Source organism: Corynebacterium sp. KPL1814 (assembly GCF_000478175.1).
Taxonomy (GTDB): Bacteria; Actinomycetota; Actinomycetes; order Mycobacteriales; family Mycobacteriaceae; genus Corynebacterium.
In genome coordinates, this window is the sequence record NZ_KI515774.1 from 119,857 (window position 1) to 177,101 (window position 57,245).

A 57,245-nucleotide genomic window follows, 5' to 3' on the forward strand; every position below is an offset into this window, starting at 1 on the left:
ACCTCGTCTACGTACCAGGCGGCCGCAGTGCTGGAATCTCGCGCAAGCTGCCAGCACCGGAGCGCAAGCGCTTAAAGGACATCTTGGGCCGCGTGGTGCCAGGCGATGGCGGCGCCATCATCCGCACCGCTGCCGAAAACGTTCCCGAAGAGGCCATCGCTACCGATGTGCAGCGCCTGCATAACCGGTGGGAAGATATTTCTGCCCAGGCCAAGAAGGAAAAATCTTCTAAGGGCGCGAAGCCGGTCACGCTCTATGAAGAGCCGAATATGCTCATCAAGGTCGTCCGCGATCTCTTCAACGAAGATTTCCACCGCCTGATCGTGGATGGGAAGCGTTCCTTTAACACGGTCAATGCCTACGTGGAATCCATGGCCCCGGATCTTGCAGACCGCGTGGTGCGCTATAAGCCGAAGGACCACGGCGGCCAGGACGCCTTTGCCGCCTACCGCATTGATGAGCAGCTGCATAAGGCGCTCTCGCGCAAGGTATGGCTGCCATCTGGCGGCACCTTGGTCATTGACCGCACTGAGGCTATGACCGTCATCGATGTCAACACCGGCAAGTTCACCGGCTCCGGCGGCAACCTGGAAGAGACCGTGACCCGCAATAACTTGGAGGCGGCCGAAGAAATCGTGCGCCAGATGCGCCTGCGCGATTTGGGCGGCATGATCGTGGTGGACTTTATTGACATGGTCCTGCCGGAAAACCAGGACCTGGTTTTGCGCCGCCTGAAGGAGGCTTTGGGCCGCGACCGCACGCGCCACCAGGTATCCGAGGTCACTTCCTTGGGCTTGGTACAAATGACGCGCAAGCGTTTGGGCACCGGCCTGGTAGAGACCTTTTCTACCGAATGCGAGCACTGCCATGGCCGCGGCATCATTATTCACGAGTACCCGGTCGATGAAGCCGAAGACAACCACTCCGGCCACCATTCGCACGGTTCCTCTAAGTCGCACAAGAAGCCTGACCACGATCCCCAGCAGCACCCTACTGCCGTGGCCATGCACGAGCACGACGATGAAGACGAACGAGCAGAGAAGAAGGGGCAGAAGCACCACAAGGGGCATAGGGCCGCTCACCAGCCGCAGAAGTACCAGAAGACAAACGCTCCCCTCTATGGCAGCCAGGATGAGCAGTCACCGTCCTTGGAGGAGCTGGTGGCCAACGTTGTCGTAGATGATGAGCCCGCCGAGTCCACACAGAAGGGAGCGCAGAAGCGCGTCGAAGACGCGCGCGGATACCGTGACGAGCGCGGCCGCGGCGAGGGCAAGCAAAACAAGCGCCGCCGGGCACAGAAGAAGTCTGAGGTCTCTGAAATCGAGGCCATTGCCTATGCCGCGGCGGAAAACGCTGCCGAAAGCGATGAGGTGCAGGAATTTAATTCCTATGTGCCCGATGGCCAAGAAACACCGGCGAAGGAGAAGAAGCGCACCCAGCGGGGCAAGAAGCCGCGCCGGGCAACGCGGACCTCGCCCGCGTCCCGTCGCGCGCAGGAGCGGCCGAACCAGCGCCAGCAGGACGCTGAAGCGAAGGCTGAAGACAAGAAGGCGGTAGCTACCGATGCCCCAGAGAAGACCTACGAGGAGGCAGTAGCCGAGTTTGAGGCTTCTCCGCGCCGGAAGCGGCGCACGCGCGGGAATTCGCGTTCCGATAATCGCCCGCGCCCAGAGGATTTCGCTCAGCCACAAAAAGAGGAATCCACGGGTTCTTCCGATAAGGAACGCGGTGGCGATGCGGCACAGCAGGACGCCGAGCAGCAAAAGCCCCGCAGCACGTCACGCGGGCGCGGTCGGCGTCGCAGCGTTCGTACCCAGCCGAACTCCCGCCGGGCAAATGTGCAGGCCTCGCACCGGGTAAAAGCGCAGGATGTAAAGCAAGGTGATAAGCGCGAGGATACGTTGCGGACGGCGGAACAGCGCCACGAGAATATCACTGGCGGGAAGAAGAATTCCTCGGCACAGGGAGGCCGTCGCGGCAAGCGCCGGGTGGTGCGTACCAGCCCGAGGGACAAGGCCACCTCGCACAATGCGGGTTCCCCAACGGCTACACCTGCTCAAGGGGAGATGGGTTCCCGGAAGGCTGGTGCTCCGCAGACCGAAACTAAGGTTATTCGCCGCGGAAAGAAGCGCGCGGTGAAAAAGACTGGGGCGCCGGCAGCGGCCGCGCGGCAGCAACGTGCTGGGGAAAAGGCACCCACTAACGCGCCGGAGACCCCGCAGACTGGTGCCAAGGACGCGGGCCGGCGGCGGCGCCGCGTAGCACGGCGGGCTACTTCCTAGGGCATCGCCACGCGGGTACGAAGTGCGTGGTTTGTATTTTGTACCCGCCGCGGGGTAGTCTTTGACAGTCGCTGTTTAGAACTCTCGGCGCTGGATCAGCCCACAATTGCCGCCCGGTGATTGCGGACATGTTCGCGCGGGGTCTGAACGCAATATGTAAGTGTCCATTCGGATAACGGCCTGGATGCCGTGTCCGAGCGAGTTTAGATAAGGGGTAACCCTCTATGTACGCGATCGTCAAGACCGGCGGCAAGCAGTACAAGGTTGCTGAAGGTGACCTCGTCAAGGTCGAGAAGATCGAGGGTGAGCCAGGCTCTGCCGTGGCTCTCACCCCGGTTCTGCTCGTCGATGGCGCCGCTGTGAAGTCCAAGGCTTCCGACTTGGAGAAGGTTTCCGTCGCTGCGGAAATCGTTGAACAGGGTAAAGGTCCAAAGATTGATATCCTGAAGTACAAGAACAAGACTGGTTACAAGAGGCGTTTGGGTCACCGCCAGCCTCAGACCACCTTGAAGATCACCGGTATCAAGTAAGCCTTAACCGGGCTGCAAATCATCCCCGAAGGAGGGAAACGACATGGCACACAAGAAGGGTGCTTCCAGCTCCAGCAACGGTCGTGATTCCGAGTCCAAGCGCCTCGGCGTCAAGCGCTTCGGTGGTCAGCAGGTTAACGCCGGCGAGATCATCGTGCGTCAGCGCGGCACCAAGTTCCACCCAGGTGAGAACGTTGGTCGCGGCGGCGACGACACCTTGTTCGCACTTGCTGCTGGCTCCGTGAAGTTCGGCATCAAGCGCGGCCGCCGGATGGTAAACATCATCCCGGCTGAAGAGGTTGCTGCAGAAGCTACTGCTTAAGCACGACCGCAGCGGTCAATCCTCGGGCAGCTTTCACTACGGGTGAGGGCAGCTCGAGGATTTTCTCGTTTTACCTCCCACTGTGCTGGCAGGGCATGGGTTGGAGTCCGAGCTTGGCTACGCATTACACTGGCTAAGACAATAGATTTAAATAAGAAGGGTGTGGCACATCATGGCACGATTTATTGACCGCGTCGTCTTGCACTTGCAGGCTGGCGACGGTGGGCATGGCTGTGTGTCTGTCCACCGCGAGAAATTCAAGCCATTGGGCGGACCGGATGGCGGCAATGGCGGCCACGGTGGCGACATCGTTTTGGAAGTTTCAGAGCAGATCCATACTTTGATGGACTTCCACTACCGCCCGCATATTAAGGCCGAACGAGGCGGCAACGGTGCCGGCGATATGCGCAATGGCGCGCGCGGTGAGGACCTGATTCTGGAGGTTCCCGCGGGTACGGTTGTGCGCACGGAAAAGGGTGAGACCCTGGCGGATCTTACTGTGCCGGGCACGCGTTTCGTCGCGGCTGAGGGCGGTTTCGGTGGCTTGGGCAACGCGGCGCTTGCGTCTAAGAACCGGAAGGCACCGGGCTTTGCGCTGCAGGGCGAGCCGGGCCAAGCTCATGATTTGGTGCTCGAGCTGAAATCCATGGCGGATGTGGGGCTTGTGGGCTTTCCTTCGGCGGGTAAGTCCTCGTTGATCTCTGTGCTCTCTGCAGCCAAGCCGAAGATTGGTGACTACCCGTTTACCACCCTGCAGCCCAACTTGGGTGTGGTGGATATGGGCGATAGCTCCTTTACCATTGCCGATGTCCCTGGCCTTATCCCTGGCGCCGCCGATGGCAAGGGCCTAGGCCTAGACTTCCTGCGCCACATCGAGCGCACGGCCGTGCTGGCCCACGTCGTTGATACCGCATCCATCGAGCCTGGCCGCGATCCGGAATCCGATATTGAGGCGCTGGAAAATGAGCTGGCTAAGTACCAGGAGGCGCTAGAAAGCGATACCGGTTTGGGTGACCTGCGCGAGCGCCCGCGCGTCATTATTTTGAATAAGGCCGATGTGCCGGAGGCGGAAGAGCTTGCGGAGTTCGTCAAGGATGACCTGAAGGAAAAGTTTGGCTGGCCGGTGTTCATCATTTCTGCGGCAGCACGCAAGGGCTTGGACCCGCTGAAATTCAAGCTCATGGAAATGGTCACCGAGCATCACAAGGCACAGCCTAAGCCGAAGCGGGATCCTTCCCATACCGTTATTCACCCCAAGGCCCAAGCGCATAAGAAAAACACCGGCAGCTTCGCAGACTTTAGCGTGCGACCGGACCCAGAAGTGCAGGGCGGATTCATTGTGGAAGGCGAAAAGATCGAGCGCTGGATTACCCAGACCGACTTTGAAAACGATGAGGCCGTGGGTTACTTGGCGGACCGCCTGGCCAAGGCCGGCGTGGAAGACGAGCTGCACAAGCAGGGCGCGGTGGAAGGCTGTCCCGTGACCATCGGCGGCATTACATTCGAATGGGAGCCGATGACCGGCGGCGATCCAACTATGGCCAGCCGCGGCGAGGATGCCCGCCTGAAGGGCACCAACCGCGTGTCGGCAGCGGAGCGCAAGCGTGCCTCCCAAGCCCGGCGTGGCTTGGTCGATGAGCTCGACTACGGAGATGAGGAAGAGATCACCCGCGAAGGCGCTAACCGTGACCGGTGGCAGGGTTAGTTGTTAACTTCTGGCGAAGGGAAGTGGGGGCAATTCCACCGGACGATTGCCCCCAGTTCAGACGCATTATGCTGCGCACATGGGGGAAATGTGCCCCAATGAAGGGGGCGGGAGGCATAAGCTTTGTACACTATTGAGTTATGTCTTCTGATCAACAGAAAGAGCCCATTCTTCCGCTCCCCGTAGAGCCGTTTGATGGCCCTACCGCTGATACTCCGTTCCCCGAAGCCCTTGATGAAAACCCGATAGCCTCCGGGTTTGAATCCGAATTGCGCAACTCTATCGCTGAGGCCAAGCGCGTCGTTGTAAAGATTGGTTCCTCGTCGCTGACGGATGAGAATTTCCGCGTGGCGCAGGAAAAGATCGATCACATCGTTGATGCTGTCCACGCACGCATGGGACGCTCCGATGTCATCATCGTTTCCTCCGGTGCGGTTGCTGCCGGTATGGGCCCGCTTGGCCTGCACCAGCGCCCCACCGACCTGGCTACGAAGCAGGCTTCGGCGTCTGTGGGCCAGGTACACCTCGCCTATGAGTGGGGCCGTTCCTTTGCGCGTTATCAGCGCACCATCGGTCAGGTGCTGCTTACGGCCTCCGATGCCGGACACCGCGACCGCGCCCGCAACGCGCAGCGCACCATTGATCGTCTGCGCCAGCTGCGCACCATTCCCATCGTGAACGAAAACGACGCCGTTGCTACCTCTGAGATGCACTTCGGCGATAACGACCGCCTGTCGGCCTTGGTCGCCAACTTGGTGGGCGCAGACGCGCTCTTCCTGTTCTCTGACGTTGATGGCCTCTATGACAAGAATCCGGCCGAGCCGGATGCGAAGTTCATCGACGAGGTGCGCACCGGTAAGGACCTCAAGGGCGTTGTTGCCGGCGATGGCGGCAAGGTCGGCACCGGCGGCATGGCCACGAAGGTCTCGGCCGCCCGCCTGGCCACCCGCGGCGGTATCCCTGTGCTGTTGACCTCTACCGATAATATCGGCCCCGCGCTTTCCGATGCCTCCGTGGGCACCGTCTTCCACACCCGCGAGGAACGCCAGCTTTCGGCCTGGAAGTTCTGGGCACTCTACTGCGCCGATACCGGCGGAGCCGTGCGCCTGGATGAGGGCGCGAAGGAGGCCGTGACCAAGGGCGGTACCTCCTTGCTCGCCGTGGGTATTACCGATGTCCGCGGTGAATTCAACAAGGGCGAGATCATCGATATCTTGGGCCCGAAGGGCGAGGTTATCGGCCGCGGTGAGGTCCGCTTCGATTCCGAGGAATTGAACGCCATCAAGGGCATGCAGATGAGTGAGCTGCCAGAAGATAAGCGCCGCTCCGTCGTGCACGCGGATTACCTGTCCAACTTCGCCTCTCGCATCTAGCTAAGTGCCGTACGCTGGTCCCATGAAGTATTTTATGGGACCAGAAACGTGGCAGCCGATGGTCGATGACTTAAGCGCTGCCGGCCACGAACGCGTAGAAAACCTCGAAGACGCAGAGGTTTATGTCAATAACACACCCAGCCCACGCCGCATCCCAGAGATGCCGGACAATATCGGCTGGGTGCAGCATTGTTTTACCGGTGTAAACCAACTCATTGATGCTGGATTGATTACCCCTGAGGGCTTGCCGTGGTGCAATTCCGCCGGCGCCTTTGCCAAGCCGGTGGCCGAATGCGCCTTGGGCCTACTGCTCTCCCAAGCTCATCAGCACAAGGCCTTTGTGCAGGCCGGCACCTGGTCGGTGGCCAAGGAGCTGGATGAAGCGCAGGAGTGGATCTATGACCAGCAGGGGCCGAAGAAGGTAGCGATTTTGGGTGCTGGTGGCATCGGCAAGCAGCTCATTGCCCTGCTCAAGCCCTTTGGGGTGTACATCACCGCCGTGAATCGCTCTGGGCGCCCCGTGGAGGGCGCCGATGAGGTGGTTGCCATGGCTGATGCCGCACACGTGTGGGGCGAGGCCGATGTTATTTTCTGCATCCTGCCCGCCACGCAGGAAACGGAGGGGCTAATCGATGCCGCAAAGTTCCGCGCCATGAAACCGTCCTCGCTGTTTATCAACGTCGGGCGCGGCAGCACCGTGGTTACCGATGACCTTGTGGATGCCCTGCGCGAGGGTGAAATCGCCGGGGCCGGCCTGGAGGTCGTGGACCCAGAGCCGCTTTCCGATGGCCACCCGTTGCTCTCCCTGCCCAATTGCACCATGACCCCGCACATCGGGGCAACAAAGCATGTGGCGCAGTACCACATGGGCGATATTTTCAATGCCAATGCCGCCGCGTGGGATAAGGGCGAGCCCATGCCCACCCAGGTAGATCCGGAGGCGGGATACTAGAAAGCTTAAGAGCCACGGACAGCGAAGCCTGGGTGCGTCGTGTGTGTACCGAAGAAAGGACGTACCGCCCACTGTCCGTGGCAAGTGAAATTAAAAGTTCAATGTGTTGAACTACTGCTAATTTAACACTTATCCAAGGGCAACACAAGCACGATTATTAAGATGGTGGACATGCACCTAGAAGAACTCCCTACCCGCAGCCAGGACTACCTCAAAGTTCTGTGGGACTTATCGGAGCATTCCGGCGGCGCCCCAGTGGGGCTGAAGGATGTGGCGGGGCGCCTGGATCAAAAGGTGCCTACTGCCTCAGAGGCGATTAAAAAGCTCGCCGCTCAAGGGCTGGTGGAGCATGAGCGCTATCAGGGCGTCTCATTGAGCCCTGCGGGCCGCGAGCTGGCGATGCAGATGGTGCGCCGCCACCGGCTTTTAGAAACCTTCTTGGTAGAGACCCTGGACTATTCCTGGGACGAGGTGCACGAGGACGCTGATCGCCTCGAGCACGCCTGCTCCGATCGCTTTATTGGCCGCATCGATGCGCTGCTGGGATCCCCCGACCGCGATCCGCACGGCGATCCCATTCCCGATATTGGCGGCGGGATCGAGGATCTTGGCACGCTCACGCTCGCCAGCGCCCCGCTCGATGCGCCCGTGACCGTGGAGCGCGTCTGCGATGAGGATCCTGGCCTATTGCGCTACCTCGACCGCTTTGGGGTGGAGCTGGGCAATGAGCTGCGCGTAAGCGATAGCGTGGCCGGCTTATTGACGGTGCAGACCAAAGGCGGCGAGATGTCGCTGGCGGAGGTGGCCGCCCGCGAGATCACAGTCCGCCTGTCCTCGTCTAATTAACGCGCGGCGCAGCAACGCAGTGCTGCGCCGCGCCGTGCGACGCCATGCCGCGCCGCACGTTAGGAAATCGCCTTATAGGCCGTCATGCTGGCGAGGTAAAAGACGCCGGCCACAATGGCGATGGTGCCGCCGGCCGAAAGGCTTAAGTGCGCGGCGATAAAAAGCCCGGCGACCGCGATGGTGATACCAATGATGCCCGCCCCGATAAGCAGCGCCTCTGGGCGCGATACCCACGGGCGCAGGCCCGCGGCCGGGGCCACGAGTAGGGCAATGGACAAGATGGTGCCGACGGCGGGGATGACGGCGGCCATCGTCAAGCAGATAAGGCCGAGCGTCAGGGCATCGTAAAGCCCGCTATGCGGGGACGTGCTGGGGTCGAAATAGGCCTGGAAGAGGCGGCGCCGGCAGGCCAATACCGCCAGCAAACAGATAATGACAAGGCCAGCCGCGACGGCGACATCGCGGTGGTTGACCGTGGTGAGCGAGCCCACCAGGAAGCTATCGACGTGCAGCGGCAGCGGCTGAAACCAGCGCAGTAGCAAAATGCCCAGCGCAAAGCCCAGGGTGAGCGTGGTGCCCGCCGCAGCGGTAGAGGATACGCCATGCACCTTACCCAGGTAATGCATGAAAATCGCCAGCGGAATGCAGACCGCCACGGAGCCGAGCATGAGCCCATCGCTTAAGTTGGCGCCCACCGCATTGGCCACGACGACGCCGATGACCGCGCCGGGAAAGGTGCCGTGGGAGAGGCTTTCGGCAAAAAAGACGCGGTTGCCTAGCACCATGAGCGTGCCCACCAGCCCGGAGAGGCAACCCACCGCGATGGCTTCGAAGAATGGCAATGTTAAGACACCCATATGCGCCTGCCTAAAAGTGCGAGCGGAACGGTCAGGGAAAGCGACAGCGCGACGATGGCCTGCGGGGAAATCTGGTGGGAGGTTACCGAAAGCATGAGCCACAGGCCTACGCATACGGCTAGCACCGCGCCGACCAGCGCCCACAGGAGCATCTGCACCGGGGTACTGGCTAAGACGCGCCCGACCAGGCCTGGTACCACGACGAAACCCAAGACGAGCAACACGCCGATGGCGGAGCTCGCGGCGACGACGATAAGGCCCACCGCTACGTTGGCGATGACATCGACTAGCCCCACGCGGATGCCGGTGGCGTGCGCTGATTCGCGGTCAAAGGCTACGGCGACTTGCGAGCGCCAGGTGGCCAGGATGAGCAGGGCGGCAACCGCACACAAGATGATCGAGGGGATCATGCGGTCAGTGGTGATATCGAGCAGGCGGCCAAACATAAGGGCCTCCAGCTGGCCGGAGCGATCCCCCACGGCGAGGCTGATGACCACGCCGATGCCATACATCAAGGTCAGCACCACCGCGGTGCCGGACTCATGATCGTGGCCATCGCCGCCGGAATTAAGGCGCGCCAAAATAAGCACCGCGATGCCTGCAGCAGCGGCGGCACCGGGCAAGATGCCGGGAAACCCCGCCACGGCCAGGCCAATGACGATGCCCGGGAATACCGAGTGGACCAGCGCCTCGACGCTAAATTCCATGCGGCGCAGGTTGACCACCACGCTGACTATCGCGCCGGTCAAGGCCACGCACAGCAAAAAGAGGGCCGCGCGCTGCATATAAGGAGCAGTAAGCAGAAGCGTCACATGTCCCCCTGTAATACCGACGTGGCCTCCAGGTAGCGCTCGACCGCATCCTCGGTATCAAGGACCTCGCTGTGGCCGTCCACGATGAGCATTCCGGCATCGCAGGCGCGCTGCGCCAAAATGGGATCGTGGGTGGAAATGAGCAGGGCAACCCCGCTCTCCTTGAGCTTGGCGATGATCCCTAAAAGCACCTGCCTGCTATCTTGATCCAGGCCATTGAAGGGCTCGTCCATGAGTACCAGGTCCGGGTGCGCGGCCAGCGCGCGGGCAATAAAAATGCGTTGGCGCTGCCCGCCCGAGAGCTTATCCCAGCGGGTCTTCGCCTTGTCCGCCATGCCGACGAGCTCGAGCGCCTGGGTAATCTGCGGGCGCAGGCGGCGCATGCTGCCCATGCGCTCCCACCACGAGGCCTTATTGAGCAGGCCCATTTCCACGACCCGGCCGGCGGTGACGGGGAAAGTGGGATCGCAGGTGTGGTGCTGGGGGACATAGCCCAGCGTGGCCGTGCGCTGATGCTCGCCGCGCAGCGTGGCAAGGCCGGCGATGGCCTTTAAGAGCGTGGACTTACCGGCACCATTAGCCCCCAGCAGCGCGATGGCCTCACCTTCGTGGATGGTTAAGGAGACATTGTCCACGATGGTGGTGGTGCCATAGCCACAGGAGGCATGGGAAAGCTTTAGAAGCGGTGCACTCATTATGCGTTATCCAGGCTGTCTGGCAGATCGGCCGCTTCACCGTCCCAGGCTTTTACCAGGGTAGTGACGTTGTGGATGATGGAGCCGATGTAGGTGGCGCCGTCGCTATTCGGCACGCCCAAGGAATCGCCGTACAAGGCGTCTTCATCCGTAATGGCCTTGACACCTGCGGCGCGGGCGATGGCTTCGATGGACTTAGAGTTATTGGAGTTTTCCGCGAAGATGGCCTTGGCACCGGAATCGCGGACCTCCTTGGCGGCATCCTCGATGTGCGAGGAAGTAGCATCCTGTTGGTTATTGAAGTCCGTGAGCGCGGAGCCGATGAACTTCACGTCATAGTCGTTGGAGAAGTAGCCGAAGGCATCGTGCGATGAAAAGAGCACGCGGTCCTGCTCGGGGACGGTCTCCAGGGACTCGGTGACCCATTTATCCAGCTCGTCGAGCTGCTTGGTGTATTTTTCACCGACTTCCTTCACGGATGGTTCCTTATCGGCCAAGGCATCCACGATGTTTTCTACCTGGATCTTGGCGTTCTTGGGGGAGGTCCACACGTGCGGGTCGTGGGTGAATTCTGGTTCCTCGCCGTCCTCGCCGGGGAAGGGCCACGGGCGAAGGTCTACCTTGTGGTTGGAATCGTCATCGCCTGCAGTGACGATGGTCTCGCCGTCGAAGCCGGAGGACTCCACGGCGTTATCGAGGAAGTGCTCGAGGTCAACGCCGTTTTTAAAGAGGAAGTCCGCATCCGCCATGGCACTCATCTGCTGCGGGGTCATCTCATGCTCGTGCGCGCTGGCATTCGGTGCCAGCAGGCAGGTGAGATCGAGGGTGGTATCACCCCCTCCCTCGGTGGTCTCCTTGCCGCTGGAATCCACCTTGTGAAGCGTCATGCCACCCTGGGCAATCTGGGTGAGGTAATCGCAAATCTGCGTGGTGGTGGCGACGGCCTTGATGGTCTGATCGTCGCCCGAACCGGAGCCCGCGTTGGCACCGTTGCCGCCGTCATTCGTGCTGCAGGCGGCGAGGGCGAGCCCGCTCAGGGTCAACATCAGGCCCAGCTTGGCCACGTTCTTTTTCATGAGTGCTCCTTTTTCAGGCTGAAACTTATCAAACAAAGAATAAACATACCCAATTAAAAGTTTCAAGGTATTGAACAATAAGATTTGGTATTGTGAGGTTCACTGCACTTTCGGTCTAGGGTAGGGAAGTGGTTTTCTCTGCGCGGCCTGCCCAATTGAGGCAAAGCGTGAGATAAAAGGCGGGCAGCTGAAAAACTCGGGCAGGTACGTTACTGTGGTATGACATGAGCAACACTGAACGCGAAGAAGTTCTGTCCAAAGCCCGTGCTGCTAAGGACGTTGCGCCCGTAGTGGCGCAGCTGTCCACGCCGCGCAAGAATGAAATCTTGCAGCGCGCAGCCGAAAATCTTATTGCCCACACCGATGACATCCTTGCTGCCAACCAGCAGGACATTGAGGCAGGCCGCGAACGCGGCATGTCCGATTCCCTGATTGACCGCCTGACCTTGGACGCTGCCCGCGTCGAGGGCATTGCCGATGGCCTGCGCCAAGTCGCTGGCCTGCAAGACCCGGTAGGCGAGATCCTGCAGGGCCGCACCATGGATAACGGCATCCAGATGAAGCAGGTGCGCGTCCCGCTCGGTGTGATGGGCATGGTCTACGAGGCCCGCCCGAATGTCACCGTGGATGCCTTCGGCCTCGCTTTGAAATCCGGCAACGTGCCGCTGCTGCGCGGTTCCAAGTCCGCGCGCAACTCCAATACCAAGCTGGTGGAGCTCCTGCAGGACACCCTTGCAGAGTTTGATCTGCCGCGCGAGGTAGTCCAGCTCCTGCCCTGTGAGACCCACGATTCCGTCCAGGACTTGATTACCGCCCGCGGCTTGGTGGACCTAGTCATTCCCCGTGGCGGTGCCAAGCTCATCGAGGCTGTAGTTACCGGCGCTACCGTTCCGGCCATCGAGACCGGTACCGGCAACTGCCACTTCTACATCGATGCTTCGGCCGATATGGACAAGGCCATCGACATGGTCATCAACGGCAAGACCCGCCGCACCTCTGTCTGCAACTCCACCGAGTGCGTGCTTATTGATGCCGCGCTTGATGATGTCACCAAGCTGCGTATCGTCCGCGCCCTCCAGGACGCAGACGTCACCGTCCACGGTGATGTAGACGAGCTCGAGGGCTTCGGCGCCACGGACGTTGTTCAGGCTACCGAGGAGGACTGGCGCGAAGAGTCGCTGTCCATGGATATCTGTGCGAAGGTGGTCGACGGCGTTGACGCTGCCATCGCCCACATCGCGGAATTTACCACCGGCCATACCGAGGGCATCGCCGCCCAGGATGCGGACGTCTTGGTCAAGTTCGGCAACGAGGTTGATGCCGCAGCCGTCATGCTGAATGCCTCCACTGCCTTCACCGATGGCGAGGTCTACGGCATGGGTGCAGAAATCGGTATTTCCACCCAGAAGCTGCACGCTCGTGGCCCAATGGCCCTGCCGGAGCTGACCTCCTCCAAGTGGGTCCTCCAAGGCACCGGTCACGTACGCCCATAAGAACGTGCGCCTTTTTCCTCTCTCTCGCGCCGCCGCTGGCTTTGTAGCTATCTCCGCCACGGCGGCGCTTGGCATGTCTGTGCTCACACCTGTCGCGGCAGCGGGGGAGACTCATCCGCCGGCCGAGACCTGCCCCGACTATGTATTCCTTGCCGCGCGCGGCTCGGACCAAAATGAGGAACACGGGGAGTACTTCGGCCCGCAGCGCTATTCGGACCAGGGCGCGGAATCCAATGGCTATGAAGGTCCCAACCTCGCAGCGCTCTTCCACCTGGTAGAACAACGCCACCCCGGAACCATGGATAATGCCTACGTGCTGGCGTTGGATGCGGATGCATATCCGGCCTCTATGAACCTTCCACCGTTGGCCCAAGAGGGCGAAAACCTGGGCCCGCTGCAGCTGATGCGCCGCTTGGGCGGGGTGCTGCTGGAACACCCCTTGCACGAGCTGGTCTATCAGGTCACCGTCGGCTTTGTGCAGAGCCTGCGCAGTGGCATGAACAACGCGCCGCGCGTGGTGGAGAAGTACGAAGAGGAAACGGGTTGCAGCCCGCGCTATATCACCGCTGGGTATTCGCAAGGAGCCATTATCGCCACCAGCGCGGAGCGCTACCTCGCGTCCCAGGACAAGCTTGCCGGGGCGATCTACCTGGGCAATCCCTTGCGGCGTCCCGACGGCATGGCCGGGCCGATTCCGCGATATCTCATTCCTCACAGCGCCGCACTGCAGGCCGATCGCCGGATCGATTACTGCCTTGCCGGCGACTTCGTCTGCGACCTCAACCTGCGCAATGCCAAAGACGCCCTGGCCACCAAGGCCGCCCACCACGCCTCATATTTCCGCGATAGCGAAGGCGATGCGGCAGTGGAACAGGACAATGCCCGCGTGGCCGATACCGTGGCTGGCTGGCTTAACTCCCCAGCAGGGTAGCGGCTATACTCTCCAGCCATGACTAATTCCCAGCGCATTGGGATCATGGGCGGCACCTTTGATCCAATCCACAATGGCCACTTGGTCGCCGCCAGCGAGGCGGCGCACCGCTTTGCCCTCGATACCGTAGTCTTTGTGCCCACCGGCAAACCGTGGCAGAAGGCCTCCCGCGAGGTCACCGCCGCGGAGCACCGGTATTTGATGACGATGGTGGCAACTGCCTCCAACCCGCGCTTTACCGTCTCCCGCGTGGACATCGACCGCAAGGGCCCTACCTATACCATCGATACCCTGCGGGATCTGCGCGAGCTTTTTCCGGACGCCGAGTTTTACTTCATCACCGGTGCGGATTCCCTGCAATCCATTATGAGCTGGCATAACTGGGAAGAGATGCTGGAAATGGCGCACTTCGTGGGCGTCACGCGCCCGGGCTACGAGCTGAGTACGGACATGCTGCCCGCCGGTTCGCGGGAGGATATCAACCTTATCGATATCCCGGCCATGGCCATTTCTTCCACGGATTGCCGCGAGCGGGCCGCCCAAAACCGCCCGGTGTGGTACCTGGTTCCGGATGGGGTGGTGCAATACATCACCAAAAATAACCTCTACTCGGCGCAGCCGGATAAACCTTTATAGTTCAAGTTTGGGCACAATCGCGCCGAACGTGCAAGAATAGACAGCTAAAAGACACTTCCTCACCAGACGCGAAAAGGGAATTTTTATACATTGTCTATTTCTGATCTCGCCCGCCGCATGGCGGCAACCGCGGCGCATGCCGCACAGGACAAGCTAGCAAGCAATATCGCTGCAATCGATGTCTCCGATGTCCTCGCCATCACCGAGGTTTTTGTGCTGGCTTCTGCCGATAATGAGCGCCAGGTCGGCTCCATCGTGGATGAGGTGGAGGACCAGATGACGGCTCAGGGCTTCGAGCCGCAGCGCCGCGAGGGCAACCGCGAAAACCGCTGGGTGCTGTTGGATTATGGCAATATCGTCATCCACGTGCAGCGCACGGACCAGCGGGAGCACTATGGGCTCGACCGCCTCTACCACGATTGCCCTTTGGTGGACATTGAGGGCATTGAGCCACCCGAGCGCCCCGGCGATTGGACCAACGGCATCAATCCGCGCACCGTGGATTCCATTGATGAGCTGCCATTGGCGCAAAAGGCCCCTGGCGAGGACGAGGAGCTTTAACCCCACCATGAGCCGCCGCCTGATTCTGATCCGCCACGGACAAACCACCTACAATGCCTCCGGCCGCATGCAGGGCCACTTGGACACTGAGCTTTCCGATGTCGGCTATGAGCAGGCCCGCGCCGCCGCCCGCCTGCTCCGGGATCAGGGCGTGGTAAAAATCGTCGCCTCCGATTTGCAGCGCGCGCGAGAAACCGCGCGGGTGGTGGCAGAATCGCTCGGCCTGGACTTTTCTACGGATCCTCGCCTGCGCGAAACCAATCTGGGGCAGTGGCAGGGTAAAAGCTCTGCCGAAGTGGATGCTGAATTTCCCGGTGCCCGCGCCATCTGGCGCCACGATCCCACCTGGGCCCCGCCAGAAGGCGAGTCCCGCGTAGATGTGGCGCGGCGCGCACGCCCAGTCGTCGACGAGCTCATGCAGGAATTTTCCGGCTGGGATGATGGAGCCGTGCTCATCGTCGCCCACGGGGGCGCAATTTCCGCGCTCACCTGCCACCTGTTGGGCTTGGACCACGGCCAGTACGGCATTTTGTCCGGGCTGAAAAATACCCACTGGTCGCAGCTGACCGCCCGCCCGGATTTCAATCCGGAAACCCCCGTAAACTCGCTTGAATTTACACCGGAGACGGTGGCGAGCGCGCAGTGGTACTTTGACGGCTGGAATATGGGTGGCGAGGTCACCGGTGATGGAGGGGCAGATACCTAGTGACCGTTCGCGTCATTACTGACTCCGCGGCCAGCCTGCCCCCAGAGATTGCTGCAGAACTCGATATCACCGTTATTGACCTGCACGTGATGGATACCGAGGATAAGGGCGGAAAACTGCGCACCACCTCGGGCCTTTCCTCCCTCGAATTGGCCGCGGCCTACGGCCGGGAGATGGAAAAGGCACAGGATGATGGCGTCATCGCCATTCACCTGTCCAAGGAGCTTTCGTCCACGTGGTCGGCGGCGGTGGCCGCGGCTGGGGTTTTCCCCGATACGGTGCGGGTTATCGATTCCGGTTCGGCCGGCATGGTCATGGGTGCTGCGGCAATGGCGGCGGCCACCAAGGCGGCACAAGGCGAAGCGCTGGAAGAATGCCACGCGGCGGCGTTAGACAGCATCGAGCGCGCGGCTACCTGGGTGTACCTGCATTCCACGGAGGATATGCGCCGCTCGGGCCGCATGTCTGCCGCCACCGCCATGTTGTCCACCGCGCTTTTAGCCACCAAGCCGATTATGTCCATCGTGGACGGCAAACTGGAATTGGTGGGAAAAACCCGCACGCAGACAAAGGCTTTTACCAAGGTAGTAGAGATCATCGCCGCCCGCGCCGTCGGGGATCCAGCCTTCATCGCCATTCAACACAATCAGGCTAGCGAGGCGGCGGACGAGCTGCAGGGCCTCTTGCGCGATGCCCTGCCAGAAGGCACGTCCTTTATCACTACGCCCTTAACCGAGGTGCTCGCCGTGCACGCTGGACCCTCCGCCATTGGGGTATCTGCGGTATTTAGCTCCTAGGCCCTCGCACGCACGGGCGAAGCCCGACGGCCTGTGCACCCCCGATTGTGGATAACCACCCCGCCAGGACCCGTTTGGTTGCTTCCTACAACGACTTATCCACAGCGCCTCCGCCCACGTTCTCGCACCGCACGCGGCGGCTTCCTAGCCTGTGGGCTATGGCGGCACCCAAAATCAGCGAACGACTCCGCGAATTTACCCAACCCACCGGCGAGGAAGAACTCCTCCATGTCGATTACCCGCGCCCGCGCGTGCGCATCAGCCGCTGGCAGGCCTGCGCTGTAGCCATCATTGTGGTGGTGGGCGTCATTATCTGGCTGGGCCTTAGTACCCGCAATTCGGATGAGTCCGGCATGCCCGAACCCGCGGCGATGGGCAGTACCACCGCCGAGCCTAGCGCGGAGGCGAGCGAGATCGTCGTATCCGTCGTCGGCGAAGTTGCAGCGCCCGGCCTGAAGACCCTCGAGCCTGGTGCCCGCGTCGCCGATGCCCTCGCGGCCGCCACGCCCTTGCCGGAGGCGGAGACCATGACGCTCAACCAAGCGCAGCGGCTTGCCGATGGCCAGCAGCTCCACGTCCTGCCCCAAGGTGCTCCGCCCGACCCCGCGCTTACCGATGCCCCCGCCGCAGTACCCGCCGGCGGCGATAAAGTCAGCCTCAATTCCGCGACCGCCGCCGATCTCATGGATCTCAACGGGGTAGGGGAGGTCACCGCGGAAGCCATCGTCTCCTTCCGCGAAGAGCGCGGGGGTTTTAAGGACGTCGAGGAACTCCTCGAGGTCAGCGGGATTGGTCCCGCCAAGTTTGCCAAGCTCAAAGATGACGTGCAGCTGTAGGCAGAAGAGGCCACGCCGCGATGAAAGAACTCCGCCTGCTGCCCGGCGCCTTGACCGCATGGGTGGCGGTCATCGCGGTGCTGGTTTTCGGGCAGGGGTGGGCCGTGGCGTGCATCGGCAGTGTCGTAGGAATATGCCTGCTCGCCCGGCACTGGGGCCAAGCCATCTTTTGCGGCGTGATTGCCAGCGCCGCCGCCTTCGTAGCAGGCGTGCGACAGGCGCGTGCGGCCGCCTTTGACTTCGGCCGCGAGATTACCGGCCGCGTGGTCACCGCGCCGACCCAAACGAGCACCGGCGGCTGGCTCATCCGGCTCGATGTCCCAGGCTACCCCGCGCAGCTTCCGGTCTTTAGCCCCGAACCACTGAGCGCACCCGCCGGAACGCAGGTCACGGCAGCGATTCAGCTTTCCGAGTCCGACCAACCCGGAGTCGGGACCGTTATAGCCAACGCCTCCCACTTGAGCATCGCCGCGCCACCTTCGGGCGTGGCCGGCTGGGCCGCACGGGTGGCCGATAACTTCCGAGCGGTCGTACTAGAGGCGGTAGGCCCGAGCAGCCAGGGGCTCATCCCAGGCATGGTGCTTGGTGATACCTCCCTGCAAAGCCCAGCCGAGCGCGAACTCTACATCGATACCGGGCTATCGCACCTCAGCGCTGTATCCGGTGCCAATGTGGCCATCGTCTGTTCCTTCGCCGCCATCGTTTGCGCCGCGTGCGCCGCCGGACCGCGCACCAAGGTGGCGGTGTCCTTGGCCGCGCTAGCCACATATGTCGTCTTGGTGGGACTTGAACCGTCGGTGCAGCGCGCGGCCGTCGCCGGGGTAGTGGGCCTGCTCGCGGTGCTGCACTCTTCCACCATGGAACCCATTCACGCGCTCAGCCTCGGCATCCTCACCCTCCTTTTCGTGGATTCGGACCTCGCGGTGCACTTTGGCTTCGCGCTATCGTGCGCGGCGACCTTCGGCATCGTCATGCTAAGCCCGCTTATTTATTCGCAGCTCGCGGTCACCGGCTGGCCCGCCATCTTCCTGCGCGCTATCGCGGTGGCGATTGCCGCCGATATCCTCACTCTGCCGCTTATCGCCCTCATGTCCGGCGAGGTATCCGTCGTCTCGGTCCTCGCCAATGTCCTAGTAGCGCCCGCCACCGCACCCATTACCGTGGTAGGGCTGCTCGCGGCCATCGCCGCGCAGCTAGGCCCCCTGAGCATCATCGCCGCGGGATTATTGAAGCTCATCGAACCCGCAGCGTGGTGGATCAATACCATCGCCCACGGCGTGGCCAGCCTGCCCGTGGTCACCATCACCGCCCACCCGCTATTTACGCTCCTCGCGTACGGATGGGTCATCGCCGGGCTGCTCTATCACAGGCCGTGGCTGACCTTGGCGGGGGTTATCGCTTGTCTAGGTGCGTTTGCCGCCTAACGCTAAAATGGTGGGCATGCCTCCCGTACACCTCATTCTCGGCGATGATGAATTCCTCACCGAACGCGCCCGCCACACCATCCACAAGGCAGCGGCCGAAGGCGAGGCCAATCGCCCCGAATTGATGACGCTCAAGGCCTCCGAGGTTTCCGAGGGCGAAATCCTGGAGGCCACCAGCCCGTCGCTGTTTGGCGATAACCGCGTCATCGTCATCACGGACTGCGAACGCGCCGGGAAAGAGGTAGTCGATATCATCCTGCGCGCCTGCGTTAATCCCGCGCCGGGCATGACCATGGTGGTGGTTTATTCCGTGGCCGCGAAGACACTGAAGAAAAAGAAGAAGGCGCCCGAGCTGGTGGCGAAGCTGCGCAAGATTGCGGAGGTGCACGAAGTCTTTTCGCTCTACCCCAATGAGCTGGGCCAGTGGGCCACCCGCGAGTTCGCCTCCCACGGCGTTCGCCCCACCCCGGATGTCGTGCACGCGGTACTCGACGGCGTCGGCTCCGACCTCCGCGAGCTTGCCTCCGCCATCTCCCAGCTCGTGGCCGATACTGGTGGAAACGTGACGCAGGAAGCGGTGCGTAATTATTACGTCGGCGTGGCCGAGGTAGCCAATTGGGACATTGCCGATGCCGCCGTCGCCGGCCGCGTTGAGGCCGCCGTCTCTACCTGCCGGCGCGCCCTCCAACTCGGCGCCAGCCCCGTGGCCATCGCCGCGGCCTTGGCCAATAAGGTGGGTGCCATCGCGCGCCTGTATTCCGCCCGCGGGGACCAGTACACACTTGCCAGCCAAACCGGGCTTGCCCCGTACGTTGTAAAAATGACCCAACCGGTAGCCAGGCGCTGGACTGCCGATGACATCACCGCCGCCGTCATCCTCGTCTCTGAACTGGATGCCGCCGTTAAAGGCCAAGGTGGCGAGCCCGAATTCGCCGTTGAGGCGGCCGTAAAACGAATCGCGGAATTGGCACGTTAAGCTAGAGTCCATGTCTGAGGAACAAGTGCAAGAATTCGCCGGCCGGCTCTTTGACATGGCGCGGGAAGGAAACCCGGATCTCCTGAACTATATTGACCAGGGCGTCAATATCAATCTGGTCAACCAAGAAGGCCAGTCTTTTCTCATGCTTGCCGCCTACCACGGCCACGCGGAACTCGTCACCGCGCTAGCGAAGGCCGGCGCCGACGTGAACTTGCTCAATGATCGCGGCCAGTCACCCCTGGCAGGTGCGATCTTCAAAAAAGAAGACGCGGTTGTCGATGCCCTCCTAAACGCCGGCGCCTCCGCTACCGCCGGCCAACCAACCGCCATCGATTCGGCCCGCATGTTTGGCCGCGAGGATCTGCTCGGCCGCCTGGAAGGCGAGTCCGCGCAGTGAGCTGGACTTCATTTTTCACCATCCTCCTGATGAACCTGGTGGGTGTGGCCTCGCCAGGCCCGGATATCATCCTGGTCACCCGCTACGCCACCAAGTCGCGCCGCCATGCCATCGCCGCGGCCGCGGGCATTCAAATCGGCGTGTTGTTCTGGTGCGGCGCCACGGTCTTTGGTGCGGCCGCCCTCCTGACCGCTTTCCCCGGAATCTTAGGCGCGGTCCAGGCAATCGGCGGCAGTTTCCTCGTTTTCATGGGATGGCGGGCGCTGCGCAGCGGCCTCGAACAGCGCACCAACCCGCCCGTTGATCTGGAGGACGCCGAGGCCAAGCTGGGCCGGCTGCGCCACTCCTTCAAGATGGGGCTGGCAACGAACCTGTCGAACCCGAAGATCGTGCTCTTCCTCGCCGCCATGATCGCTCCGCAGCTGCCGGCATCCCCACCGCTGTGGCTGGCCATCGCGCTGACCCTGGCGCTGGCGCTCTCGGCCTTCGCTTTCTTCCTCGTGGTGGCCATGGTGATTTCTACGAATGCGGTGCGCCGCAAGCTCATCGCCGCGGGCCCGTGGATCGATATCGGATCGGGCCTGTTCTTCATCATCGCCGGCCTCGCGCTCGTCGTCGCCGGCGTGCAGCAGCTCGTGGCTTAAAGCCCGGGCAGGGTTTCAGGTTCGCCCTCTGCCACCACATCCAGCGCCCACTGGATCCATCGCGCCACCGTCGAGGCCCGCCGCCTCGCCGTGGCAGCGCCCAGGCCGAGCCCTTCTATCGCCGCCGCAATTTCGTGCGTCTCGGCCACCGTCCCGCGCTGCAGGCTCATTTCCAGCGCCTGCCGGAATACTTGCCGCGCCGCCAACGCGCGCAGCAGGGCAGCGTTGCGCCCATCGCGTCGCGGCTGCGCGATAGCCTTTTCGCCGCGAGGGGTGAGCTGATAGTGGGCATCGGCAAGCTCCATCAGCCCGAGGTAGCACGCCGCATTGGCGTAATAGTCTGCCGGGCGCGGATGGAAGTCGTATACCTCAGCGATTTCCTCCTTGCTCATCGGCTGTTGCGCAATGAGTTCCACCAGGTTGACCACGCGCTCAAAACTATTGGCTTGCGGGAAAGGAATCCCCACCGGTTCCGGTTCGGTATCGACGGAGGCAATGATGCCCAGCGCATCCTCCACGCTGAGGTGCGAAGCGCTCAGGGCGTAGCGGGCGTGGTCTACCAGCGCGATGCTGCGAAAATCCGCGGGATCACTGAAATCGTACCGATACAGGTGGAAGATGCCATTCGAGTAGACCAAAAACACGGGCACCACGGCTTTAGATAGCCACTGCTGGAAGCGCCGGTACGGAAAATACAATTGCCGGATATTGAAATCTTCGGAGATGTGATTTTTCGCCTCCACCAGCACCAAATGCTCGAGCGATTCGAAGCCGCCGTCGATTTCCATTTGCGCGCGGTCGACCTTGACTTCCAGCCCCAGCTCTGGCACCGGAATCGCCATGTCCAGCGACGACATGCGCCCAGCGACGGTGGCCTGCAATGGTTCGCATCCCAAGAAGTGCTCAAGCATGCCGCTTGCCGATGCCACATTCAACGCCATCGACTCCGAGTTCACGCTTTCGATATCAAGGGTGTCAAGGCCGGCGGGCATGTCCAAGGTGCGCACAGAACCCGCCCCGGCGTGGGTGGGTTCCGGGAACCGTTCGTACAGGTCCAACGGCCCGATGAAGTATTCGCTGCGGCTCACCGGGAGGATCCCCAGGCCCAGTTCCTTGAAAATCCACGGCCGCGAGGTGGAAAAATCGTGCTTGGCCATCAACCGCGGTTCTCGGCCGGAAAGCTCCTTTAGCTCCTTGGCCGTGAGGTAGAAGTATCCTTTCTCTTCCAGTTCCTCGCCATACCCCGAAGCCAAGATGCGCAGCCATCCCCAATCATCGAGGCCAAGCTTTTCGCCTGCTGGGACGCCGAAAAGCGCGCGAAGCTCCCGCTGCTCCCGTGCACTCGGTGCGTTACTCATGGCCTATTTCGTAGTTGCGCACGAGCACTTCATCTACCTTGCCGCGCCGCGATCCCACGGAGTTGATGGCGCGGGTGGCTGCAACGGTGTCGATGGAAAAATCCGCGTAGAGGTCGCGGATAAACTCCGTGGCGGAATTGGACAGGAGGAACTTCGCCCCGCGGGCATCGAGGTCATCGCACACCGCCTTCAGACGCTCTTGTTCCGCGCGGTCAAAACCGCCCTTTTGATAACCGGTAAAGGAGCTGGTGACATTGACTGGGTCATAGGGCGGATCGAAATAGACAAAGTCTCCTTCACCGGCATCTGCTACCGCCGCTGCGAAATCGCCCTGCGTGAAAGTGACGTCATTGTCCCGAAAATACTGGTGGACCCCGTGCAGCGTATCTGCATCACAGATGGTGGGATTCTTATAACGACCAAAAGGCGCATTGAATTGCCCCGCGGAATTGACGCGGTATAGGCCGTTATAGCAGGTCTTATTCAAATAGAGCGTCCGCGCGGCCCGCTCTGTAGCAGAAAGCGCCGCGAACCGTTCCGCATCGCGGTCTACCGCGCGCAGCCGATAGAAAAAATCGGCGTCGTTCGGACAAGTCGACACCAAGCTAATCAGCTCGTCGACGCCTTCGCGCACTACCTCATATAAATTAATCAGCTCCGAGTTGAGGTCATTGACCCGCGCGGAGGCCGGAGTGAGCGAAAATAAAACTGCGCCGCCGCCGATGAAGGGTTCATAATAACGCCGCGGGGTCCCAGCGGGCAGGGCGGCGTGAATATGCGGCAGGAGCTGGCGTTTCCCGCCGGCCCATTTCACCAGAGGCTTGACGTTTTTCATTGGTCACCTATCTTAGCCGCCCATGCAGACACGAACACTATCACCCTTTCGAACATACAAGCCCATAAACTGGGCGCTCCAGTGTAAAATAACCATGCGGGCAAGCTACCGCTTCAGTAGCTGTCTTAACATCTGAGTTGGCGCCTGCTTTACCGTCGTGGGCGGGGAATGCCGCTTTGGCATGCCGAAACTTCGGCGATTCGTAGTGGTTAGGGAAGCCTACCAAGGGTCGGTTTTTCTTGGTGGGGAGAAAGACTATAAGGTGAAGAAAATACCATATTTATGGGGTTGAATAGTTGGGTTTCCCACGGGTTGAATATCGTGAGGAAGAGGGGAGAGAGTATGCCGCGCATTTCAGAGATCCGAGTCGCAGCACTGCGACTCGTTATTGACCACGGTTATGACGGGTTCACTATGGAAGAGCTCGCGCACGACGTCGGGATATCTCGGCGCACCCTCTTTAACTACGTCAAGGACAAGGAGTCAGCGGTACTCGGCCCAGAAGTTTCGGAAAAGTTCGACCAGCAATTGCAAAACTTCGCCGCTGGCCTGCCCACCGGTAGCCTGCGGGAGGATTCTGCAGTCATGGCAAACACGGAATTTGAGCACGCTGTGGGCAACGATCATTTCCCGGAAATTTCCCAATTGACCGCCCGAGCGCTCTCCCAGGATGAGAAATTATTGTCCATGTACTGGCGCCGAAACGAGCGCGTCATGATGCACATCCGCCGAGCATTGCAAGCCCGCGAGGGGTGGAGGGCCTCGGATCCCCGGCTCATCCCGGCGGTCAATATCATCCACACGCAGTTTCAAACCGCCATCCAGACTTTTGTGGAAACCCATGGGCGTACATCCTTGTCGGTGGCCTATGCAGATGCAGGCAAGATCTTCGAGGCCTACTTTGCCGATGATCTAGCCTAGGCCCCTCAGGTGCAATGAAAACGGCGCAATAAAAATCCCCCGAACAAGCCGCTGCACGCAGGCAGCGCTTTGTTCGGGGGAGACAAGAAGGCTAGTTACTAGTCCATCTTGTTGAAGGCGGTGGCCAAACCGGACTTCTTGTTGGCAGCAGCGTTGCGGTGGAAGACGCCCTTGGAAACGGACTTATCCAGCGCACGGGAAGCAACGCGCAGCTGCTTTTCTGCTGCAGCCTTGTCGCCGGTCTCTACGGCTGCGTGGAACTTGCGGATCTCGGTGCGAACCGCGGAACGCACGCTCTTGTTGCGCTGACGAGACTTCTCGTTGGTCAGAACGCGCTTCTGCTTGGACTTGATATTAGCCATGAAAATACCTCTTGATAATCGAAGATGATTGATTCAGAAACAAACCCACCGGACGTGTCCCGCGATCCCCGCCAAGTGCGGGAACCGCTCGGCGCTGGTATTCGAAGAGCGAACCCAAGGTCCTGCCCGCCCCGACCAACGCGCCCGGAAAGTAAGTAACTCGCAAATAATAGCAGCGCAGCCGACCCTGATCCAAGTTCGCAGCCGCCAGGCCGCCGAATTAGGCCCAGTGGTACCGCGAACGCAGCCGGTTGGCGATTCTTTCGAACCTGCGTTCTGGAAAAAGAATACCCTGGCGGCGCACCTGTTCCTCGGAAACCTCCAATAAACGGTCCAGGCGCACCCAACAATTGCGCCCGGAGGCGTCCCATTCGCCGCAACCGATTTCTAGCCAGGCATCGTCAAGCGCATGCTCCGGATTGGCGGAAATGAGCAGGCCCGTCACGGTGGTGCGGGTGCGCCCGACCACCAAGATGGCGCGCTCGCGGGGAGGGGACTGCTTGCCTTCCGATGGCGTCCACACCCACACGACCTCGCCGGAATCGGCCTGGCCGTCCATATCGGGGGAGAAGAAGATGGAACGGGGGTGTGCCGCGGTGGCCTCGACCTGGATGGAGGCGGCCTTGCGCGGTTCGTGGCTTTGGGTGGACCTATCCAGCCCTAACTGGGAGTTGATGCGGTTGAGGCCGGAGTCCACGGGTTCGCGCTCGCTGATTCCGAGCGCCTCGCGCAGACGGGTGAGCATGCCGGAATTCATGTCGACTATTGTAGACGTATGTCTGAAAACTTTGCGGCCACGACGTTTACGGATCCCTCCCGGATCCGTAACTTCTGCATTATTGCTCACATCGACCACGGAAAGTCGACGCTGGCAGACCGCATCCTGCAGCTATCTAAGGTGGTTGCGGAGCGCGATATGCGTGACCAGTTCCTCGATAATATGGATATCGAGCGCGAACGCGGCATTACTATTAAGGCGCAGAACGTGCGCCTGCCGTGGGTGCCGCAATCCGGGGCATCGGCAGGCGAGCAGATCGTCATGCAGATGATCGATACCCCCGGCCACGTGGACTTTACGTACGAGGTCTCCCGCGCGCTCGAGGCCTGTGAGGGTGCCATCCTGCTTGTCGATGCCGCCCAAGGCATCGAAGCCCAAACCCTCGCCAACCTGTACCTGGCGATGGAAAATGACCTGGAAATCATCCCGGTGCTCAATAAGATCGACCTGCCCGCGGCGGATCCGGATAAGTACGCGCTGGAAATCGCCAATATTATCGGCTGCGAGCCCGAGGAAGTGCTGAAGGTATCGGGCAAGACCGGCGAGGGCGTGGTCGAGCTGCTCGATAAGGTCTGCGAGCTGGTGCCGCCGCCATCCTCGGAGTACGCTCCCGATGCCCCGGCGCGCGCCATGATTTTTGACTCCGTCTATGACACCTACCGCGGCGTGGTGACCTATATCCGCATGGTGGACGGCAAGCTCACCCCGCGCCAGAAGGTGACGATGATGTCCACCAATGCCAACCACGAGCTGCTGGAAATCGGCATCGTCTCGCCCACGATGCAAAAGTGTGAGGGATTGGGCCCTGGCGAGGTGGGCTACCTGATTACCGGCGTGAAGGACGTGCGCGAGACCAAGGTGGGCGATACCGTTACCTGGTCCCACGGCGGCGCCGAGACCCCGCTGAAGGGCTACAAGGACCCTGACCCAATGGTCTATTCCGGGCTTTTCCCCATCTCCCAGGCCGATTTCCCCGACCTGCGCGATGCGCTGGAAAAGCTGCAGCTTAACGATGCCTCCTTGACCTTCGAGCCCGAGACCTCCGTCGCCCTGGGCTTTGGCTTCCGCTGCGGTTTCTTGGGCCTGCTGCACATGGAAATCACCCGCGACCGCTTGGAGCGCGAGTTCGGCCTCGACCTGATTTCTACTGCCCCGTCCGTGACCTACCGCGTGGTGGCAGAAGACGGCGAGGAAAGCTGGGTTCACAACCCCTCGGACTGGCCGGAAGGCAAGCTCAACGAGGTCTACGAGCCCATTGTCTCCATGACCGTCATCGTGCCCGAGCAGTTCGTCGGCCCGACCATGGAGCTCTGCCAATCCAAGCGCGGCCAGATGGGCGGGATGGATTACCTGTCTGAAGACCGCGTGGAGCTGCGCTACACCATGCCATTGGGCGAAATCATCTTCGACTTCTTCGACATGTTGAAATCCCGCACCAAGGGCTACGCCTCGCTCAACTACGAGGAGGCCGGCGAGCAGCAATCCGACCTCGTCAAGGTCGATATCCTCCTTAATGGTGACCCAGTGGATGCTTTCTCCGCCATCATCCACCGCGATTCCGCCCAGTGGTACGGCAATAAGATGACCAAGAAGCTAAAGGAACTGATTCCACGCCAGCAATTCGAGGTTCCCGTCCAGGCGGCCATTGGCACCAAGGTCATCGCCCGCGAAAACATCCGCGCCATGCGCAAGGACGTGCTGGCCAAGTGCTACGGCGGCGATATCTCGCGTAAGCGCAAGCTGCTGGAAAAGCAGAAGGCGGGTAAAAAGCGCATGAAGACCTTGGGCTCCGTGTCGGTGCCGCAGGAGGCCTTCGTGGCGGCGCTGTCGACGGACGCGGACGACTAGGCACTGGAAAGCGCAGCGTAATAGTACCTTAACTTTCAGTTAACAATCTCTGTGGCGTCGGCTGTGCAAAAGCGAGTTTGAGCTGCACATATAGGGCATTCCTGAGACTGGGAATGCCCTTTTTGAGTGTTTGCGGTTTATGGTTTCGCGGCGTTTAATTTCGATTCGAAAGCGACCGATGACTCTTCGGCGAGCCACAGCCACTTTCTCCCTCTTTGTTTCACTCGTTTAACTTAAGGCGGAAAATAAGATGAAGCTTCGCTCTCGCGCTGTGGCAGTGTGCGCCGCAGCCGCTGCTACGACCTCCTTGGTCCCCGGTATCGCACAGGCAGAAACCAAAACCCCCATCGACCACGTCGTGGTCATTTACTCCGAAAACATTTCCTTCGACCACTACTTCGGTACCTATCCGAACGCGCTCAATGACGAGACCGAAAAGCTGCAGGGAAGCGAGAAACCCGCCCCTAAGTTCACCGCCAAGGCCAACACCCCTAAAGCGGATAATCTCGAAAACAGCGGCAAGCTGAAGGACAATCCGAATTCCATCGATCCTTTTCGCATCTCGCCTGAACACGCCGTGACCACGGACCAGAACCACCACTACGCCGATGAGCAGGAAGCCTACAACGGCGGCAAGATGGACAAGTTCCCGGAGACGGTCTCCACGGACATCGATAAGTATGGCGAAGGCTCCTACGCCACTCCCGGCATGACCATGGGATACTACGACGGCAATACCGTGACCGGCATGTGGAACTACGCGCAGAACTTTGCGCTGAATGACAATAGCTTTTCCACCATCTTCGGCCCCTCCACCCCGGGCGCGCTGAACCTGATTTCCGGCACCGTTGCGGATGCCACCATGCACGACCCGGACACGGGCGACCAGCAGAAAATCGAGGATGGCAAGAACCACGCCTTGGCCGGCGTATCCGAGGACGGTTCTACCGCCACCGTGGTGGGCGACCCTGACCCGCTTTTCGATGACTGCTCCAACAACTCCTCCGCTGGTACCAACCAGGTCACCGCGATGCACTCCAAGAACATTGGTGACCAACTCAACGATAAGGACGTCACCTGGGGCTGGTTCCAAGGTGGATTCCGCCCCACCGATAAGGCAACGAAAGACTCCCGCGCCCGTTGCGGCTCTTCGCACACCACGCTGACCGGCCAGAATCAGACGGACTACAATCCGCACCACGAGCCGTTCCAGTACTACGCCTCTACCGCCAACCCGCACCACCTAGCTCCGTCCAGCGATGACATGATTGGCAAGACCGACCAGGCAAACCACCAGTACGACCTCGCGGACTTCGATACCGCCATCGAGCAGGGCAACCTGCCTTCCGTGTCCTTCCTTAAGGCCTCCAACTACCAGGATGGCCACGCCGGCTACTCCAACCCGCTAGATGAGCAGGCGTTTATCACTCACTACATCAACGAGCTGCAAAACTCCCCGGAGTGGGATTCCACCGCAGTCGTCATCGCTTATGACGATTCCGATGGCTGGTACGACCACAAGGCGCCGGAAATCCTCAACGGTTCCACTGATCCGCACCAGGACAAGGAAATCTGCACCGCCGCTGCCGCGAAGGTAGGCATCAAGGGCGATAAGAACGGCCAGTGCGGCCCCGGCACCCGCCAGCCCCTCTTGGTTGCCTCTCCCTACGCCAAGACTAACCACATCGATTCCACCTATACCGAGCAGACCTCGGTGACCAAGTTCATCCAGGACAACTGGGGTCTCGGTCGCTTGGGCGGAGATTCCTTCGATGACCGCGCGGGTGAGCTCACCGGTATGTTCGACTTCGCGGCTGCAGACAGGGCCCCGAAGCTCTTCCTCAATGAAACCGATGGCACCGTCGCGGAGGATTATGAATCCGTAGAGCGCGTGGATGACACCTCGCGCGCTGGCACCAACTTGAAGCCGGTTGTCGATGGCATGAATGACACCAAGGTCACCGAGCAGGGCGTTCCTGCCGTGACCACGATGGATAAGGCCCAGCAGCCGGATACCAACCACGCCGCATCCAGTTCCACCAAGGTGGGCATTATTGGTATTCTCGCCGCATTGGGCGTAGCCGCTGGCATCATCGGTTGGGTCATGAGTGGTCACCCCGGCTTGGATTTGAAAAACCTGCCTAAATTTCCGTTCTAATTGATGAAGATTTCCCGTTTCGCCACCGCATTCGTGCTCGCCGTTGGACTTTCCATCCCGCAAACGGGTGCCCAGGCCACGCTCAGTGGGCAGGGCAGCGAGCAGCCCACGCGCGAGCTCGCCGTGCGCGATGTGTATTCTTGCCCGGCACCTGAGGACGTGCAGGGCGAGGCGAAATGGAAGATCAATAACACTACCGGGCTTGCCCTCACGGTCTACGTTTCAGATGACAAGGGCAACGCTTATCAGGTCCTCGAGCGCGTCGGCACCCCTGCCGTGCGCGAATGGAATCCGCAGCTGGAGGATGGGACCTACCATCTGACCTGCGTTTTCCACAACGATTCCGCTGTGGAGTCGGAGGATTTCACGGTGACGGGGTCCACGGTGAGAAATGCGCCCAAGATGGTTCCCATTACGGATCACGAGGTTGCCGCGGTTTCCATCAAGCAGGCTGAAGAGCAGGAAAAGCGCGTGCCGGAGTTGCAAAAGCGCGCCCATGCGCTTGCCGATGCCACCGCGTCCTCCCGCCCCGCCGCCCAAGCCGCCTACCTGGACTACCTGGAGTATTACCGCTCCTTCGACGATTCCAGCGCGGAGTGGCCGGGCCCGGAATTGGAGGGCTACGAAGACATCGAGCGCATCCTGTGGTCCAGCCGCCCGCCGAGCGATGCCGCCCGCCCCGCCGCCGAGCTTGCCGATGCCACCGACCAGACCGCCCACGCCCTCGACACCTCCCATTTCGCTATCCCCGCCCCGGATTATGGGCTGCGCGCGCATGAGGTGATGGAGGAGTTCGAACGTTTTGACCTGCGCGGCGAGCGCGATTTCGGCGCCCACGCCCTGCCTACCGCCCTGCGTGGAATCATAATGTCAACGCGGATGACGCTGGATCCCGTGCGCTCTTTGGTCGAGGATCGCGGCTTGGACACCGCGCCCATCTACGATCAGCTCGCAGACTTAGACTCCCTTGCTGAGGAGTTCGACGATAAATACGGTGGTACGCCGAGCGTGGCTTTTGAGGACTGGTCGCAGGAGGATCGCTTGCGTTTGCAGGCGGGCGTCGCCAAGGCGAATGAGCTGCTCGCCCCAGTTGCCACCATGACCGTTATTCGGAGGATGAACTAGTGCCGTGCCCGTTTAACTTTTCCCGCCGCTCTTTTCTGTCTGGCCTCGCCGCCTCCGCGGCCGCAGGCGCAGCTGCCCCCGGAGCAGAGGCGCAGTCCACCTCGCTTCCACTGGAATCCGCCGATTCCTTGGATCAGCCGGGTGCGCTAGATTTTCACGGCGAACACCAGCAAGGCATCATAAATCCCCCGCAGAAATACTCGGAAATCGTGGCTTTGGACGTGCAGGTCAAGACAAAAGCCCGTTTGGACAAGCTCCTGCGTACGCTAAGTGAAAGGGCACGCTTCTTAACCGCAGGTGGCACTCCCGCGCCCGATGGCATTGCTTACCCGGCGATGGATTCGGGCGAGTTGGGCCCTGAACTTCCAGCCGATCATTTATCTATCACCCTCGCTGTGGGCGATTCGCTTTTCGATGACCGCTTCGGCCTTGACTCCCACAAGCCCGCCCACTTGCGCGCGATGGAAGCGTTTGCAGATGACTCCCTGCAAGAAGAAATGTGCCACGGCGACCTCGCTTTACAGATTTGCGCCGATGAACGCGATACCGTTCTCCACGCGCTGCGCGATATATTGCGCCATACCCGCGGCGATGTGGCGGTGTGCTGGCGGCAGAATGGTTACATGAATTCCCCGCGGCCATCGGGCACGCAGCGCAATCATTTGGGGTTTAAGGATGGCATCGTCAATCCCAGCCCCGATGATTATGATTCGCTTGTGTGGGCCGGTTCGGATGAACCCGATTGGGCTGCGGGCGGTAGCTATATGGCGGTGCGGCTTATTGCCATGTACACCGAGTTTTGGGATCGCATTTCCATCGCCGAGCAGGAGCAAATCTTTGGCCGCGACCGCGTAACCGGCGGCCCGCTATCGGGCGGCGATGAGCACGCCGAACCGGATTACCTCGATGATGCCACCGGTGATGTCATTCCCACCGATGCCCACATCCGCTTGGCCAATCCTCGCACCCCAGAAACCGCTGACCAGTTGATGCTGCGCCGCGCTTATAACTACGACAATGGCGTGCGCGATAATGGCACCCTCGACGTGGGGCTGGTGTTTATCTCCTTCCAACAGGACTTGGAGCGACAATTCATTACGGTGCAAAAACGCCTCGAGGGCGAACCGCTGGCGGACTATATCCGCCCCTACGGCGGCGGCTACTTCTACGCACTTCCCGGCGTTACCGACGACTCCGATTACTTCGGCCGCAGCCTCCTCGAGGCCTAAAAGCCCGCTGCCCAGCTAATCTCTGGGCAACCACGCATTTTGCTTCCACCGCAGTGCAAAGGGCGTGGCATTGCCTCGATCTAGCGAGAAGGCACGCCAAATTGCACCGCCAGCACGCAGGGCCCACGACACACCACAACGTACCCTGCTCGCGACGCCCCAGACCTCACCGCAGGTTCACAGGTCTCACGGCGCGCCAAACCGGCAACCGCTGGACCAGCGATTGCTAATAGAGGTGGCAAGTTGAAAAGCGACGGCAGGCGGAGCGCAGCTTTCCAGGCGAGTGCAGAATCACTCCGGCTCCAGATCAGTGGAGCCAGTCTAAGGGAGCACCTAGCTGGGCGGCGAGGCCCAGGGTGGTAGCCATTCGATGCGGCCGCGGTGGCGATGCAGGCGGCCGCGCACCGGTGGGGCGTGCGGGTCATCGTCATTGACGCCGTTGTGGTAGGGGCAAGCAATGGTCAGGTTATCCATATTCGTCTCGCCGCCGTGCTTCCACGCCTGGAGATGGTGGACCTGGCATTTATCGGCAGGATAATTACACTCCGCCCACGGGCAGGAGGGGTTTTCGGCGGCGGCCATCAACCGCTGCTTTTCGGAGGCGAACCGGGAGGTCCTATAGAGGTTGACCGGGCCTTCGAAGGGATGGATGAGGGTGATGAGGCCTACCTCGGCTAGCTTTTTCTCCACCAACTTGGCCCCGGAAATTTCGGCACCATTGGTCATCTGCAGCGTGACCTCTTCACCGCCGCCGCTTAAGATTTTATCCAGCTCATCGAGGTGGATGATGATATTGGTGCTAGCCACTGGGCGCGTGGCACCACCGCGAAAGAAGATGCGGTCGACGGCCTCGAGCGGGGAATCCTCCCCTATGGTGGAGTGCAGGTCAGCGATGAAATCGGAATCGCCCGTAATAGACAGCGTGGAGGGCCCGCCCTTGAGCCGGGTGCGCGCCAGCTTGTCGATGTCCCGCGACGTCGCACACAACTCCGCCCGCAGCGCCCAAGCGTCTCGCTTAGTCTTGGTGCGGGAGACGTATTTTTCAATCAGCTTGAGCGTGGTTAAGCAGTGCTTGGTTTCCCGGCACGTGCGCTGGCGGCGGGTGAAGGAGGTGGGGCCGAAGTAGGCATCGGCAAGCAGCAGCAATTCGCGCGATTCTTGCCGGGAAATGCCGAGCCGCCGCAGGTCCGTCTCGGCAAGGCCGAATACCTCGCCGAGAAGCTCCATCGGCGAGGTTAATTGGCGGGCGTAGTCCTGCAAGCGGGTCATGCCTGCGAGGTTAAGCCACCGTCCACCCACGCGAAAGCCCGCTCCGCCCCGCCTGTGGATAACTCGCCCCACGCGTCACACCTGTCGCCTCGCCGCCCATTCACCCTGTGGATAACCTGCGGTATTGTCGAATATGACAGCGAGTAAAGGAGCCTACATGACTGATCCCACGAAAATTGTCCGCCCCAACCACCCCGGCCGTAAGTCCGCGCCGCGCCAAGCGCAGGAGTTGCCGCCGCTGCCGGTGACAAGGGCGCGCATCGGCAAGCAGCCGGCGACGGAGATTTTCCAGGACATGGGCGAAAACATGGTGGAGGACCTGCAAGAAATTCGCCGCGATTTGCACCGACACCCGGAAATCGGGCTGGACCTGCCGCGCACCCAGAAAAAGGTTCTTGAAGCGCTTGAGGGACTGCCGCTCGAGATCCATGTGGGGCAGGACCTTAGCTCCGTAGTGGCGGTGCTGCGCGGTGGCAAGCGCGGCGAGCGGCCGGTATCGGTGCTGCTGCGCGCGGACATGGACGCGCTGGAGGTGCATGAGCAGACCGGCAGCCCCTTTGCGTCGATCAATGAGTACATGCACGCCTGCGGCCATGACCTGCATACCGCGGGGCTGATTGGGGCGGCGCGCATGCTGTGTGAGCACCGCGAGGAGCTGCATGGCGATGTCACCTTTATGTTCCAGCCCGGCGAGGAAGGCCCGGGCGGTGCCCAACCGATGATCGAGGAGGGCGTGCTCGATGCCGCTGGCCGACGCCCAATCGCCGCCTACGGCCTGCACGTGGGCCCGCAGGATCGGGGCACGTTCCACTATGTTCCCGGGCCGATGATGGCAAGCTCGTCCAACCTAACCATTACGGTGCTGGGCAAGGGCGGGCACGGTTCCCGCCCGCACGATGCTATCGACCCCGTCGCGGCGCTGGCGGAAATCCAGATGGCGCTGCAGACCGCGCTCACGCGCCGCTTCGACGCGCTGGAGCCCATCGTGATCACCGTGACCAACCTATGGGCGGGCAATGGTGCGTATAACGCCATTCCGGATCGCGCGGCGCTGGGGGCGACGGTGCGCGTGCTTCGCGACGAAAAGATCGACGCCGTCCGCCAAATGATTACCGAGGTCTCCAGCTCGGTGGCCGCCTCGCACCGGTGCACCGCGCAGGTGGATTTCGAGGTGTTGTATCCCACGACGAAGACAAACCCGCGGGAGAATCAATTCGCCGCTACGCTGTGGGGGCAGATGTTTGGCGCGGAAAACATGCAGCCTTTCGAGGCCCCGATGATGGCCTCCGAGGACTTCGGCTATGTCCTTTCGCAGGTGCCGGGCACGTTTATGTGGATGGGTACGGCCAACCCTTCGACACCCGAAAACCAGCGCGAGTGGAACCACTCGCCGATGATGCGTTTCGACGACTCCGTGCTCGGTATGCAGGCGGCAGCGCTCGCCGCCGTGGCTTTCGAGCGCCTAGCCACCGAAAACGAGCACCCTTCCGCGCAGACCAAGGCCATGCGCGAGGCCGCCGGCGTGCAGAAGTAATTCATCCCTGTGAACTGCGCGTGCGCCAGAGTAGTGGGCAGGTCGCTGGAGGTGCCGTGCTCGGCGGTTAAGGCCGTCGGATAAAGGCAGAGGCAAGGCCGATGAGCGCGATGGCGCCGACAATGATGGAGGCCACCGGCCAGTATTGCGGGAAGTACTTGAGTGTATAGCCAAAGACCTGACCGTCATCGAAGCGCCGCGCCAAGGCGAAGGGCATCCACCACAGCTTGCTTACTGTGAGCACCGCGCCCAGTAGACCAGCGATGACCCGCCCGCGCCCGCGCAGGAATAAGCTGGCGGCGACGAGCGCGATGCCGGCGATGGTGAGCGTGAAGAGCAGGGGAGTGTTGGTGCTAAGCGGCGAGCCGCGCAATAAGAATTCGTGGTCAATCTCGTGTTGCTCGATGAGGGTGTAGCCATCGAGGACGACCTCGCTGGGAAGACCCATTACTTCTCCTCATCCTCTGGGGCGTAACCATCGGACCATTCGCCGGTTTCGAAGTCATAATCGACGTTTTCGCCTTCTTCATCCGTGCGCTGGTACCACTCTGTATAGCGGTCCGCGGTGGAATCAAAGTCATGCCCGGCCCCGCGGCCGTCTTCGGCGTGCTGGACGGAGAACTCGAATTCATCGCCATGCTCTGCGATGCCGCGCATGACCGCATTGTCCATCGCCGAACGGGCATAGGTGCGGCGGATAAACATTGGATCAGAGCGCAGATCCTTGATGAACGCCACCATCATAGTTAGCAGCACGAGGCAGAAGGGCAGGGCGGCCAGGATGGTGAGGTTTTGCAGGCCGGTGAGCACGTCTTCGCCGCCGGTCAGCAGCATGACGATGGCAATGCCCATCATGCACAAGCCCCAAAAGATGACGATGAGCTTATTCGGGGTCGGGTCGCCCTTGGAGGACATGGTGCCCATGACTACGGAGGCAGAGTCAGCCGAGGTGATAAAGAAGACCGCGAGGATGACTAAAAGGATAAACGGGGTGATGGTGCCAAGGGGGAGATCCTGGAACATCGAAAAGAGCACCTGCTCATTGGAGGATTCACCGTCGAAACCCTCTACGCCATCCTGATTGAAGGAAATGGCGGTGCCACCAAAGATGGTAAAAGCCAGCGCCAAAATGGCGGTGGGCGCGAAGATGGTGACGGCGGCGAATTCGCGGATGGTGCGGCCGCGGGAGATGCGGGCGACGAACATGCCCACAAACGGCGTCCACGCAATCCACCAGGCCCAGTAGAACGCCGTCCAGTACGACTGAAATTCAATGGTCTCATCGCCCCAGGACAGTCCCTTGGCCATCATGGGCAGGAATTGATCGATGTAGACCACGATGCCCGAAGGAATCAGGTTCAGCAGCAATAGGGTGGGCCCGACCAAGAAGACGAAGGCAATTAGCCCCAAGGTCAAGGTGATATTGAAGTTGGACAGGTAGCGCACGCCGCGCGCGACGCCAGAGACTGCGGAGACGATAAACGCGCAGCCCAAAACGGCGATGACGATGATGAGCGCGGAATTGGTCATGGGGCCTGCGCCGCGAATGATGCTGACACCTTCGCCGATTTGAATCGCAGAAAGCCCCAGGGTAGCGGCGGTGCCGAAGAGGGTGGCGATAAGCGCCATGACATCGATAAGCTTGCCCAGCGGACCATCCGTGGCGCGGGAGCCGAAGAGCGGCTGGAAGATGGAAGAGATGAGGGGAACGCGCCCGCGCCGGTAGGAGGAGTAGGCAATCGCGGCGCCAACCAAAGCATAGGCTGCCCACGGGGAAATGCCCCAGTGGAAGTGCGATTGGGCCATCGCTTGGTGCAATGCCTCGACGGAGCTGCCGTTATCCACGGTGTGCGGGGGAGGGCTGAGGTAGTGCGATAGCGGCTCGGAGGGCCCGTAGAAGAAGATGCCGACGCCGATGCCGGCGCCAAACATCATCGCTACCCAGCTGAAGTAGCTGAATTCGGGCTTTTCCGTATCCGTGCCAAGCTTGATGCGGCCGAGGCGGGAGAACCCGATATAGGCCATGGTCACGGTGGCCAGCAGCATGGTGATGTTCAGCAGCCATCCGGTATTGGTGATGGCCCAGTTAAAGGCGGTGGAGGAGGCGGCGGCCAGGTTATCGGGCATGGTAATGCCCCAAATAATGAAGGCCACGATGAGGACGGCGGTGATGGAAAATAGCGATTTATCCAGGCCGAAGCGGTTGCGTTGGTCCTCAACGCTGATGCCGGGCACCAGCCCGGGGTGCATATTGTGCGGGTAGAGCCCGACGGCGCTGCCCTTATCGTGCGGTTCGAGGGAGCGCTTATAGGCGCGGGAGGAAGAAGTCACGGTGTCCTTAGCTCGGCGAGGGGTAGTGGCTTCAATTGTTCAGCACCGCAACGCATTCCACAAGCTAGCGCGGGTGGGCATGCGCGGCGTGAATCTGCTTGACGATGCCATCTAGTTCCTCCCTGCTTGCCATCCTGAACGGGTGCGTGGAGCAATAATCGAGTAAGAAATACCCCGCGTGCTGGATGGCGATGTGCCGCGGCCACAATTCTCGCGCGGTGGCGGGGTTATCGGCGGCGAGGGATTGGATGGCGCGGCGCTCGGATAACAACTCGTATTGCAGGTCGCGGCGGCTGGCGAGGACCTCTTCGGGAGTATTGATAAACAGGAGCCCGAGCAGGGTGGACATGGATTCCATGGCGCGGGTTTGCAGGCGGTGCTGGTTGCGGATGGGCGCGGAGCGCTGCCAGAACCACAGCACGATGGTGGCCACGATGATGGAGATGAGGACCTCGCTGATGCGCGCCTGGATGGTGGGCCAGAGGGGGCGCTGCGCGGAATTGCCCATCAGCAGCGCGAGCGGGGTGGAGAAGATGACGCAGATGGCGTAGTTCTTGGCTACAAAAATCTCCGCGCAGAATTGGCAGGCGGCGAGGGCGAAGAGCAAGCTCCACCCGGACACGCCGAAGTAGTGGAAGATAGAAAACAGCATGACGCCGACGATGGAACCGAGCATGCGGTGGATGCCGCGGACGGTGCCGGCGACGTGGTCTGGCCCCCACTGCAGCATGAGGAAGGCGGAGACCACGCCCCAGTCTGGGCGGTCAAAACCTAATGACAGGCTGACTACCGTGGTGATGGCGGCGGAGACCACGATCTTCTGCGTGGTCACCATGGCATGCGAATCCCGCACCGCGGCGCGGTAGATGCGGTAGCGCCCGGTGGGGCGGGTGTGCGGGATGGCGGTGCGGTGCGGATCCACATCGGTGGCGTAATCAGTCAGCAGATCGGAGGAAGAACCCAAGTCCAGCGCGCGGTTATGCGCGACGATGCGCCTTTGGGCCTGCAAGGTGCGATCCACCAGGCCTGCGGCGGCGGAGTTGATGATGCGGCCGCCGCGGATAATGCCGGCATCGGCAAGCGCTTGCCAGGCCGTTGAGAGCGCCGTTTGGGCCTGGTGGTGGCGCGCGAGGGAATCGTCCTCGCCGGAGACAAACGCCGCGGTGGCTTTTTCCAGGGCGGCGACGGCGCGGCGCTCGGGGCCGTGCACATCAATGAGCGCGGGCGCCATGCCCAGAATCAGGCTGGCCAGTACGCCGGTCAGGGACCAGAAGAATAGCTGGCCGACGCTCGTATCCGTCCGCGCCAGCATCACCGAGCCGCCGCCGACCAAGACGAGAAAGAAAGCGCCCGGCGGTGGCAGGCGCAGCGCGTTCTGGGTAAAGCCGCACAGCGCGGCGAGCAAGAGGGAATAGAGCCCGGCGAGCAGCAGCCACCAGTGCCCGTGCCCGGGGACGAAAATGAGGTGGCCGACCAGCACGCCCACGGTCGCCACGGTGGTTAGTGCCAGGCCGGCGGTAAGGATGACGCGGGGCCGGGTGCGAAAGGGGTGGCCCTCGCCGAAAATCACGGCAAAGGCGCCGGTGGCCAGCAGCAGGATGGCGTAGTCGTGGCCGGTGAGCAGGGCGAAGGCGCCGGGAAGCAGCAGCGCCAAGGCCGCGCGCAGGGCACCGGGCCAACGCACGGAGGCGGTATTAAAGGCGGTCAGCAACTGGGTAGTGCTGGGGCGTTGCGGGATAGGGTGGTCGGTGCTCACGAGCCTGCTGGACTCCTTTCGTTTAAAACGTCTACCGCAACCACCCTACGCCGCAGAGATCTTACTGCCCTGCAGCGGCAATGAGCCGGCGGGTGTAGTCGCTTTCTGGCGCAGACCACACGCGCTCGGTGGGCCCGTGTTCGACGAGCTCGCCGCGATTGAGCACGGCGACCCTATCGCAGAGCCCGCGCACCACGGAGAGATCGTGGGTGACAAACAGCAGGGTCAGCCCGCGGTTCTCAATGAGGCGGGCGAGCAATTCCAGCACCTGGGCTTGCACGGACATGTCGAGGGCGGAGACGGCTTCATCGGCAAGCAGGATATCCGGCTCGCCGCACAAGGCGCGGGCGATGGAGATGCGTTGGCGCTGCCCGCCGGAGAATTCGTGGGGGTAGCGGTCGAGCGCCTTGCCGGACATGCCCACCTCTTCGAGAGCGGCGGCGGCGCGCTCGCGCTGCTCGGCCTTGGACAGGCGCCCGGGCATGGCCTCGGCGATGGATTTCCATATCTTCAGCCGCGGGTTTAGCGAGCCTTGCGGGTCTTGGAAGACCATCTGCACGCGCCCGTCTACGGTGCTGGTTCCAGAGGTCGGGGCATCCAGCCCTGCCACGATTTTTAGCAAGCTGGTCTTGCCGGAACCGGAGCCGCCGACGATACCGAGCCGCTCGCCGCGGCGCACGCGGAGATCGATTCCCGCCAGCGCGGCTTGGGAGCCATGCTGCTTGCCGATGTCCTCCAGTACCACCATTTCCTTCTCCCCACCCGCCGGGGTGAGGGCGAAGTCTGGCGGCTGTGAGGCCGAAACTAGCTCCTGGGTATAGGCGTGGCGCGGCTTGGTGAGCACGCGCTCGGTGCGGCCTTCCTCCACGATGTAGCCGTCGCGCATGACCAGCACCCGCGGGCACATGCGCTGGATGACGTTGAGGTCGTGGGTGATAAAAAGCAGGGCGGTGCCGCGTTGTTCGGTCACGCGCTCGATGACGCGGAGGACCCCGTCTTGCGTGGTGGCATCGAGGGCGGTGGTGGGCTCGTCGCAGATAAGAACGTCGGGGCTTCCCGCCATGGCCATGGCTAAGAGCACGCGCTGGCGCTGCCCGCCGGAGAGCTGGTGGGGAAAACGCGAGGCGAGATCGGCGTCGAGGTCGACCTCTTCTAGGGCCGCGGCGATATCGCGCGCGCCGGCGTGGGTGAGCTGGGCGCTAATGCGCATTAGGGGATCCAGCGCGCTCATGGGTTCTTGGAAGACCATGGCCATGGTCTTGCCGCGCAGCGGGCGGATGGCGGAATCCCGCGCGCCGATGATCTGATGATCGGCTACGGTGACCTCGCCGGTGGCGGAAATCCCCGTGGGCAGCAGGCCCATGATGGACAGCGCGGTCAGTGATTTACCGGAGCCGGATTCGCCGATGATGCCGAGCTTTTCGCCCGCCTCGAGATCGAAGCTAAGCGGGCCGACGAGGGAGGATTCGGAGGCGCTGAGGCTGAGATCGCGCACGCTTAAAAGGCTCATCGCGTGGCTCCTTTCATGCGGGGGTCGAGGGCGTCACGGAGGGCATCGCCAAGCAGGTTAAAGCCCAAGACCGTGGCGGCGATGGCGAGGCCTGGCCACAGGGCCTGGAGGGGATCGGTGCTCAGCAGTGACTGGGCATCCTGCAGCATGCGGCCCCACGAGGCGGCTGGGGGAGGCGTGCCCAAACCGAGGTAGGACAGGCCCGCCTCCGCGAGGATGGCGAGGGCAAAATACACCGAAGCCTGGACGATGATAAGGCCCGCGATATTCGGCAGCACGTGGCGCACCGCAACCTTCCATCCCGGCACAGCGGAGATGCGGGCGGAGGCGATATAGTCCTGCGTGACCACCTGCAGCGTGCCAGAGCGCGCCACTCGGGCAAAGGACGGGATGCCGGAAATACCGATGGCAATCATGGCAGTCAACGTCGATGGGCCCCAGACCGCGCCGGCGATGATGGCGAGCAAGAGCGCCGGGAAGGCGATGACGACGTCGGCGCCGCGCATGACCACCGCTTCTACCCAGGTGCCGCGGCGCATGCCCGCGAGAATTCCCAGCGGGATGCCGATGAGCCCGGCGATACCGACGGCGATTAGCCCTACGAAGACCGTGATTTTCGCGCCCGCCATGATGCGCGAGGCGGTATCGCGTCCGAAGCGATCCGTGCCTAGGACGTGATCTGCGGTGGGGCCAGACAGCCGGCTACCCGGCTGCGCGAGGGTGGGATCGTACGGCGTCCACACCAGCGATACGAGGGCGATTACTAAGACCGCGCCGACGAGTGCGGCGCCTAGCCAACCAGAAAAACGCATTTTCATCGCGCGTCACCTGCCTTGATTCGGGGGTCGATGAGGCGGTAGGCGACATCGGTAAGCATGTTTACTGCCAGCGCGAAGGTGACCAGCAGCATGACGAGGGTCTGCACCGTGGTCAGATCGCGCACGGAGACCGCATCAAGCAGCATGGAACCCACGCCGGGGATGACGAAGACGGATTCAATGACCACGGCGCCTACCACCATCGAGGTCAATTGCAGGCCAGAGACCGTGAGCACCGGCAGGGCGGCATTGCGCAGTCCGTGGCGGTGCAGGGCCTCCCGCGGGGAATCGCCCAGGGCGCGGGCGGTGCGGATATAGTCCTGGTCCATAACGTCGAGCACCGAGGAGCGCATATAGCGCGTGAGCATGGCGCCCTGGACCAGGGCCAAGGCGATGACCGGCAGGATCAGGTGGCGCAGGAAATCGCCCACGCCGCGATTCGGCGGAACCCAACCATTGGCCGGTAGCCAGCCCAGGTGGACTGCAAAGATGGCCACCAAGATGATGCCGACCAAGAAGCTTGGCACGGCGATGCCCAACTGCGTTCCCGCGGAGACCAAGCCGGCAACCCGCGAGTTGCGGTTGTGGGCCAGCCACATGCCGATGGGAATCGCGCAGGCTAGCGCCAAGGCCATGGCTAGGCCGATGAGGATGAGCGTGACCTGCAGGCGGTCAAGGACGAGCGGGGTGATGTCCTGCTGCGAGGACAGCGACTTGCCGAAATCGCCGGTGGCCAGGCCCTTTACCCACTCGACATACTGTGCGAGCAGCGGCCGGTCCAGGCCGAGTTCGGCGCTGAGCTCGGCGATAGCATCATCAGTGGCATTAACCCCCAACGCGACGCGCGCCGGGTTGCCCGGCACGGCGCGCATGAGCGCGAAGATGATGAGGGAGGCGAGAAAAAGCGTGAGCACAAAGCGCAGCAGCGGCCGGATTAAGGCCTGGGCTCGAGAGGTACTCATTGGTCCTCCTTGTCGTCGGTGAGATCGCGCAAGACGATCGCGTCGGTGACCTGGTCTGTGTGCAAGCCTCTAATGCCGTGGCGCGTGAGAACGACATTCGGCATATTCATCACGGTCAGTGCGCCGGCATCGGCCATGATTTGGTCCACGACCTGCGTCATGCGGCGGGGATAGTCTTCAGGTGCTGCGGTATCGGCCTTATCGAGCAGCTCGCGCGTGCGGGCGGAATCGTAATTCAGGTAGTAATCCGGGTTGCCAAAAAGCGCCGGGATATCGCGGGCCTCCACGTGGGAGATAATCGACATCTGGTAGTCCTTGGCGCCGTGAACCTGGCCCAGCCACACGGCGGGGAACTCGGCGGTTTCGAGGGTGACGTCGAAGCCGACATCGGAAAGCTGCGAGTACAGCAGCTCGGAAATGGCCTGGGCGTAGTAGAGCGTGGGCACGGTGATGGTAAGTGGGGTGCCCTCGGCGCCGGCATCGGCAAGCAGCGAGCGGGCCTTATCCGGGTTGAAGTCGTAATAGTTCTTGCCCTCGAACCAAGGATCGGTGGGCGGCATGGGCGCGCCGCCGGTATCGGTGGCCATGCCGGACCACACAATGTCATTGGCGGCCTTGCGGTCGACGGCGTAGGCCACGGCCTGCCGCACGCGCGGATCGTCGAAGGGGGCGCGGTCATTATTCATCGAAAGCAGGACCTCACCATTGGTGGTGCCTACGTTGGTATCGATGGAATCATCCAGGGAATCGAGGATTTCGGGGTTGCCCACGCCCCAGACGACGTCCACGCCGCCCGAGCGCAGCGCGGTGACCGAGGAAATGGCATCGGGGAAGTAGCGCACCGTGACATCGTGCTCAGACGGCGTGCCCCAATAATCATCGCGCTTGTGCAAGGAGACGAATTCTGAGGGGGAAAATCCCGCCACCTCGTAGGGGCCGGTGCCTATAGGCTTCGCTGCGAGGTCGTCCATGCCCTTAGGCGACATCATTGCGCCGATGGTGGTGCCCATGGACCACAGCCAGCCATTGGAGGGCTTTTCTAGGCGCACCTTGAGGGTGTGGTCATCTACTGCGGTGGCGCTTTCGACCGGGTCCATGGCAGCGGAAATGCCGTTGGCCCAGTCATTTTTTACGTAATTAATGGAAAAGGCTGCGGTCTGCGCGGTAAAGGGGTCGCCATTGGAAAAGGTCACGCCATCGCGCAGGTGGAAAGTATAGGTCTTCGCATCCTCACTGATGTCCCAGTCCTTGGCTAAGCCTGGGGTGATGGAGCCGTCTTCATCGATGCGCACCAAGGTTTCATAGACATTATCCATAAGCACCGAGGGCGCGGCGGCCCCACCGGTAGTGGTGAAATCGAGCGAGGTGGCCCCCGAACTAGATGCCACCGTTAGGGCGGCGTTGTCGCCGGAGGTATCTACCACCGCCGTATGGCCCGCTGAACAAGCTGTTATCGTGCCCAGGGCTGTCACCATCGCGAGACAGCCCAGCGCTGAGCGCGCGCGCAAAATTTTCATAAATGAAGAATAACGTGTGTGTTACTCAACACATAAACGCTCTAAAACCATTCGGGGGGAGGCATATATTGCCATTAATTAGGGCAATCTCAGCGGCTGTTGTGTGGCGAGCCTCGGTGGCACCGAGCGGCCAGCGTTGAGGCCGAGGGCGGCCCAACGCGGCGCTTTGTAGCGCAGTGAGGCGGGGTTTAGCGCGGGGTACCCGCTACGTTGGCTGGATCGAGCTGCCAGCCCTCGGCAAGCACGTGCATATTCTTGATGACGTTCTCGTGCGAGCTGGATTGCAGGGAAATCATCAGCTCGTCGGCCTTGGCGTGCTCTTGGAACTTCTCCAGGTATTCGGTGACTTCCTTGGTGGTACCGACCGCGGAGTAGCGCAGCATGTCCAGGATTTGCTGGCCCTGGTAGGACTCGATGATCTGCTCTACCTGCTGGTCGGTCAGGTACTTGCCGCGGCCGGCGAATGATTTCACGCGGTTGAAGCACACGCGCTCGTACTCGGCTTCTGCCTCCTGCATAGTATCGGCGGCGGTGACGTTTACTCCGGCGATGACGTAGGGCTCGCTAAACCGCACGGAAGGCTGGAAGTTTTCCCGGTAGTAGGTGGTTGCTTCCTCGAGGTGCTGCGGGGCGAAGTGGGAGGCAAAGGCGTAGGGGAGGCCGAGCTTTGCCGCGAGCGAAGCGCCGAACATGGACGAGCCCAGAATATAGATAGGAACGTTCGTATTAGCTCCGGGAATCGCGCTGACCCCAGGGATATAGGCCTTGCCTTCTAGGTACGCATTGAGCTCTTTGACGTCTTCTGGGAAGCGCTCGGCAGACTGCCCATCGCGGCGCAGCGCACGGCCCAAGGTATTCATGTCCGTGCCGGGGGCGCGGCCGACGCCCAAGTCGATGCGGTCCGGGTACATCTCCTCCAAGGTGCCGAATTGCTCGGCGATGACGTACGGCGAGTGGTTGGGCAGCATCACGCCGCCGGAGCCTAACCGGATGCGCTCCGTCTTGGCGCCGATGTGCGCGATGAGGACGGCGGGCGCGGAGGACATAATGGACTTCATATTGTGGTGCTCGGTGTACCACATGCGGGAATACCCCAGCTTTTCGGCTTCTTGGGCCAATTCCACCGACCGGTTAATGGATTGGGCAGGGGTTTCACCGTCATAGATGGTGCAAAAGTCCAATACGGAAAGCGGCGCGTGATCAGTCATGGGAAAATAATCCTTTTTCTCGCGGGGATAGTACCTATAGTGCAACGGTACGTGGGGCGGGGCTATTCCGTACTTTTTCGCGCGACCATGCGCATCCCGGCGTCCCTAGCTGAGTTGAAATCGCAGACAGAAACCCCGCCGCAGAACCCGAGGAATGCGGGCCCGCGGCGGGGAGTGGAAGGAGAGAGCTTAGCTCTTAGGCGATGCCGCTGCATCGAGCGGCGAGTCAACGACGGCATCGCCATCGGCATCGGCCGCCGCGGTCACAGAGTTAGAGTGCTTCTCGCCGGCCCTGGTGGAGATATCGACAATCAGGCCAATAACGGCCGCGATGACGGTAGGTACAATCCAGCCGAGATCCACTGTTTGGCCCGGCGCCAGCGACAAGATGGGATCCAGGGCGGCGGTGCCCCAACCCTGCGCGGAAATAACGGTCAGGGCGGACCAGATGACCGATACCCACAGGGCAAGGCGGTACGTCCAGTAGAACACGATGGACTTCTTTACCGCCGGCTGGATAAGCGTGAGCAGGATAAGGGAGATGGCCGGTGGGTACAGGAAGGTGATAAACGGCACCGCGATGGACAGCACGGTGTCGAGGCCTTGGAAGGCGAAGAGGATGGACATCGCGGTGAAGATGCAGGCCCACAAGTGGTAACTCGTCTTCGGTACCAACATCTCGAAGAATGCGGAGGTGGCGGTGATAAGGCCCACCGCGGTGGTCAGGCAGGCGAGGACGACGATGGCGGAGAAGAGGGCCTGGCCGAAGGTGCCCATGGTGAGATTGGCGGCCTCGGCAAGCAGCGGCGCACCGGATTCATAGGACTGGCCATCGGGCAAGGTCTGGCCCACCCAGGCCAGCCCCAGGTAGATGGCGGCAAGCAGGGCGCCGGCGACAAGCGCTGCGGTAATGGTGCCCTTCACCAGGGACTTTTGGGTCTTAAAGCCCTTAGAGCGCAGGGAACCCACGATGACGATGGAAAAGGCCAGGCCAGCGATGGCGTCCATGGTGTTATAGCCCTCGAAAAGGCCGGTGACCATGGGAGAAGAGGCATAATCTTCGGTGGGCATCTGGGGGTCGCGCGGGTGGTTTAGCGCCGCCAAGGTAATGAGGACCACCAGCAGCGCCACCAGGGCTGGGGTGAGGAATTTGCCCAGCGTATCGATGATGGAATTGGGCTTCCACGCCAGGCCTAGCGCGATAAGGAAGAAGACGGTATTGAATGCACCGCTGGCCATCGTGCCTTCCCAGCCCAACAGGGGAGTGATCGCCGTTTCCATGGATACCGCGCCGGTACGCGGAAGCGCGTAGAACGCACCGATGGAAAGATAGGACAGGGCGGAAAAGACGACGCCAAAGATCGCGCCGCCATTTGCTCCTAAGTCACGGACGGAGCGGCCGGAAATCGCGACCGCGATGATGGCTAGGACGGGCAAGAGCACGCCGGCGGCGAGGAAGCCCAGCACGGCGGGCCAGAAGTTGGTGCCGGCGGAAACGCCCACCATCGGTGGGAAAATGAGGTTGCCGGCGCCGAAGAACATCGAAAAGAGCATGAGCGAGGCAATGACAACGGTGGCCTTGCTCTTGGGGGTGCCTGAGGCAGTGGTGGTAGCCATCCTGGCTCCTTAACATTGCGTACTAAAACCGTCGGCCGCGCCGAGGGCCGTGGTGGCAAGCGACGCGAACGAGAATGCGAATTCTGTAGCCCTATAGGGACTATTCGTGTAATGAGATATTACTGCCCACCTGTTGAGAAATCAAAGCATGGTGAAAATACAATAAATGCCCCATCGCGTGTGCGATGGGGCGAGGAGAAAGGGCGGCTGAGAACTAGTCGAGCTCGGCGAAGGCCTTTTCCATGCGGTCGAGCGCCTCGCCGAGGATTTCGCGGGAGGTGGCGAAATTCAACCGCGCGTGCCCCGGGCCACCGGTGCCAAAGGTATCGCCCTCGTTGAGGGCCACACGGGCGTTTTCCCGCAACCACTTGGCGGGCTGGGGATTGCCGGCGATGGCGGTATCGGAAAAGTCTAGCCACAACAGGTAGGTGGCCTGCGGTTGCGAGGTCTTCAGCCCGGGGATGCGCTGCGGCAGTTCTTCAACCAGCCAGTCGCGGGTCTCGCGCAAGTACTCGATTTCCTCGTCCAAGAAGTCCCCGCCGTGGCGGTAGGCGGCCTCTGCGGCAAGCACGCCCAAGGTGCCGGTGCCGTCTTTGGCCACGCCGGTAAGCCCGTTCCACTTCTGGGCATCGGCGGCATTGGAAAAGATGATCTGCGCGCACTTAAGTCCTGCGGTGTTAAAGGCCTTGGAGGTGGCGGTGACGGTGACGGTGCGCTGCGCTGCTTCCTCGCTTAGCGATGCCACCGGGATATGCTTTCCTTCATAAACCAGCGGGGCATGGATCTCATCGGCCAAGATGCGGGCATCGTATTTCTCCGCCAACTCCACCAACCCGCGGAGGTAGTCCTCCGACAAGACGTGGCCGTGCGGATTATAGGGGTTGGCCAAAAGAATCGAACCGGCGCCGTCTTTGAAGGCTTGCTCGATTTCATCTAGCTCGAGGCTGGTTTCGATCTTCTCGCGCCCCGCCGTGCGGGGGAGTTCGAGCAGCGGTGGGTAGGAGGGTACGGGCACGATGACGGGGGAATCATCGCGGGTAAAGTACTGCACGCCGAGCAAGAGGCCGCGGACGACATCGCCTATCCAGAAGATGTGATCGGCATTGGGGCGCCAGTCGTAGCGCTCCGCATAGAAATCGGCGACTGCCTCGCGCAGCCCCGAGGTCTTGGGGGAGGGGGTATAGCCGAAGGTTTCATTATCCACCATTTCCTGCAGCGCCTTTTTGACGGCGGGGGCGGTGGGGAAATCGGACTCCGCGATCCACAGCGGGAGGATGTCCTCATCAAAGACGGTCCACTTGCGGGTACCGCGGGCTTGCAACTCTTCTAGGCTAGGAAACTGCATGCACACAAGCTTAACGCTTTAAGCGCATTAGTCCCAGTGGATTTATTCACTTTCTTCGTCGTGCTCGCTGTGGGAATTAGTGCCGGTGACAAAGCCGTACTTTTTCAGCCGGCGGCGGTCCGCGGCGGAGCTGGATTGGGTGAGTTTGAGCAGCTCGGCGTAGATGCCGCCGGATTGCGCGAGCTCGGCAGGCGAGCCTATTTCATCGATCCTTCCTGCCTCTAGTGTGATGATGGTATCGACATCCGCGATGGTGGATAGGCGGTGCGCGATAATCAGCGTGGTCCGGTCCTTCATCAGCTCATCCAGGCCGGCTTGGACGGCGCGTTCGGCCTTCGTATCAAGCGCGGAGGTGGCCTCATCGAGCACCAAGATAGGGGCATCTTTTAGCATGGCGCGTGCGACGGAAACGCGCTGTTTCTGCCCGCCGGAAAGCTTCAGGCCGCGCTCGCCGATGACCGTGTCATAGCCATCCGGGAAGGCCTCAATGAAGTCATGGGCATTGGCGCGCTTGGCGACGTCCACGATTTCTTCCTCCGTGGCCCCAGGCTTGCCATAGGCAATATTGTCGCGGATGGTGCCCGAAAAGAGATAGGACTCCTGGAAGACCACGCCTACCGATGCGCGCAAGCGAGACGCGGTGAGGTCATCGACGCGGTGGCCCAGCACATCGAGGTGGCCGGCCGAGGGGTGATAAAGGCCCAGCAGCAGATTGACCAGGGTGGATTTACCGCCGCCCGATTCTCCCACGAGCGCCACCTTCTGGCCTTCGTGCGCGCTAAAGGAGATGTTGTTGACGACGGGCTTTCCTTCTTCATAGGCAAAGGAGACATCATCAAAGGCAAAGACCGGCGCGCCGGGCGTGGGCTCCAATGGGGCGATGGGGGTGAGGTTGAGCTCGGGGGTGCCAGAATCCGTGATAGCGGCGACCAGCTCGCGCGGGGCGGTGGGCTCCAAGTCTTCTTCCATGACCTTGAAGTAGTCGCGCGAGCCGGCGATAGCGCGTTGGGCCGTATCGATCATCCAGCTCATCATGAATACGGGCTGCTTGGCCATGGTGACCATCTGCAAGAGCATGACCATATCGCCGATGGAAAAGTGGCCTTCGAGGGTGCGCCAGAAGATCACCGCGTAGATGCCCAAAAAGATTATGGCCATGGCGATGCCGCGGAAGGTATCCATCATGTGCCACCAGCGCGACTGCGGCCGCGTGGTATCGACCACGGTGCCATAGCGCTGGGCAAAATGGTCCAGCTCGCGGGATTCGGCGACGAAGGATTTGGTGACCTTCACCTGGCCTATGACCTCAGCAAAGCGGCCATTTGCTTGGTCGATGTTTTCGTTTTTAATGGCCTCAAATTTTTGCCAGCGCTTCGAGGTCAGCGCGGTTAGCCACATATAAATGGGGAAAAGCAACGCCAATAAAATGGTCAGCGGCCAGTAATACCAGGCGGTAATGGCCAAGACCGCGATGGTCTGGATGATCATCGTGAAGAAGTTATTGGCAAAAGACTGGATAAACTGCGTGATATTCGCGATGGAGCGATCCAGCCGGGCAATGATCGTGCCGGTGACCTGATTATCGTAATAGCCCTGCGGCAGCGCCAAGAGCTTGGCAAAGTAGCGATTGGATAAAATCTGGCGCAAGCGCGAGACCATGACATCGCCGATATAGCTGCCGACATTCCGGAATAAAGCATTGGCGGCATCTGCCAGGAAAAGGGCGAGGGCTAGGAAAAGGACGGCACGCAGGGCATCGCCAAGCGGCTCGTTTGTTTGCAGCGCCTCAACAATGATGTCGGTGGCTTCCCTGGTAAGGAAGGGTGAAATCAACGCAAGGACGGCGGTGACCGTCGCTGCGAGCAAGACGCCGAGATAATAAGGCCACAGGGCAGAAGCGCTGCGGGTAATGCGTACGAGGGATTTCATAGGGGGATGCTCAATTCAAAGACGCGTGGAGGAAGAGTACCTAAAAGAGACAGTCAAGTATGCCACACGCCACGGCGCGCAGCCCAGATGCATACCTTGGGCGGGCTTTCGGCTAAGGTATCTGTGCAGAAATAAAGTTATCTTCGCGTGCAAAGGATCCATCCACGGTGAAAATTTCTCACACTTTAGGCGCAGGCGTGGTCAGCCTTCTCGCCGTGACTCTGGCCGGATGCAGCATTCTCCAGCCGGAAGAGACCGGGTTGGGGGACAATATCACCGTCTCCAGTTCGGAAGAAGCGCCTTATCAAGCGGAAGACACCGACGATAAGGAGGTTACTTCCAACCTGGCGAGCCCGGTGAAAGATGCCGGCCTCGGGGTCAGCTGGGAGCTACAGGGGGTTTATGCGGATAATAATTCCGGCGGCTCCGTGGTGACTATTTTGCTCAAGAATGAAAACGAAATGGCCCTGCCAACCGATGCCTTCGATGACCCCGTCCTCGAGCGTGCCGACGGAAACGGCGGCTGGTCTAAGGTAAAAGCACTGCCCTATGACGAGAACTCCGCGCCTGACGTGGAACCCCCGGGCCTCGATCACCCGCTGGGCGCGGGCGCCTCGGTCAACCTGCAATACCGCTACGATGTCGCGCCGGGCAACCTCTGGAATGCCCGCCTGCATATTGGAAATGTCACGTGGGTGGGGGATCTGAACCTATGACGGAACGGGTAGTCTTGGCGGGTGCTGATGGAAAAGCCATTGGTACTGCCCTCAAATCCGAGGTGCATACCACCGACACCGCCTTGCACTTTGCCTTTTCCGCGTGGGTTACCTGCCAAGGAAAGGTACTCATCACCCGCCGGGCGCTGAGCAAACAAACCTGGCCTGGCGTGTGGACCAATTCCTTCTGCGGGCATCCTGGCCCGGGAGAAGCGACTGCCGATGCCGTCATTCGCCGCGCTGAGTTCGAGTTAGGGATTCCCGCGGACGCGCTATCTAACCTGCGCGAGGTGCTGCCCACCTTTTCTTATCGGGCGGTAGATTCTTCCGGCCTGGTGGAAAATGAAATCTGCCCCGTCTACTGCGTAGAGCTCGACTCCCAAGCGCAGTGGCAGCCGAACTCGGACGAGGTCGACTCTTGGGAATGGGTCGAGCCAACTCGCCTCATCGCCGCAACCGATGCCGTGCCGGCGGTATTTAGCCCGTGGATGTGCGAGGAACTGGCGGAAGCTGAATTGCGCACGGCGCTTCAGGCGTAGTAGCAGTTAGTCCTCTTCATAAAACGCCGCCGCCACGTAATCCAGGGTGGCATAAGCAATGCGCCGATCCCCGGTATCCAAATCAAACTCGAGGACGCGGTGGTCGCTGCCATAGCGAGGGAAACCCGGCTCGCCGGTGGTGGCGAAGTGGCAGAGCCACTCATTTAGCTCGCAGTCGGTGCCGAAGAGCGGGTAGAGCTCATCGCAGTGCAGCGCTGGCTTAAGCTTCCTCGTAAACTCCATCATCCAGGTAGGCCCTGGCGCGCCGGAGGCTACCTGCGCCGTCCAGCGGCGAACGAGGGAATCGCCGATCATCCGGCCCATCAGGCGGTCCGGGTCCACGTACTGCGCGAGCTGGCGCCATTGCGTGTAGCGCCCGTGTGGGAAGCCGAAGCGTTGGGAAAGGTAATTACAAATAAACTTGCCCAGGGCCATATTATCGATGCGCTTGCCGGCCGGAAGATCATAAAACTCATCCCGGGTAGAGCTCACCACGATGGGGATATCCGCCAATTCGGAGGCCTGCATCGGCGCTGGGCCGAGGGCCAAGTCATAGCGGTGCTTCTTGCGGAACTTTTTGTAACCCTTTTCTAATGCCTCGGGCGACAGCGATTCCAAAACGCTTTGTTCGATGGGGACCGAGAGGTACCTGTGCAATCCCGCTACGCGGTGTTCAAAAGTGTCGCGGGGATAGGCAGGCGATAGGGCGAGGACCCGCCGAAAAGCACCGCGGTAGTGATCGCGCCGGGCAAGCCACAGGCTAATCGCCGCGCCGGCGGATTGGCCCACCAGGGTGATATTCGTTTTATCCCCGCCAAAGGATTCGATATTGTCCTGTAACCACTCCAAAGCCAGCACGCAGTCATCGATGCCGCGGTAGCGGTCCGCTTCATCGTCGGCAAAGCGGGCGAAACCGGCCAGGCCCACGCGGTAGCCCACCCGGACTTGGATGATGCCCTTGCGGGCCGTTACCGTGCCTGGCACCCGCTCGTCCTCATGCGAACCGCCTTCAAAGCTTCCCCCGTGGATATAGACCACCACGGGGCAATCCGCGGCGTTCTCGGGGGCGGTGATGCTGAGTGCTACCTCATCCGGCTGCGGTGTGCGCGCATCTTGGTCGAGAGGCTTTTCCAGTGGCCGCGACGGGGCGAAGCGGCTAGGGATTTCGCAAAAGCGCAGCGAATGAAAATAGGAGAGGCCATCGCGGCTAAAGCCGGTGATGCGTCCAGATGGGGTGGCAATAGTGACGGGTATCTGTGCGCTCGACATACCTGCCAGATTACCGTGAGGCAGTAATATAAGGACCCATGGAGTGGTTGACTGAGGTGAGCAGCGCATTTTCGCAGTTCTTGGTGCAGGCGCCCGTGTGGGTACAGATGGTCATCGTGGTCATCATCGTGGTGCCCATCATGATTGGCCTTGCTTGGTGCCTGATGTGGGCCGTGGACCGCAGCGCTGCCCTAATTTCCCAGTTTCGCGATCGCGGCACTACAGTAAAAGACCATGGCTGAACAACATTCGGAGGGCGCGGGCGATAACGCAGCTAGCGGCGACGTACCCGGCGCCAGCTCGGATAGGATCCAGCCGGTAGATCCCCGCGAAGGCCTGTGGGATCCAGAGCGCAAAAAGGATGAGCGCGCTACAACTACGCCGGTTGCCGGCACCTCCCAGTCCGTTCGCCGCAAGCGCTCCCTGCCCAAATCGCGGGTCTCGCTCACGCTGTGGTCCATGATTGCGCTAGTTCTCATCGTTGCACTCATCGGCAGCCTGTGGCCCTAGGGCAAGCTGGTGAATTGCTCCAATAAATAGGCCACTCTGGTGTTATAAGCCCTGAATAATTACAGCTTCGATCGTGGGTGAAACGCGTTGATACGCTCTCCGGTTGGTACAGTAGGCACAGATTATTATTAGCTGTGCGAAAGGATATCGCGTGACCCTGCAACAAGTGCACACCCCGGCGGAATTTACCATTGAGCCGGGGGAGACCTGCCTCACCGCCCTAATGGATACCGCGAAGAAGCGTCCGCACGGCGTCATGTTTACCCGCCCAGCAAATTACGAGTGGGTCAATGTCACCGGTAAAGAATTTATCGATGAGGTCTTTGAAGTAGCTCAGGGTTTAATCGCGCTAGGCGTGAAGCAGGGCGATCGCATTGCCCTCATTTCTGCTACCCGCTACGAATGGTCCCTGCTGGACTACGCCATTTGGGCAGCCGGCGCGGCATCGGTTCCGGTCTATCCTTCCTCGTCCGCCTCCCAGGTGCGCTGGATCATTGAGGATTCCGGGGCGGTGCTGGCCATTACCGAAACCCGCGAGCACTCCGAATTGGTAGAAAACTTGGTCCTACAAGACGACGGTGAACCAAACCTGAAGGGCTCGCCATCGCAGCTGCGGCGCGTACTAGAGATTAATTCTTCTGCTATCGATACCTTGAAATTCGAAGGCCGCAGCATTGGTACCGACGAGGTATCTGCGCGCATTGCCGCCACCAATACCGATGATCTTGCCTCCTTGGTGTATACCTCCGGCACCACCGGCCGGCCGAAGGGTTGCATCCTGACGCACCGGAATTGGCTCTCAGAAGCTAGGGCGCTGACCACCAATCCCATCGGCGTATTCGCCGTGCCGGGTAGCCACACCCTGACATTTTTGCCCTTGGCCCACGTCTTTTCCCGTGCCGTATCGATCGCCGTGGCCATTCGCGGTGCTTCACAGAATCACTGGTCCGATTTTTCCACCATCTCCATCGAATTCGCCCGCTCTCGCCCCAACGTGATTTTGGGCGTGCCGCGCGTATTTGAAAAGGTCCGCAACTCTGCGGCCTCGAAGGCGGCGGATTCTGGCATCAAGAGCTTCCTTTTTGAGCAGTCCGAAAAGATTGCCATCGAATACTCCAAGGCACTCGATACGCCGGAAGGCCCAGACCGTCTGCTGAAAATTAAGCACAAGCTCTTTGACAAGCTGGTCTATTCCACCATCCGCCAGGGCGTGGGCGGCAATGTTCGGTACTGCATCACCGGCGGTTCCGCGATGGGCCACGATTTATTGCATTGGTTCCGCGGCATTGGTGTTCCCGTTTTTGAAGGCTATGGCCTGACCGAGACCGCTGCGGCCGCGGCCGTGGACTACTTGGACCAATCCATTGGTACCGTCGGACCGCCGCTGGGCGGGGTGACCATGCGCATTAACGATGACGGCGAAGTCTGCATCAAGGGCGGCATGGTCTTCCAAGGGTATTGGAATAACCCCGAGGCCACGGAGGAAGCCTTCGAGGATGGCTGGTATAACACCGGTGACTTGGGGGAAATCGACGATGATGGCAAGCTCACCATCACCGGCCGCAAGAAGGACTTGATTGTCACCGCAGGTGGTAAGAATGTATCGCCTGGCCCGATGGAGGATATCCTGCGCGGGCACCCCCTGATTTCGCAGGCCATGGTCGTAGGTGATGGTAAGCCGTTCGTGGGAGCGCTTATCACCTTGGATCCAGATATTCTCAAGCGGTGGAAATTGGACCACAATATCCCAGAAAACCGCTCCATGAGCGACATGGCTACCGACGCCACCCTGCGCGCCGAGGTGCAAGACGCCGTCAACAAGGTGAACACCACTGTCTCCCACGCGGAAGGCATCAAGAAGTTCTACATCCTAGAAAGCGACCTTACTGAGGATGAAAATGAGCTCACCCCAACGATGAAGGTCAAGCGCAACGTGGTGGCTCAACGCTACGCCAGCGCCATCGAGCACATTTACAAGCGCTAGAAAGGCGCGAAACGGGTACACCCGGGGATTTTATTCCTCGGGTGTTTTTCTTCTTGCAGGTCACAATGGGCGAAGCGCGAACCTGCCATAAACCTGTGAAACGCTTCGGAGTGTCGCGCTCTCGCGGTGGACGATCTGGCATAGAGTCATGAGTCGTCGCCGAAAACCTCAACCTCTACTAGAGGTTAGAAAAAGAAAACCGCGGAAGGAGTGGCTCGAAGCCTATGCAGAAGATCGCCGCCGAGCTGCGTCACCGCGAGCTCACCCAGGAGATTTATAATATCGGCGACGAAGTCGCGGAATACCTCGAGCACCTCATTGAAGCAATCGAGGATTGGGATGAGGAACTGTCCATGGATTGCCTGGCAGAACTCGGCGATATTGTCGACGATGCCCGCGTGGACTCGGGCCGCTGCGTGGGTGAGCTAATTGGGCTTCGCCAAGCGCTGGTGTCCGGTGTGCGTTCAGGAACCATCTCTGCCGCTCCCTCCGGCGCGAATGATGCGGAGGAGCCGGAGCAGCTCACCCCGCGCCTGTTGGATGAGCGCTATCCCATTGCCAAGCCCATCGTCGTGCATGAATTGGCAGAAGCGCTGCGGCAGCGCACGCAGGCGGTAGCAGATTACCTGCGTGAGGTCGTGGACTACGTGCTGGCGCAAACCGATGCCGTCGCCCGCAACCTCGACATGGTCTCCCTGCCGCACCTGTATAAGTGCACAGGGGAATCCGCGCTCATCGCCGTGCAGGCGTGGAAGCACACCGTGCTCGATACGCACCCGGCGTACGTGCGCTCCATGCGCGGGCATAACCCGCCGCAATTCCTAGAAGAACGCGCCCGCATTGCCGCGGTCGTAGAAAAAGTCCGCGCCAAGCGCGAGGCAGCCCGCCGGGCCACAACTGCATAGATCCTTTAGACTTCCTTGCTTAAAGCAAGGGAATTTTAGCGGCCCACCGAGATTCCCTCTCTCGGTGGCCGTTTCATTTGTAAATGACCATCCCGCGAACCTGCCGAAATCTCCGGTGCCAGTGAGAATTCAGCGGCGAGACCACTGGGTGCGTACCGCGTTCTGGCGCGCAGAGATAGTGGCAGTGACCTCAGTGATGAAGCGTTCCGGGTGCTGTACTAACTGACGCGGGGAAAATCGTATGACGGTAAAACCCGCATCGTGCAGGCGCTTTTCGCGGGATTGGCCGGTTTGGTCCCGCGGCTTCGTTGGCATCGTGGTGGCCGCGGCGTCGTCTGGCCGCCCAACGGCTGTGGAAGAGGCCCCGGCCGTATGGTCATCGTTCGGTTCAGTGATGTCGATGATGTAGGTCTTATTGATACACAACTCCGCGGTAATGCCGGGAAGGGCAGTGTACTGAACCTCGAAAAACATTGGCCACGGAAAATCCGCCTGGATGAGCAGGGCGCGGGCAAAGGAGGCATGGGGAGACGGGGAGGCGGCGCAGCTGTGGTGGATCACGTCCCGGACGACCGCGCTATTGCGCACCCTGCCCATCCGCGCGAATTCCTGCCTGAGTTTCTTCTTTGTAATTCCTGCCCGCAAGGCAGAGTCGGCGGCAACGAGACCTTCGCGAAAACCGTGGAATCGGGCGATATCGATCACAGCTCGGGCTGGCGAAACGGTGCGGGAGCCATGCACCAGCATCGGTTCGGGTAATTTCGTTTTGCGGTACATGCGTTCTGGATGGCGCCGATCTTTATTGGGTAAAGAGTTATGGGGAAGGGCCATTTCCACCTTTTCTTCCGCGGAGGCAAGCACCCATAGCCCGTGGACGCGGGCGGCGGACTTAGAGATGAGCACCGCGGTATAAGCGCTGCGGGCGGCGGCGATGGCGCGCAGGCGCAGCTGGGAGGATAGGCTCAAACCGTGGTAATGGTCGCGGTGTACCGCGATGCGGGGCGCGAGCTTGAGGTAGGTGCCGTTATCGAGGTCGCGGCCGAAGGTGGGATGGTTGTGCCGGATGGAAGGAATATTAGTTAGTGCTTTGCTCATGACCCCGAGCACATATGAGGCGCACGATGCCTGCTGCCCGAATGCGCGCGAGGCTGTGGAGTTCTCGTTGAATCTTCACTAAGTGTGAACCGTGGTGCTCGAGTGGCGCCACGAGCTTAAGTTATCCACACCCGCGCTATTGGTGGGTTGTGCGACTGAGCTTGATTAGTACGAATCGATTACCAAGCTAGCGGCATGCTCGCGCAAATAATCTCGAAGGTAGGGCAGGGCAAAGTCTACTTGGCCACTGGCTGGTATCTCGATTAGTTCCGAGTCAAGCAAGCGGCGGCGGTAATTGGATGCATATTGCGAGCTTTTTCCTAGGCGGGCCGTGATATCACTCATGGATGAGGGGCCATTGTCTTGCGCCATATGGAGCAGGAATGTCCGATCGATGGGGGAAAGCTCCGCTAGGGCGGGCTCATGGACTAGCTGCCCTAGCTTTCGTCGTGCTTTGGAAATGCCTTCCTGCGCAGCTTCCACCGAAATCGTATTGTCTGTTCGGTGGCGGAAAGCCCATAGGCCGACGAGCTGAATCATAAAGGGGTATCCCTGGCAAGCGGATACGGCAGATTTCAGCGCGTCCTTGTCCCAATTAACCTCTGTTTCTTCTACGGGAGCCTTGAGTGCCTTCCGGACGTCCGTATCCGCCACTCGGTCCAATTCAATACGGTTCGCACGGCGGAGAAAAGTGACAGGATTAGAGTCATCCTGGCTGGCTAAAAGCGGTTTAATCGAGGAAGGGATCCCTGCCATGACCACGGCAATATTTTCCCCTTCTCGCACGAGGTGCTGGATGGTAGCACCAAAATCGATGACCTCATCACTGCGCTGGTGGTGCATTTCATCCAACGTAATGAGCACCCCGGTGGGCTCGCCGTGGGAAATCTGGTCGAGTTCGCGCTGCGCATGGAGGAGGTCTTTCAAAGCCCTTCTTAAGGGATAGGATTCCACGGATAATGT

General features: G+C 61.0%; 53 protein-coding genes (2 of these 53 only partly in view). 30 read left to right on the forward strand and 23 right to left on the reverse strand.

The features are described 5' to 3' along the window. The 7 genes from HMPREF1257_RS00595 to HMPREF1257_RS00625 all read left to right on the forward strand — a co-directional run. Positions 1-2,282: the 3' portion of a translation initiation factor IF-2 N-terminal domain-containing protein gene (locus HMPREF1257_RS00595; protein WP_023023544.1), read on the forward strand. The gene continues 1,606 nt to the left of window position 1, outside the view; the window shows 2,282 of its 3,888 coding nt (coding positions 1,607-3,888); its start codon lies beyond the left edge, outside the window; its stop codon occupies positions 2,280-2,282. Between the two features lie 224 nt (positions 2,283-2,506). Then, on the forward strand, positions 2,507-2,812 hold the full coding sequence (gene rplU / locus HMPREF1257_RS00600) for a 50S ribosomal protein L21 (RefSeq protein WP_023023542.1): 306 nt from the start codon (positions 2,507-2,509) through the stop codon (positions 2,810-2,812). 43 nt (positions 2,813-2,855) lie between these two features. Then, entirely contained in the window at positions 2,856-3,134 is a 279-nt protein-coding gene (rpmA, locus tag HMPREF1257_RS00605) for a 50S ribosomal protein L27 (protein WP_005277951.1), read from the forward strand. 172 nt (positions 3,135-3,306) lie between these two features. Continuing rightward, a complete protein-coding gene (gene obgE, locus HMPREF1257_RS00610; protein ID WP_023023539.1) occupies positions 3,307-4,839 on the forward strand; it encodes a GTPase ObgE in 1,533 nt (510 codons plus the stop codon). Between the two features lie 140 nt (positions 4,840-4,979). After that, positions 4,980-6,212, forward strand: coding sequence for a glutamate 5-kinase (gene proB, locus HMPREF1257_RS00615; protein ID WP_023023537.1), 1,233 nt, complete (start codon positions 4,980-4,982; stop codon positions 6,210-6,212). 22 nt (positions 6,213-6,234) lie between these two features. After that, positions 6,235-7,164, forward strand: coding sequence for a D-isomer specific 2-hydroxyacid dehydrogenase family protein (locus HMPREF1257_RS00620; RefSeq protein ID WP_023023535.1), 930 nt, complete (start codon positions 6,235-6,237; stop codon positions 7,162-7,164). Between the two features lie 171 nt (positions 7,165-7,335). Continuing rightward, a complete protein-coding gene (locus HMPREF1257_RS00625) occupies positions 7,336-8,010 on the forward strand; it encodes a metal-dependent transcriptional regulator (protein ID WP_034659051.1) in 675 nt (224 codons plus the stop codon). 59 nt (positions 8,011-8,069) lie between these two features. On the opposite strand, the gene HMPREF1257_RS00630 is transcribed toward HMPREF1257_RS00625, so the two are convergent. From HMPREF1257_RS00630 to HMPREF1257_RS00645, 4 genes are read right to left on the reverse strand one after another with little or no spacing between them, the layout of a single operon-like run. Beyond that, entirely contained in the window at positions 8,070-8,867 is a 798-nt protein-coding gene (locus HMPREF1257_RS00630; RefSeq protein WP_023023531.1) for a metal ABC transporter permease, read from the reverse strand. Further along, entirely contained in the window at positions 8,855-9,679 is an 825-nt protein-coding gene (locus HMPREF1257_RS00635; RefSeq protein ID WP_023023529.1) for a metal ABC transporter permease, read from the reverse strand. Before HMPREF1257_RS00635 ends, HMPREF1257_RS00630 begins: the two co-directional genes overlap by 13 nt. Beyond that, positions 9,676-10,374 carry a metal ABC transporter ATP-binding protein gene (locus HMPREF1257_RS00640; RefSeq protein ID WP_023023527.1) on the reverse strand — a complete coding sequence of 233 codons (699 nt, stop codon included), beginning with the start codon at positions 10,372-10,374 and terminating at the stop codon, positions 9,676-9,678. Before HMPREF1257_RS00640 ends, HMPREF1257_RS00635 begins: the two co-directional genes overlap by 4 nt. Next, a complete protein-coding gene (locus HMPREF1257_RS00645; protein ID WP_023023524.1) occupies positions 10,374-11,450 on the reverse strand; it encodes a metal ABC transporter substrate-binding protein in 1,077 nt (358 codons plus the stop codon). Before HMPREF1257_RS00645 ends, HMPREF1257_RS00640 begins: the two co-directional genes overlap by 1 nt. Before the next feature lie 224 nt (positions 11,451-11,674). Between HMPREF1257_RS00645 and HMPREF1257_RS00650 the strand changes: the two genes are divergently transcribed. From HMPREF1257_RS00650 to HMPREF1257_RS00700, 11 genes are all read left to right on the forward strand, one after another. Further along, entirely contained in the window at positions 11,675-12,943 is a 1,269-nt protein-coding gene (locus HMPREF1257_RS00650) for a glutamate-5-semialdehyde dehydrogenase (protein WP_023023522.1), read from the forward strand. 4 nt (positions 12,944-12,947) lie between these two features. Next, positions 12,948-13,874 (forward strand): cutinase family protein, encoded by a 927-nt coding sequence (locus tag HMPREF1257_RS00655; RefSeq protein ID WP_023023520.1) that lies wholly within the window; start codon positions 12,948-12,950, stop codon positions 13,872-13,874. A gap of 18 nt (positions 13,875-13,892) precedes the next feature. Further along, the gene (gene nadD, locus HMPREF1257_RS00660) at positions 13,893-14,510 is read left to right on the forward strand and encodes a nicotinate-nucleotide adenylyltransferase (protein WP_023023517.1); all 618 of its coding nucleotides are present in this window, start codon (positions 13,893-13,895) and stop codon (positions 14,508-14,510) included. A gap of 117 nt (positions 14,511-14,627) precedes the next feature. Further along, the gene (gene rsfS / locus HMPREF1257_RS00665; RefSeq protein ID WP_198010486.1) at positions 14,628-15,071 is read left to right on the forward strand and encodes a ribosome silencing factor; all 444 of its coding nucleotides are present in this window, start codon (positions 14,628-14,630) and stop codon (positions 15,069-15,071) included. Between the two features lie 7 nt (positions 15,072-15,078). Beyond that, positions 15,079-15,777, forward strand: coding sequence for a histidine phosphatase family protein (locus HMPREF1257_RS00670; protein WP_023023513.1), 699 nt, complete (start codon positions 15,079-15,081; stop codon positions 15,775-15,777). Further along, positions 15,777-16,574 (forward strand): DegV family protein, encoded by a 798-nt coding sequence (locus HMPREF1257_RS00675; protein WP_023023511.1) that lies wholly within the window; start codon positions 15,777-15,779, stop codon positions 16,572-16,574. Before HMPREF1257_RS00670 ends, HMPREF1257_RS00675 begins: the two co-directional genes overlap by 1 nt. A gap of 158 nt (positions 16,575-16,732) precedes the next feature. Beyond that, positions 16,733-17,410 carry a ComEA family DNA-binding protein gene (locus HMPREF1257_RS00680; RefSeq protein WP_023023509.1) on the forward strand — a complete coding sequence of 226 codons (678 nt, stop codon included), beginning with the start codon at positions 16,733-16,735 and terminating at the stop codon, positions 17,408-17,410. Between the two features lie 20 nt (positions 17,411-17,430). Then, positions 17,431-18,834: a ComEC/Rec2 family competence protein gene (locus tag HMPREF1257_RS00685; RefSeq protein ID WP_023023507.1), complete on the forward strand. Its 1,404-nt coding sequence runs from the start codon at positions 17,431-17,433 to the stop codon at positions 18,832-18,834. 7 nt (positions 18,835-18,841) lie between these two features. Further along, a complete protein-coding gene (holA, locus tag HMPREF1257_RS00690) occupies positions 18,842-19,810 on the forward strand; it encodes a DNA polymerase III subunit delta (RefSeq protein WP_023023504.1) in 969 nt (322 codons plus the stop codon). Between the two features lie 10 nt (positions 19,811-19,820). Beyond that, entirely contained in the window at positions 19,821-20,210 is a 390-nt protein-coding gene (locus tag HMPREF1257_RS00695; RefSeq protein WP_034659054.1) for an ankyrin repeat domain-containing protein, read from the forward strand. Next, complete coding sequence (locus tag HMPREF1257_RS00700; protein WP_023017099.1) at positions 20,207-20,854, forward strand: LysE family translocator; 648 nt, start codon at positions 20,207-20,209, stop codon at positions 20,852-20,854. Before HMPREF1257_RS00695 ends, HMPREF1257_RS00700 begins: the two co-directional genes overlap by 4 nt. Here the strand turns inward: HMPREF1257_RS00700 and HMPREF1257_RS00705 are convergent. Both HMPREF1257_RS00705 and HMPREF1257_RS00710 read right to left on the reverse strand, forming a co-directional pair. Further along, positions 20,851-22,212, reverse strand: coding sequence for a hypothetical protein (locus HMPREF1257_RS00705; RefSeq protein WP_023023499.1), 1,362 nt, complete (start codon positions 22,210-22,212; stop codon positions 20,851-20,853). The genes HMPREF1257_RS00700 and HMPREF1257_RS00705 overlap by 4 nt on opposite strands. Then, positions 22,205-23,047 (reverse strand): DNA adenine methylase, encoded by an 843-nt coding sequence (locus tag HMPREF1257_RS00710; RefSeq protein ID WP_023023497.1) that lies wholly within the window; start codon positions 23,045-23,047, stop codon positions 22,205-22,207. The genes HMPREF1257_RS00705 and HMPREF1257_RS00710 overlap by 8 nt, the downstream gene beginning before the upstream one ends. Positions 23,048-23,389: 342 nt before the next feature. On the opposite strand from HMPREF1257_RS00710, the gene HMPREF1257_RS00715 reads away from it, so the two are divergent. Further along, positions 23,390-23,968, forward strand: a complete 579-nt coding sequence (locus HMPREF1257_RS00715) for a TetR/AcrR family transcriptional regulator (RefSeq protein ID WP_023023495.1) — start codon at positions 23,390-23,392, stop codon at positions 23,966-23,968. A 98-nt stretch (positions 23,969-24,066) separates the two neighbouring features. Here the strand turns inward: HMPREF1257_RS00715 and rpsT are convergent, their stop codons facing one another. Beyond that, positions 24,067-24,330: a 30S ribosomal protein S20 gene (rpsT, locus tag HMPREF1257_RS00720; RefSeq protein ID WP_023023493.1), complete on the reverse strand. Its 264-nt coding sequence runs from the start codon at positions 24,328-24,330 to the stop codon at positions 24,067-24,069. Positions 24,331-24,550: 220 nt separating this feature from the next. Continuing rightward, positions 24,551-25,087: a type II toxin-antitoxin system PemK/MazF family toxin gene (locus HMPREF1257_RS00725; RefSeq protein ID WP_023017102.1), complete on the reverse strand. Its 537-nt coding sequence runs from the start codon at positions 25,085-25,087 to the stop codon at positions 24,551-24,553. Positions 25,088-25,105: 18 nt separating this feature from the next. Here HMPREF1257_RS00725 and lepA point away from each other — a divergent pair, with 18 nt between their 5' ends. The 4 genes from lepA (at position 25,106) to efeB (ending at position 31,468) form a co-directional block, all read left to right on the forward strand. Then, positions 25,106-26,956, forward strand: a complete 1,851-nt coding sequence (lepA, locus tag HMPREF1257_RS00730) for a translation elongation factor 4 (RefSeq protein ID WP_023023491.1) — start codon at positions 25,106-25,108, stop codon at positions 26,954-26,956. Positions 26,957-27,206: 250 nt separating this feature from the next. Continuing rightward, positions 27,207-29,114, forward strand: a complete 1,908-nt coding sequence (locus HMPREF1257_RS00735) for a phospholipase C (protein ID WP_023023489.1) — start codon at positions 27,207-27,209, stop codon at positions 29,112-29,114. Between the two features lie 3 nt (positions 29,115-29,117). Further along, positions 29,118-30,239: an EfeM/EfeO family lipoprotein gene (locus HMPREF1257_RS00740; RefSeq protein ID WP_023023487.1), complete on the forward strand. Its 1,122-nt coding sequence runs from the start codon at positions 29,118-29,120 to the stop codon at positions 30,237-30,239. Beyond that, positions 30,239-31,468 carry an iron uptake transporter deferrochelatase/peroxidase subunit gene (gene efeB, locus HMPREF1257_RS00745; protein WP_023023485.1) on the forward strand — a complete coding sequence of 410 codons (1,230 nt, stop codon included), beginning with the start codon at positions 30,239-30,241 and terminating at the stop codon, positions 31,466-31,468. The genes HMPREF1257_RS00740 and efeB overlap by 1 nt, the downstream gene beginning before the upstream one ends. A gap of 333 nt (positions 31,469-31,801) precedes the next feature. Here the strand turns inward: efeB and HMPREF1257_RS00750 are convergent, their stop codons facing one another. Continuing rightward, positions 31,802-32,737 (reverse strand): HNH endonuclease signature motif containing protein, encoded by a 936-nt coding sequence (locus tag HMPREF1257_RS00750; RefSeq protein ID WP_034659058.1) that lies wholly within the window; start codon positions 32,735-32,737, stop codon positions 31,802-31,804. Positions 32,738-32,894: 157 nt separating this feature from the next. Here HMPREF1257_RS00750 and HMPREF1257_RS00755 point away from each other — a divergent pair, with 157 nt between their 5' ends. Beyond that, the gene (locus tag HMPREF1257_RS00755; protein ID WP_023023481.1) at positions 32,895-34,271 is read left to right on the forward strand and encodes a M20 family metallopeptidase; all 1,377 of its coding nucleotides are present in this window, start codon (positions 32,895-32,897) and stop codon (positions 34,269-34,271) included. A gap of 67 nt (positions 34,272-34,338) precedes the next feature. Here the strand turns inward: HMPREF1257_RS00755 and HMPREF1257_RS00760 are convergent, their stop codons facing one another. The 11 genes from HMPREF1257_RS00760 to HMPREF1257_RS00810 all read right to left on the reverse strand — a co-directional run bounded on the left by HMPREF1257_RS00760 (position 34,339) and on the right by HMPREF1257_RS00810 (position 49,264). Next, positions 34,339-34,719 (reverse strand): hypothetical protein, encoded by a 381-nt coding sequence (locus HMPREF1257_RS00760; RefSeq protein ID WP_023023479.1) that lies wholly within the window; start codon positions 34,717-34,719, stop codon positions 34,339-34,341. Beyond that, positions 34,719-36,521: a BCCT family transporter gene (locus HMPREF1257_RS00765; protein WP_034659166.1), complete on the reverse strand. Its 1,803-nt coding sequence runs from the start codon at positions 36,519-36,521 to the stop codon at positions 34,719-34,721. The genes HMPREF1257_RS00760 and HMPREF1257_RS00765 overlap by 1 nt, the downstream gene beginning before the upstream one ends. A gap of 145 nt (positions 36,522-36,666) precedes the next feature. Then, positions 36,667-38,358: an FUSC family protein gene (locus HMPREF1257_RS00770; RefSeq protein WP_023023475.1), complete on the reverse strand. Its 1,692-nt coding sequence runs from the start codon at positions 38,356-38,358 to the stop codon at positions 36,667-36,669. A gap of 61 nt (positions 38,359-38,419) precedes the next feature. Further along, positions 38,420-39,868: an ABC transporter ATP-binding protein gene (locus tag HMPREF1257_RS00775; RefSeq protein ID WP_023023473.1), complete on the reverse strand. Its 1,449-nt coding sequence runs from the start codon at positions 39,866-39,868 to the stop codon at positions 38,420-38,422. Beyond that, a complete protein-coding gene (locus HMPREF1257_RS00780) occupies positions 39,865-40,686 on the reverse strand; it encodes an ABC transporter permease (RefSeq protein WP_023023471.1) in 822 nt (273 codons plus the stop codon). Before HMPREF1257_RS00780 ends, HMPREF1257_RS00775 begins: the two co-directional genes overlap by 4 nt. Beyond that, complete coding sequence (locus HMPREF1257_RS00785) at positions 40,683-41,648, reverse strand: ABC transporter permease (RefSeq protein ID WP_023023469.1); 966 nt, start codon at positions 41,646-41,648, stop codon at positions 40,683-40,685. Before HMPREF1257_RS00785 ends, HMPREF1257_RS00780 begins: the two co-directional genes overlap by 4 nt. After that, a complete protein-coding gene (locus HMPREF1257_RS00790; protein WP_023023467.1) occupies positions 41,645-43,165 on the reverse strand; it encodes an ABC transporter substrate-binding protein in 1,521 nt (506 codons plus the stop codon). Before HMPREF1257_RS00790 ends, HMPREF1257_RS00785 begins: the two co-directional genes overlap by 4 nt. A gap of 188 nt (positions 43,166-43,353) precedes the next feature. Further along, a complete protein-coding gene (locus tag HMPREF1257_RS00795) occupies positions 43,354-44,373 on the reverse strand; it encodes an LLM class flavin-dependent oxidoreductase (RefSeq protein WP_023023465.1) in 1,020 nt (339 codons plus the stop codon). 189 nt (positions 44,374-44,562) lie between these two features. After that, positions 44,563-45,990, reverse strand: coding sequence for a branched-chain amino acid transport system II carrier protein (gene brnQ, locus HMPREF1257_RS00800; protein WP_023023463.1), 1,428 nt, complete (start codon positions 45,988-45,990; stop codon positions 44,563-44,565). Between the two features lie 214 nt (positions 45,991-46,204). Beyond that, positions 46,205-47,335, reverse strand: coding sequence for a MalY/PatB family protein (locus HMPREF1257_RS00805; RefSeq protein WP_023023461.1), 1,131 nt, complete (start codon positions 47,333-47,335; stop codon positions 46,205-46,207). 42 nt (positions 47,336-47,377) lie between these two features. Continuing rightward, positions 47,378-49,264: an ABC transporter ATP-binding protein gene (locus HMPREF1257_RS00810; protein ID WP_023023459.1), complete on the reverse strand. Its 1,887-nt coding sequence runs from the start codon at positions 49,262-49,264 to the stop codon at positions 47,378-47,380. Between the two features lie 167 nt (positions 49,265-49,431). Here HMPREF1257_RS00810 and HMPREF1257_RS00815 point away from each other — a divergent pair, with 167 nt between their 5' ends. Together HMPREF1257_RS00815 and idi are read left to right on the forward strand one after the other, a co-directional pair. Then, positions 49,432-49,980 carry a hypothetical protein gene (locus HMPREF1257_RS00815; protein ID WP_023023457.1) on the forward strand — a complete coding sequence of 183 codons (549 nt, stop codon included), beginning with the start codon at positions 49,432-49,434 and terminating at the stop codon, positions 49,978-49,980. Continuing rightward, the gene (gene idi, locus HMPREF1257_RS00820) at positions 49,977-50,519 is read left to right on the forward strand and encodes an isopentenyl-diphosphate Delta-isomerase (RefSeq protein ID WP_023023455.1); all 543 of its coding nucleotides are present in this window, start codon (positions 49,977-49,979) and stop codon (positions 50,517-50,519) included. Before HMPREF1257_RS00815 ends, idi begins: the two co-directional genes overlap by 4 nt. Before the next feature lie 6 nt (positions 50,520-50,525). On the opposite strand, the gene HMPREF1257_RS00825 is transcribed toward idi, so the two are convergent. Further along, complete coding sequence (locus tag HMPREF1257_RS00825) at positions 50,526-51,788, reverse strand: carboxylesterase family protein (RefSeq protein WP_023023452.1); 1,263 nt, start codon at positions 51,786-51,788, stop codon at positions 50,526-50,528. Between the two features lie 38 nt (positions 51,789-51,826). Between HMPREF1257_RS00825 and HMPREF1257_RS00830 the strand changes: the two genes are divergently transcribed. The 4 genes from HMPREF1257_RS00830 (at position 51,827) to HMPREF1257_RS00845 (ending at position 55,187) form a co-directional block, all read left to right on the forward strand. Beyond that, entirely contained in the window at positions 51,827-52,030 is a 204-nt protein-coding gene (locus HMPREF1257_RS00830; RefSeq protein ID WP_023023450.1) for a hypothetical protein, read from the forward strand. Continuing rightward, positions 52,023-52,298 (forward strand): hypothetical protein, encoded by a 276-nt coding sequence (locus tag HMPREF1257_RS00835; protein ID WP_023023448.1) that lies wholly within the window; start codon positions 52,023-52,025, stop codon positions 52,296-52,298. Before HMPREF1257_RS00830 ends, HMPREF1257_RS00835 begins: the two co-directional genes overlap by 8 nt. Positions 52,299-52,449: 151 nt before the next feature. After that, the gene (locus HMPREF1257_RS00840) at positions 52,450-54,282 is read left to right on the forward strand and encodes a long-chain fatty acid--CoA ligase (RefSeq protein ID WP_023023446.1); all 1,833 of its coding nucleotides are present in this window, start codon (positions 52,450-52,452) and stop codon (positions 54,280-54,282) included. Between the two features lie 224 nt (positions 54,283-54,506). Then, positions 54,507-55,187 carry a hypothetical protein gene (locus HMPREF1257_RS00845; RefSeq protein ID WP_005278077.1) on the forward strand — a complete coding sequence of 227 codons (681 nt, stop codon included), beginning with the start codon at positions 54,507-54,509 and terminating at the stop codon, positions 55,185-55,187. Between the two features lie 129 nt (positions 55,188-55,316). Here HMPREF1257_RS00845 and HMPREF1257_RS00850 read toward each other — a convergent pair whose 3' ends face one another. Both HMPREF1257_RS00850 and HMPREF1257_RS00855 read right to left on the reverse strand, forming a co-directional pair. After that, positions 55,317-56,282, reverse strand: coding sequence for a hypothetical protein (locus HMPREF1257_RS00850; protein WP_023023444.1), 966 nt, complete (start codon positions 56,280-56,282; stop codon positions 55,317-55,319). 165 nt (positions 56,283-56,447) lie between these two features. Next, on the reverse strand, positions 56,448-57,245 hold the 3' portion of the coding sequence (locus HMPREF1257_RS00855; protein ID WP_023023442.1) for an ATP-binding protein. Its footprint extends 357 nt past the window's final position; the window shows 798 of its 1,155 coding nt (coding positions 358-1,155); the start codon falls outside the window, past its right edge; the stop codon is at positions 56,448-56,450.

Bases quoted from the DNA above. Each gene is read 5' to 3' on its own strand.
- HMPREF1257_RS00785 (WP_023023469.1), bottom strand. From the start codon at position 41,648: ATGAGTACCTCTCGAGCCCAGGCCTTAATCCGGCCGCTGCTGCGCTTT.
- HMPREF1257_RS00780 (WP_023023471.1), bottom strand. From the start codon at position 40,686: ATGAAAATGCGTTTTTCTGGTTGGCTAGGCGCCGCACTCGTCGGCGCG.
- HMPREF1257_RS00630 (WP_023023531.1), bottom strand. From the start codon at position 8,867: ATGGGTGTCTTAACATTGCCATTCTTCGAAGCCATCGCGGTGGGTTGC.
- HMPREF1257_RS00735 (WP_023023489.1), top strand. From the start codon at position 27,207: ATGAAGCTTCGCTCTCGCGCTGTGGCAGTGTGCGCCGCAGCCGCTGCT.
- HMPREF1257_RS00810 (WP_023023459.1), bottom strand. From the start codon at position 49,264: ATGAAATCCCTCGTACGCATTACCCGCAGCGCTTCTGCCCTGTGGCCT.
- HMPREF1257_RS00680 (WP_023023509.1), top strand. From the start codon at position 16,733: ATGGCGGCACCCAAAATCAGCGAACGACTCCGCGAATTTACCCAACCC.
- rpmA (WP_005277951.1), top strand. From the start codon at position 2,856: ATGGCACACAAGAAGGGTGCTTCCAGCTCCAGCAACGGTCGTGATTCC.
- holA (WP_023023504.1), top strand. From the start codon at position 18,842: ATGGTGGGCATGCCTCCCGTACACCTCATTCTCGGCGATGATGAATTC.
- HMPREF1257_RS00795 (WP_023023465.1), bottom strand. From the start codon at position 44,373: ATGACTGATCACGCGCCGCTTTCCGTATTGGACTTTTGCACCATCTAT.
- HMPREF1257_RS00695 (WP_034659054.1), top strand. From the start codon at position 19,821: ATGTCTGAGGAACAAGTGCAAGAATTCGCCGGCCGGCTCTTTGACATG.
- HMPREF1257_RS00670 (WP_023023513.1), top strand. From the start codon at position 15,079: ATGAGCCGCCGCCTGATTCTGATCCGCCACGGACAAACCACCTACAAT.
- rpsT (WP_023023493.1), bottom strand. From the start codon at position 24,330: ATGGCTAATATCAAGTCCAAGCAGAAGCGCGTTCTGACCAACGAGAAG.
- HMPREF1257_RS00765 (WP_034659166.1), bottom strand. From the start codon at position 36,521: ATGCACCCCGGGCTGGTGCCCGGCATCAGCGTTGAGGACCAACGCAAC.
- nadD (WP_023023517.1), top strand. From the start codon at position 13,893: ATGACTAATTCCCAGCGCATTGGGATCATGGGCGGCACCTTTGATCCA.
- HMPREF1257_RS00850 (WP_023023444.1), bottom strand. From the start codon at position 56,282: ATGAGCAAAGCACTAACTAATATTCCTTCCATCCGGCACAACCATCCC.
- HMPREF1257_RS00830 (WP_023023450.1), top strand. From the start codon at position 51,827: ATGGAGTGGTTGACTGAGGTGAGCAGCGCATTTTCGCAGTTCTTGGTG.
- HMPREF1257_RS00725 (WP_023017102.1), bottom strand. From the start codon at position 25,087: ATGAATTCCGGCATGCTCACCCGTCTGCGCGAGGCGCTCGGAATCAGC.
- proB (WP_023023537.1), top strand. From the start codon at position 4,980: ATGTCTTCTGATCAACAGAAAGAGCCCATTCTTCCGCTCCCCGTAGAG.
- HMPREF1257_RS00825 (WP_023023452.1), bottom strand. From the start codon at position 51,788: ATGTCGAGCGCACAGATACCCGTCACTATTGCCACCCCATCTGGACGC.
- lepA (WP_023023491.1), top strand. From the start codon at position 25,106: ATGTCTGAAAACTTTGCGGCCACGACGTTTACGGATCCCTCCCGGATC.
- HMPREF1257_RS00835 (WP_023023448.1), top strand. From the start codon at position 52,023: ATGGCTGAACAACATTCGGAGGGCGCGGGCGATAACGCAGCTAGCGGC.
- HMPREF1257_RS00685 (WP_023023507.1), top strand. From the start codon at position 17,431: ATGAAAGAACTCCGCCTGCTGCCCGGCGCCTTGACCGCATGGGTGGCG.
- rplU (WP_023023542.1), top strand. From the start codon at position 2,507: ATGTACGCGATCGTCAAGACCGGCGGCAAGCAGTACAAGGTTGCTGAA.
- HMPREF1257_RS00755 (WP_023023481.1), top strand. From the start codon at position 32,895: ATGACTGATCCCACGAAAATTGTCCGCCCCAACCACCCCGGCCGTAAG.
- HMPREF1257_RS00640 (WP_023023527.1), bottom strand. From the start codon at position 10,374: ATGAGTGCACCGCTTCTAAAGCTTTCCCATGCCTCCTGTGGCTATGGC.
- rsfS (WP_198010486.1), top strand. From the start codon at position 14,628: ATGGCGGCAACCGCGGCGCATGCCGCACAGGACAAGCTAGCAAGCAAT.
- idi (WP_023023455.1), top strand. From the start codon at position 49,977: ATGACGGAACGGGTAGTCTTGGCGGGTGCTGATGGAAAAGCCATTGGT.
- HMPREF1257_RS00650 (WP_023023522.1), top strand. From the start codon at position 11,675: ATGAGCAACACTGAACGCGAAGAAGTTCTGTCCAAAGCCCGTGCTGCT.
- HMPREF1257_RS00750 (WP_034659058.1), bottom strand. From the start codon at position 32,737: ATGACCCGCTTGCAGGACTACGCCCGCCAATTAACCTCGCCGATGGAG.
- brnQ (WP_023023463.1), bottom strand. From the start codon at position 45,990: ATGGCTACCACCACTGCCTCAGGCACCCCCAAGAGCAAGGCCACCGTT.
- HMPREF1257_RS00845 (WP_005278077.1), top strand. From the start codon at position 54,507: ATGCAGAAGATCGCCGCCGAGCTGCGTCACCGCGAGCTCACCCAGGAG.
- HMPREF1257_RS00760 (WP_023023479.1), bottom strand. From the start codon at position 34,719: ATGGGTCTTCCCAGCGAGGTCGTCCTCGATGGCTACACCCTCATCGAG.
- HMPREF1257_RS00710 (WP_023023497.1), bottom strand. From the start codon at position 23,047: ATGAAAAACGTCAAGCCTCTGGTGAAATGGGCCGGCGGGAAACGCCAG.
- HMPREF1257_RS00645 (WP_023023524.1), bottom strand. From the start codon at position 11,450: ATGAAAAAGAACGTGGCCAAGCTGGGCCTGATGTTGACCCTGAGCGGG.
- HMPREF1257_RS00625 (WP_034659051.1), top strand. From the start codon at position 7,336: ATGCACCTAGAAGAACTCCCTACCCGCAGCCAGGACTACCTCAAAGTT.
- HMPREF1257_RS00805 (WP_023023461.1), bottom strand. From the start codon at position 47,335: ATGCAGTTTCCTAGCCTAGAAGAGTTGCAAGCCCGCGGTACCCGCAAG.
- HMPREF1257_RS00790 (WP_023023467.1), bottom strand. From the start codon at position 43,165: ATGAAAATTTTGCGCGCGCGCTCAGCGCTGGGCTGTCTCGCGATGGTG.
- HMPREF1257_RS00715 (WP_023023495.1), top strand. From the start codon at position 23,390: ATGCCGCGCATTTCAGAGATCCGAGTCGCAGCACTGCGACTCGTTATT.
- HMPREF1257_RS00705 (WP_023023499.1), bottom strand. From the start codon at position 22,212: ATGAGTAACGCACCGAGTGCACGGGAGCAGCGGGAGCTTCGCGCGCTT.
- HMPREF1257_RS00775 (WP_023023473.1), bottom strand. From the start codon at position 39,868: ATGAGCCTTTTAAGCGTGCGCGATCTCAGCCTCAGCGCCTCCGAATCC.
- HMPREF1257_RS00740 (WP_023023487.1), top strand. From the start codon at position 29,118: ATGAAGATTTCCCGTTTCGCCACCGCATTCGTGCTCGCCGTTGGACTT.
- HMPREF1257_RS00620 (WP_023023535.1), top strand. From the start codon at position 6,235: ATGAAGTATTTTATGGGACCAGAAACGTGGCAGCCGATGGTCGATGAC.
- obgE (WP_023023539.1), top strand. From the start codon at position 3,307: ATGGCACGATTTATTGACCGCGTCGTCTTGCACTTGCAGGCTGGCGAC.